Raw genomic sequence first — 54,781 nt, 5'->3', positions numbered from 1 at the left:
CGCTGCCGACCGGACGCGTGCGCTGGACCGGCACTGGCGGAACGCCCGTGTCGTGGCGTCGCACAACCCGGCCGTCTACAAGGAGCGGCTCGTGGGGGAGTACGCGCTGCACGGGCGGGGGCCGGTGGACGCGTGGGAGAGGTACCACGAGGTGGGGCCGACGCGGTTCTGAGGGGGCGCTGCCGGGCGCGGCGCGGGCGCGGCGCGGGCGCGGCGCGACCTCTCGCGGTGAGCGACAGTTCTCGCGCTCGTGCGCCCGAGGAGTGTCGCTGAGCCCGAAACTCGGGCGCCGGGTGCCGGGTGCCGGGCGCCGGGTGCCGGGCGCCGGGTGCCGGGCGCCGGGTGCGCCGGGTGGGCGCCTACGCCCAGCCGAGCTCGTGCAGCCGCTCGTCGTCGATGCCGTAGAAGTGCCCGATCTCGTGCACGAGGGTGGTGTGCACCTCGTCCTTGAGCTCCTCGACGGTGTCGCACTCGGCCAGGTGCTGCTTGCGGAAGACGACGATCCGATCGGGTAGCTCACCGAAGCCGTACTGCCCGCGCTCGGTCGCCGCGATGCCGTCGTACACGCCGAAGAGCTCTTCGCCGTTCTCCGGTTCGTCCTCGACGACGAACACCACGTTGTCGAGCCCGTCGACCATCTCGTCGGGGAGCAGGTCGAGTTCGTCGGTCACGAGCTGCTCGAAGTCGTCGGCGGACATCTCCATCACGCAGGGATCGTCCCACACCGCCCTGACCACTCGCGGCGAAGCCGCACGGCGCCGGAGGCGCCCAGACAAACACAGAGGGAGAGCCCCGGTTGCGTCACATGCAACTGGGGCTCTCCCTCGACTGGGGTGAATAACGGGTCTCGAACCCGCGACCTCCTAGACCACAACCAGGCGCTCTACCAACTGAGCTATATCCACCATGCACACACCGGCGGACCGGCGCGACCACTCAATAGTAGTACATGCTGCGGGCGGTGCCGACCACCCGTGTCGTCACTCGGCTGCGGGCTGGGCCAGGCGCGGTTCCCACTTCTCGACGACCTCGGCCTGGACGGCACGCACCTCGTCGGTGGTGGGCCCCGGCTCGGCGACGAAGCCCGCGCGGCGGTAGTACTCGAGCTCGCGGATCGACTCGAGGATGTCCGCGAGGGCCCGGTGCCCGCCGTGCTTCTCCGGCGAGTTGAAGTACACGCGCGGGAACCAGCGGCGGCAGAGCTCCTTAATGCTCGACACGTCGACGCTGCGGTAGTGCAGGTGGCCGTCGACGCGGGGCATGTACTTGGACAGGAACGCACGGTCGGTGCCGATGGTGTTGCCGGCCAGGGGAGCGGTGCCCTCGGCCGGGACGTGCTCGAGGATGTACTCGAGCACCTGGTACTCGGCGTCCGCCAGGCTGACGCCGTTCGGGATCTCCTCGATGAGCCCCGACGTGACGTGCATGTTCGTCACGAACTCGTTCATGTTGTCGAGCGCGGACTGGTCCGGCTTGATCACGATGTCGAATCCGGGGTGCACGGGCTCGAGGTCGAAGTCGGTGATGACCACGGCCACCTCGACGAGTTCGTCGACCTCGAGGTCGAGGCCGGTCATCTCGCAGTCGATCCAGACGAGGCGGTCATTCGCGGTTGCCATGTGCACGATCCTATTCCCGGCCCGCGGGCGCCCCGTGCGCAGGTGGTGCGCGGCCGGTGCGCGGTCGCGTCCGCGGCTGCGTCCGCGGCTGGTGCGCGCTGGCGTCCCCGAACCCGCGAGCGGGCGAAATGCCCGGGCCGCGTCGAGAGGCACCCTGGTGTTTCGCCCGCTCGCGGGCGCGGCGGTGTCGGAGGTGCGTGGGGCGGTGGTGGTGACGGCCTGGAGGCCCGGCGGCGGTCCGTCGGGCGGGTGTCGGGCCTCCCGGCTGGTCGCGTCTAGTGCGCAGAGCGCGAGCGGGCGAAATGCCGCGGTTGCGCGGCGGGGTGGCGGGGTATTTCGCCCGCTCGGCGAGACGCTCAGCGAGACGCTGGGGAGCGGCTGCGCTCTGGCCGCTCCGCGCCATCGCGAGCGGGCGAAATGCCCGGGCCGCGTCGGGAGGTACCCGGGTGTTTCGCCCGCTCGCGGAGGCGGAGGGGGCCGTGGTGGTGACTGCCTGGAGGCCCGGTGGCGGTCCGTCGGACTGGTGCCGCGCCTCCAAGTTGGTCGCGCCCAGTGCGCAGAGCGCGAGCGGGCGAAATACCCGGGCCACGTTGCAGGGGACCCAGGCATTCCGCCCGCTCGCGGCCAGCTGGGCGGACGACGGAGGGCGGACGTGCGTGCGCCCAGTGCGCAGAGCGCGAGCGGGCGAAATACCCGGGCCGCGTCTGGAGGCACCCGGGTGTTTCGCCCGCTCGCGCAGGAGGGGGGCGGGGCGGGGGAGGTGTGCGGCTAGGACATCTCGCCGGCGCCGATGGCCTCGGCCTCGACTCGCTCCGGCTCGGCGCCGTCGTCCACGCGGCGCAGGACCTTCGTGGTGCAGAGGATCACGACGAACGCGACGGCGACGGACGCTCCGGCGAAGACGTAGGCGGCCGAGGGGGCGTACGCGTCGGCGAGCAGGGTCGCGACGGGCGGGGCGATGGCGCCGCCGATGAAGCGGACGGCCGAGTACGCGCTCGAGGCGACCGAGCGGGGCAGGTCCGTGGCCTCCATGACGCACTCGGTGAGCACCGTGTTGAGCACACCGAGCACGAGTCCACCGATGATGACGCAGATGATGAGGCCGACCTGCGAGTCCACGACGACGGCCGCGGCGAAGAGGTCGAGTGCCAGCAGGGGCAGCGCGATCTTCAGCACCGTCGTCCTGCGGAGACGGGCGGTGAGCATCGGGGCGACCCAGACGGAGGTGATCGCGAGACCGAGCCCCCAGCCGAAGAACGTGAAGCCGATGCCGAGCGCACCGAAGCCGAGCGGGAACGGCGTGTAGGCGAGCAGGACGAAGAAGCCGATGTTGTAGAACAGCGCGGTCGCGGCGAGTGCGGCGAGCGCGGGACGGCCGAGGGCGCGGAACGGCGCCGAGAGCTTCGTGGGCGTGGGCTTCTCGAGGCTGCCGGTCTTGAGGAGCGCCACGATCGCGATGAACGCGACGGCCATCAGCGTGGTGACACCGAAGAACGGGCCGCGCCAGCTCACCGACCCGAGCAGGCCGCCGACGAGCGGGCCGACGGCGATGCCGAGGCCGAGCGCTGCCTCGTACAGGATGATCGCCGAGGCGGTCCCGCCCGACGCTGCACCGACGATGGTCGCCAGGGCGGTGGAGATGAAGAGCGCGTTGCCGAGGCCCCAGCCGGCACGGAAGTCGATGATGCTCCACACGCTGTTCGACGTCGCGGCGAGGACCGAGAACACGACGATGAGCGCCAGACCGATGAGCAGGGTGCGCTTCGCGCCGATGCGGCTCGAGACCCAGCTCGTGAAGAACATCGCGACGCCGGTGACGGCCAGGTAGCTCGTGAAGAGCAGTTCGGTCTGCGCCGGGGTCGCCTTGAGCGATCCAGCGATCGCGGGGAGGATCGGGTCGACGAGGCCGATGCCCATGAAGGCGACGACGCAGGCGAAGGCGATCGCCCAGACCGCTGAGGACTGCTTGAGGATGGAGCCGGACTGGCCGGCCGGTGCGTGGGCGTTCACGCGGTGGTCTCCGTTCTGGTGGTGGTGCGCTGGGCGATCAGGACGGACGCGTGGTGCAGCACGTCCCAGTCGTCGTCGGTGAGGTCGGCGAACAACGGGCCGACCGTGTCGGTGAGCGTGGCGCGCCAGGCGGTGAGCCGGGCGCGGCCCGCGTCGGTGATGTCGATGAGCTGGCCGCGGGAGTCGTCGGGGTCGACGCTCCGCGTGACCAGGCCGTCGGCGAGCATGCCCGTGACGAGCCGGGTCATCGTGGGCTGCGCCACGCGCGAGGCCGCCGCGAGTTCCCCGAGCCGGAGCGGCTCGTCGGACTCGAGGATGCCGAGCGTGCGCCAGACCGCGGCCGACGTGGTGTTGCCCGTCGACTGCGCGGCGCTGCGGATCAGGCGGTTGACGGAGACGAGGAGCGTCTCGATCGTCTGCGCACGCGTTGTTTCCATAGCTGAACTATATAGCGATGCTATGCATTGCGCAACAGGCCGTACCAGGCCGCAACAGGCACCGCCTGGTAGAAGGGACGCATGAGCGACATCACCATCCACGAAGGCGACGAGTACACCGCGATCTTCCACGGCGGACCCTTCGACGGCACGACCGACACCCGCACCGCGACGAGCGACGCGCTGGACGACGAGGTCACGGTGTTCGCCGACGTCGAGGGCCTGCAGACGGCCTTCACCTACCGCGCCACCAAGTCCCGTCAGGTCCTCGACCAGACCTCGGTCGAGTTCACGTACGAGCCGGGGGAGTCCGACCCGGTGGACGACCTCGCCGACCGCGGCGACCGCAGCGGCGAGTTCGACCGGGAGTAGAACCCCGCCCCGCCGCGTTGCATGGTCACATGCAGCTCGACCTCTGGACGTCCGCCTTCTGTGCGCCGTGCGCCGCCGCCCGCCGGGTGTCGGCCGAGGCGTCGGCGCTCGTCCCCGGGCTCGCCGTGACCGAACGCGACGTGGCGTCGTACCCCGATGACGCAGAGGACCTCGGCATCCGTTCCACGCCCACGATCATCGTGCGGCGGGAGGACGGGGCCGAGGTCTTCCGTTCACCCGGGGTCCCCACCCGCGACCAGCTCCTGCTGGCGATCGCCAAGGCCCTCTGACGCGGCGTTCGCCGCGCTGCCGGCGGCCGCCACGCGCTCACCGCCCGCGCCGCCCGCCACGCGCTGCGACGTCGGCGCCGCCACCACGACCGGCTCCGGCGGGTCGACCAGCGCCCTCGCCTTCCGCGCCAGCCGCTTCGTCGTCCGGATCGGCGCCCCGATCACGAGCGCGAGCCAGCCCAGCGCCGAGCGGTCCGCTCCGCCCAGGGCGTTCTTCCGCTCCCAGGCCCGGCGCAGCACCCCGCCTCGGCTGCGGCGTGCGGGTTCCCGGTCGACGAGCGTCCCGGCGTCCCGCCGCGCCATGAGCTCGGTGAGCCGGCGCTGCCAGTCGTCGTCCGAGGCCGGGTGGAAGTAGTTGTCCTGCATCCAGCTCGGTCGGACCGTGCCGAACCGGCCGTCCACCAGGTCGACCGAGTCGCCCTCGAGGCCGCTCGACACGAACACCTCGTTGATGAGGTGGCGGCCGATGCCGAAGTCCGTCAGCGTCAGCGCGGGCACACCACGTGCGGCCGCTTCGAGCACCGCCGTGGAGCTGATCGTCACGAGGGCCACCGCACGGTCGAGGTGTTCGGCCATCGGCCCGCTCTCGACCACCAGGTTCGCCGGTGCGTCGGCCGGCACGAGGTCGGGGTAGGGGTGTTCCTCGCGGTGCGTCTGGTGTTCGCCGGCGGCCGCGCGGGTCTTGATCACGACGCGCCACTCCGGGTGCTGCCGTGCGGTCGCGACGAGCCACTCCACGACGAGGGCCCGGTCGACGCGCTCCAGCGGGACGCTCGGCTGGGCGGCGAAGACGACGGCGTCGCGGACGTGTGCGCCGGGCGCATCGGGCGCGCCCGTGCTGGCGCTGGCAGTCGCGCCCGTGCTGGCGCTGGCGCTCGCGCTCCGGGCGAAGGGCAGCGTGGCGAGCGCGAAGTGCGGCACGACACCGCCCTCGATCGCCATCTCCTCGTACGCCCGCACCTCGCGGTGGCTGTGCAGCACGAACAGGTCGGCCCGCGCACGGAAGAAGATGCCCTTCCACTTCGCCGGGAACGAGATGCCCGGCAGGCCGGACACCAGCACCGGCCGGTCCGGGATCCGGCGGTGCACCTCGTCGATGACGAGTTCGGCGACCGGGCCGATCAGGGACACGAGGACGGCGTCGGGCGGATCGACGCGGAGCTCCTCGACGACGGCATCGACGTTCTTCGGCGTCGGCGGATCCGTCCGCAGGTGCGCGAGTCGTGCGTCGAGCCCGCGGAACGCCGAGCGCAGCTGCTTCGCGCTGGCCGAACGCGGCGTCGCGACGGTCCGCAGGTCGAGGTCCCAGCCGGCCGGCGCCGCCGCGAGCAGGTGGGCGCCCCACTTGGCGAACGAGTCGGTGTCGACCAGGGCGACCACACGTCGGCCGCGGGGTGACGGGCCGGACGGGAGGCGCGCCTCCCGTCCGACTGTCGACGCACCCCCGTCAGCCGGCACGTCCAGGGCGCCGGTCTCGTCGACCGGGCCGCTCACGTGCCCGCTGCTCACGTGGTCTCTGCTCACGTGGTCTCCGCTCACGCGCCGACGCGGCGCAGCTTCGCGAGCGGCGCCCGCTCGCCGGCGGTCGGATGGGGACTGCATCCGCTCACGCGCCGACGCGGCGCAGCTTGGCGAGCGGCGCCCGCTCGCCGGGGAAGATCCGCTTCACCCCGTCACCGAGCGCGGTCTCGATGATCCGGATGTCCCGCGCCAGGGTCTTCAGGCCGTGCGGCTCGAGCGAGGCCGCGTGGTCCGAGCCCCACATCGTGCGGTCGAGCGTGATGTGCCGTTCGACCGCGGTGGCGCCGAGGGCGACGGCGGCGATCGAGATCTGCAGGCCCGGCTCGTGGCCGGAGTACCCGACGGGCACGCCCGAGTAGCGGTGCGCGAGGGTGTCGATCATGCGCAGGTTCGCCTCCTCGGCGGGGAGCGGGTACGTCGACGTGGCGTGCATGAGCACGAGGCGGTCGGTTCCGAGGACGTCGACGGCGGCGTCGATCTGCTCGAGCGTCGACATGCCCGTCGACAGGATGACGGGCTTGCCGGTGGCGGCGACGGCCGCGAGCATCCCGAGGTCGGTCACCGACGCCGAGGCGATCTTGTACGCGACGACGTTGAGGTCCTCGAGGAAGTCCACCGACGGCTCGTCCCAGGGCGAGGCGAACCAGTCCAGGCCGCGCAGCGTCGCGTGGTCGCCGATCTCGATGTACTGGTCGCGGTCGAACTCGACGCGGTAACGGTACTCCAGGTAGGTCATCTCGCCCCACGGGGTGCTGCGGGGCGTGTTCTTCATGTGCTCGGGCGTGGAGATCGCCGGCGTGCGCTTCTGGAACTTGACGGCCTGCAGTCCGGCGTCGGCGGCGACGTCGATGAGCTGCTTGGCGATGTCGACGTCACCGTTGTGGTTGAGGCCGATCTCGCCGATGAGGTACGCGGGGTGGCCCGCGCCGATCGTGGACGTGCCGATGGTGACGGTCATGGTGCTCCGTTCAGTGCGGGGGCTGCCCGCGTCGGGGATGGGTCGTGGTCCGGGGCGTGGATCGGAACGGCGGCTGCGCGGGCGTCGGCCGTGGCGTGCTCTTCGGTTGCGGCCGTGATTTTGGCCGTGGCGTCGGCCGCGATCAGGTCGGTCTCGTCGTCGATGTCGATCGCGCCGGCGGGGTCGACGGCGATGAGCTCGACGCGGCCGTGGAAGCGGTGCCGGTGCTGCCGGAAGCCGTCGGTCCGCATGACGTACGAGGCGCCGGTCTCGCGGTACTCGGCCGCGCGGTCCTGGCGACGCGGACGGGTGGCCGCGTCGTGGTTCACGGCGACGGCGGAACCGTCGTCGGCGACCCGCCACAGGAACGCGTGCGACGGCGCTGCGGCGAACACGACGTCGGCGTGCCCCTCCGCGACGCGCCGGATCGCCGTGTCGAGGTCGTCCGGGTCGATGAACGGCGAGGTCGCCTGCAGGAACACCAGGACCTCGGGCAGCGCATCGCCGGCGGCCTCGAGCTCGTCGAGCACGTGGAGCAGCGCGGACTCCGACGATGCCCGGTCGCCCGCGAGGTCGGCCGGTCGTCGGACCACGTCGGCACCGGCGGCGCGGGCCTCGGCGGCGATGGCGTCACCGTCGGTCGTGACGACCACGGCGTCGATCAGTGCTGCGCTGCGTGCCGACTCCACGGCCCGACGGACGAGCGACCGACCTCCGACCGTCCGGAGGTTCTTGCCCGGGATGCCCTTCGAGCCGGCGCGTGCGGGGACGACGGCGAGGACGGTGGCAGAGGAGTGCATCTCCCGGACGGTACGAAGCGCGGGTGTCCCGGAGGCGAACTGCGGGCAGACGACGGCCGAACCGTTCCGGAACCGCTCGATCGGCGGGTCCCGGTTAGAATCGACGTCGCTCGCCTCCGTAGCTCAGTGGATAGAGCAGGTGGTTTCTACCCACCGTGCCGCGGGTTCGATTCCTGCCGGGGGCACGACGCGAACGGGCCGCCATCCGATCGGATGGCGGCCCGTTGCTCGTTCGTGGGGGTGTCGGACGCGGGGTGCTGCGTGCTGGGTGCGGCGTGCTGCGTGCTGGGTGTCCGTGCCCGTTACTCGTCGTCGTCCGCGGCGCGGCGGCGGAGTTCGGAGGCGCTGATCGGCTGAGTGTGCGTCGCCTCGGACGTCTCGCTCGCGTCGGTGGGCTCCGCCGGCGCCTGGGTGATGCGGGTCGGGATCGACGTCGTGTTCGTCGTGCCCGGCGTCTCGACCTTCGGAGCCGGAGCGGACGCCGGGGTCGTCGGTGCGCCCGGGGTCGTCGGGACGTCGTTGGTGGGCGTCCGGTTGACGTGGGCGTCGGCCGAGGTGGGCGCCGGCGTCGCGACGGTGGACGACGCGGGACGGTCGGTGCCGCGGGCCGGGGTCACCCGGTCGGTGTCACCGAAGGCCTTGGTGACGGCGTCGTGGTCCACCACCTCGGTGTCGTCGGTGCCGCGGCTCGGGGTGGAGCGTGCGGGGGACGTGGGTGTGCCGAGCGCCGGGCGCACGGGCGGTGCGGCGTCGTCACCGTAGACGCGGGTGGTGTTCTCGCCGTAGGAGCGGGTGGCGTTGGCGTCCGACCCACCGCGGTTCACCGAGAACCCGGGTCCTGCAGCGGGAGCGGACGCCGACCCGGCTGCGGCAGCGGGGGCGCCACCGGCGGGGGCCGGCCCGGCGTTGGCCGGGGCCGACGGCGCGGAGGCGGGCGTGCCTCCTGGACGCTGTGCCGGACGCAGGGAAGTCGTCGTCGGCGTCGGGCGCTCGACGGGAGCGGCCTGAGCGGGCGCTGCCGGGGTCTGCGGGCGGGCGGTGCTGTTCTGGTCGGCGTTCCAGTCCTGCTGGCGCTTGATCAGGTCGGCATCCGGGTCGGGGGACTCGAACTTCCAGCGCTCGAGGTCGGCCTTGAAGAGCTTGCGTGCGCGGCCCGGACGGGCCTGCCACTCGAGCAGGCGGTCGCGGAACTCCGCGAGCGACTGGTCGGCCTGGAAGCTGAAGGTCGACGAGTTCTTCTTGATGTCGGCGATCTCGTGCTGTGCCCAGTTGGCGGCGAGGGGTGCACCCTGCACGGGGAGCAGCCGGAGCCGGATGTCGGCATCCTCTGCCAGGTGGTCCGCGTAGCCGCGTTCGTCGTGCCCGAGCGAACCCCAGGCAGCGGCCTTGCGCGCCGCGGAGATGATCGCCGCGACGGCGGCGTTCTTCGACTCGCGCTCCTGCAGGGCCACGACCCGTTTGGTCGCACCCCGTCCGATGAGCGCCGCGATCACGCCGGCGACGACGATGGCGACGAAGGGGATCACGGCACCCGAGATCACCCGCCATCCGTCGTCGGACGAAGTCCAGTCGGTCAGGTCGTTCCACCAGTCCATGCGCGCACCATACTCACGAAACGGTCAGGCCCCGGGGAGGACGAACGGCGTTCCGCGCATCCGACCCGAGATGATTCCAATCTGGAACATCATGACCAGCGGAGGCAGTCCACGGCGTCGTCGGCGGACCACACGTTCGGCAGCTCGACGAACCGACGCTCGGTCGCGACGTAGCGACGGGCGCGGTAGGCGGTGTCACCGGCGACGTCGATGCGGTCGACGTAGCCGACGATCTCGCCGTTGGCGCGGGTCACGCGGCTCAGGTCGTCGCGGACGTCGAGGATGCGGTAGTCGCCGCGCGACCGGGAGAGCGGGACGGTGCGGATCCGCAGTGCGGGTTCGGTCGTGGTCTGCATCGTGGCCTCCTGGTCGGTGTGGTCTCGACGTTACGGGCCACCACCGACACGCCGGGGCCGTGCTGACGCATCGTGGACGGCAGGGTGGGCGGTGCGTGCTGTGAAGGGCATGTCCCCGGTCCGGCCCCGCGCGGATGTCGGGGAGGTAGGTTGTGGCCATGACCACGTTCGTGCTCGCAGGTGGATGTTTCTGGTGTCTCGACGCCGTGTACCGCACGCTCCAGGGCGTGCAGGACGTGGAGTCCGGCTACATCGGCGGTCGGGTGGAGAACCCGTCGTACGAGCTGGTGTGCACGGGCTCGACCGGTCACGCCGAGGCGGTCGCGGTCACCTTCGACGAGACGGTGATCCCGGCCGAGGTCATCCTCGACGTGTTCTTCACGCTGCACGACCCGCGGCAGCTCAACCGGCAGGGTGCCGACGTCGGCACGCAGTACCGCTCGGCGATGTTCCCGGCCGACGACGCGCAGCGCGCACTGTTCGAGCAGGCGATCGAGCGCGCGTCCGACATCTGGGACGGCGGGATCGTCACCACGATCGAGCCGCCCTCGACGTTCTACCCGGCGGAGGAGTACCACCAGGACTTCTTCGCGAAGAACCCCGGTCAGGGCTACTGCCTCGCAGTCGCGCTGCCCAAGGTGAACAAGGTCCGCAGGGCCTACAGTCAGTACATCCTGGCGTCCTGATCCTCGGGCGTCGGGGCCACGAGGAGGTGGTCGAACGATGACGAACAACACCGGGACCTGGGTCGCGATCGGTCCGGCAGGTGCGGTGGGCAGCATCCACCGTGCCGCGGACGGCTTCCAGGTCGAGCTCTACGGACGAGGACGCACCGGCGGGCTCTACCCGTCGCTCGAGTCGGCGAAGGGCGCGGTCCACGCGGCGCTCGGCCCGCTCGCGGCGCGGCCCGAGTTCCGAGCGCACTAGCGGTCCAGGGCCGGACAGGAGGCCCGGGGGACTCGTCCTCCACAGGTCGCCTGGTCGGGTCCACACGCCACAGATCGAGCCCGGGGCTGCTTCCGCAGCCCCGGGCTCGATGACGATCGACGCATGAACGACATCATCACCGTCTGCGGAATCGTCGCCACGGAACCCCGTCACCTCGTCACCGAGACCGGCATCGCCATCACGAGCCTGCGCCTCGCCTCACCGTCACGTCGATGGGACCGGGCCAGCGCGGCCTGGGTCAACGGTGCGACCAACTGGTACACCGTCACCGCGTTCCGCTCCCTCGCGTCGAACGTGTTCAAGTCCCTGAAGAAGGGCGACCGCATCGTCGTGTCCGGCCGCGTCCGGATCCGCACCTGGGAGCGCGACGGCCGGGGCGGCACGTCGGTCGAGATCGATGCCGACGGCATCGGGCACGACCTGGCGTGGGGCATCAGCAACTGGGTCCGGGTGCCGCGGCAGGTGAACGACACCACGTCCGGGCACGGCGGCGTGCGGGGCGTCGATCCCCGAACCGGCGAGGTGCACGGCGGCGGCCTCGTCGCTGCTCCGGCGCTCGACGGTCAACGGCACGAGCACGGGCAGGACGCCGGCCACGAGCTCGGGGCGGACCCTCAGGCGGAGACCGACCACCGGGCCGAGGCCGACCACGGCGACGGGCCCGACCACGAGAACGAGGCCGGGACCGACCACGGGCTGGACGGCGCGGACGCGGTCGGGCCGTCAGAGCGGATGCTCGAGCAGGACGGAGCCGCATTCGACCCCCAGCCGTCGGATGACGACGGGCCGCTCACTCGGGCCGCCGCGTGACCCTGGTCAGACGCGCCGGACGGTCACCACTTCTGCGCGATCATCCCGATGCCGGACACCTGGTCGGTGTCCCAGTTGCCGCCGCGCGGCAGCCCGGAGACCCGACCGTTGATCCGGAACGTCGCTCCCTGGACCGCCGGCTTGTTGATCTGGGTCGCCTTGATGCCGTGGAACGAGAAGTTCGTGTTCCACGTGCCGTTCAGACCGGTCCGGCCCTTGACGTTGCCCACCGTGATGCGGGTGTCCTGGACAGTGGAGTGCACGACGTCGCCGTTGAGGCGGCCGTTCGCCTCGGCGTTGAAGAACAGCCGACCGTCCAGGTTGAGCTTGAGCGTGCCGATCGTCTTGTGGTTGACGATCATCGTCGCGACGTCGTTCTGGTACCAGCGCATCCCGATCGGGGTGTTCTTGTTCGTCGCCGGACCGAGGTACCCGTAGGTGAACTTGCCGTTCTGCACCCGCTCCCAGATGAAGCGCGGCTTGCCCTTGCTCTCGGGCGAGCCCTTGTCCGACTGGATGCCGAACGCGTAGGCGTTGTTGTGGGCGTCGTGCACGTTGATGTACGACGAGTACCCCGTACCGGCCCCGTCGGCGCTGATGGTCGCCGTGTAGAGCAGGTACGGGGAGCCCTTCGGCACTGCGCCGGCGGCCGTCGCCGGAGACGCAGGCGCGACGAGGGCCGCGGTGAGCGCGATCGCTCCGAGGAAGGGGAGCGCGAGTCGGCGCAGTCGTGTGGCGTGCCTGGTCATGGTTGTCATCCCGTCCGTGATCCTGGATCGGTCCGCGTCGTGGTGAGCGACGGTCCCCGAGGTGGTTGGCGAGGACAACCTACGTCGTCGCCAGGGATCCCGACAGACCCCCGTCCCGCCGGGTGCGCGAAGCGGCGATCCCGTTCCGGGCGCGCGACGCACCGACGGGGTCACTACACTTGGGGCCGATATGGCTGAGTACATCTACCAGATGGTCCGCGCCCGCAAGGCGGTCGGCGACAAGCTGATCCTCGACGACGTCACGATGTCGTTCCTCCCCGGCGCCAAGATCGGCGTCGTGGGACCGAACGGTGCGGGCAAGTCGACGATCCTGAAGATCATGGCCGGTCTCGACCAGCCGTCGAACGGTGAGGCGAAGCTCACGCCGGGCTTCACCGTCGGCATCCTCATGCAGGAGCCGGAGCTCGACGAGACGAAGACCGTCCTCGAGAACGTCCAGGAAGGCGTCGGCGAGATCCACGCGAAGCTCGCCCGCTTCAACGAGATCTCCGCGCTGATGGCCGAGCCCGACGCCGACTTCGACGCGCTCCTCGCCGAGATGGGCACGCTGCAGGAAGAGATCGACGCCGCCGACGCGTGGGACCTCGACTCGCAGCTCGAGCAGGCCATGGCCGCGCTCCAGTGCCCCCCGGGGGACGAGCTCGTCACGCACCTGTCCGGCGGTGAGAAGCGTCGCGTCGCGCTCTGCAAGCTCCTGCTCCAGAAGCCCGACCTGCTCCTGCTCGACGAGCCCACCAACCACCTGGACGCCGAGAGCGTGCAGTGGCTTGAGCAGCACCTGCAGCAGTACCACGGTGCCGTCCTCGCCGTGACCCACGACCGTTACTTCCTGGACCACGTCGCCCAGTGGATCGCCGAGGTCGACCGTGGTCGCCTCTACCCGTACGAGGGCAACTACTCGACGTACCTCGAGAAGAAGCGTGCGCGCCTTGAGGTGCAGGGCAAGAAGGACGCGAAGCTCGCGAAGCGCCTGTCCTCCGAGCTCGACTGGGTCCGCAGCAACACCAAGGGTCGTCAGGCGAAGTCGAAGGCCCGTCTCGCCCGGTACGAAGAGATGGTCACCGAGGCCGAGCGCACCCGCAAGCTCGACTTCGAGGAGATCGTGATCCCCGTGGGCCCGCGTCTGGGCTCGCAGGTCATCGATGCCGAGAAGCTGCACAAGCAGTTCGGTGAGCGCGTCATCATCGGTGACCTGTCGTTCACGCTGCCCCGCAACGGCATCGTCGGCGTCATCGGCCCGAACGGTGTCGGCAAGACGACGCTGTTCAAGACGATCGTCGGGCTCGAACCCCTCGACGGCGGCACGCTGAAGATCGGCGACACGGTCGACATCTCGTACGTCGACCAGAGCCGTGGCGGCATCGACCCGAACAAGAACCTGTGGGAGGTCGTGTCCGACGGGCTCGACTACATCCAGGTCGGCAAGACCGAGATCCCGTCCCGCGCGTACGTCTCGCAGTTTGGGTTCAAGGGCCCGGACCAGCAGAAGCGGGCCGGCATCCTGTCCGGTGGCGAGCGCAACCGTCTGAACCTCGCGCTGACGCTCAAGCAGGGCGGCAACCTGCTGCTCCTCGACGAGCCGACGAACGACCTGGACGTCGAGACCCTCGGCAGCCTCGAGAACGCCCTGCTCGAGTACCCCGGTTGCGCCGTGGTCATCACCCACGACCGTTGGTTCCTCGACCGCATCGCGACCCACATCCTGGCGTGGGAAGGCCTCAACGAGGACGGCACGCCGAACTGGTACTGGTTCGAGGGCAACTTCGAGGCGTACGAGGAGAACAAGATCGAGCGTCTCGGTGCCGATGCCGCGAAGCCCGGGCGCGCGACGTACCGCAAGCTCACCCGCGACTGACCCGCGTGGCGAGACTGCACGCTCCCATCCGCATGCGGTGGAGCGACATCGACGCCTACGGCCACGTCAACAACTCCGCTATGCTGCGCCTGCTCGAAGAGGCGCGCATCGTGGGGTTCTGGGGTCCGGACGCGGGTGAGCTGACGGCGGACGGCAGCCTGCCCGAGCCGATCATCGACGGTCGGCCGGGCTCCGGCACGATGACGGTGATCGCCGGACAGCGCCTCGAGTACCTCGCGTCGATCCCGTACCTGCGCCAGCCGCTCGACATCCAGATGTGGATCGGGCGGCTCGGTGGGGCGAGCGTCGACGTGTCGTACGAGGTCTGGTCGCCGGTCGGGCAGCAGCCGGCCGAGCTCTACACCCGGGCGACGACCGCGCTCGTCATGGTGGACGCCGCCACGAACCGTCCTCGGCGGCTGACCGCGGCCGAGCGTGCGGCGTGCGAGCAGTACCTCGAGGCGCCGGTGGAGTTCAGCCGCCCGTAGGGACCCGCATCATGCCCTCCTGCGCCACGGTCGCCAGCAGGCGTCCGTCGCGGGAGAACATCCGACCGAACGCGAGCCCCCGGCCGCCCTGGGCGCTGGGGGACTCCTGCGTGTACAGGATCCACTCGTCGGCCCGACCGTCGCGGTGCCACCACATCGCGTGGTCGAGGCTGGCGCTCTTCACGCCGGGCGTGCCCCAGGCGACGCCGTGCCGCCGCATGATCGGTTCGAGGATCGACAGGTCGCTGGCGTACCCGAGGACCGCACGGTGCAGCGCCGGGTCGTCCGGCAGGTCGCCCTGCACACGGAACCAGACCGCCTGGTGCGGCACGTGCTCGCCCTGCACGTCGACGAACACCGGTCCCTGAACGTGCCGCAGGTCGATCGAGCGCTCGGCCCAGGCCTTGGCGACGGGGTGGTCGATGGTGGACAGGATCGACGCGGCGGACGGCAGCGACTCCGGTGACGGCGTGTCCACCGGGTACGGGTCCTGGTGCTCGACCCCGGTGTCCGGCACCTGGAACGACGCGATCATCGAGAAGATCGGAACTCCGCGCTGGTAGGCCTGCACGCGCCGTGTCGCGAAGGACCGACCGTCGTGGATGCGTTCGACGCCGAAGGTGATCGGCACGTCGATGTCGCCGGGGCGCAGGAAGTACCCGTGCATCGAGTGGATGTCACGCCCCTCGATGGTGGCCTGCGCAGCGACGATGCACTGGGCGAGCACCTGGCCGCCGAACACCCGCCCGCCGGGGGACCAGTGGTTCGCGCCGGTGAGGATCGTCTCACCCGTGCTCGCACCGGTGTCCTCGAGTCGGAGTGTCCGCAGGAAGTCGGGTTCGCCGTTCACGTGGTGCAGTCTACGAACACAGGGTGCGCCGGTAGGATCGGTTCGACATGGGCACCTCGTTCACGCTTCCCGACGCCGCCTCCCTCGGGGACCTCCGCACGTACCTCGGACGTGCCGCTCGGATCGAGGACGGTTCGGTCCGGTTCATCGCCGACTCCGGTGTCCTCGCGGTCTACACGGCGATCCTGTACCCCCTCGGACTCCTCGATGAGCTGCCGACGGTGCTCGGCCTCCGCACGTTCTCGCTCACCGAGCCCGCGACGATCGACGCCGTGGTGCCGCTGCAGTCCCTGCTCGAGCGGCTCCGGCTCCTCGCCGAGGCACAGGACGCCGAGCACGCCGACGGCGCCGACCCGACGCGGGCCACCCCGATCGAGGTCGAGCTCCCGCACGAGGTCCACACCGTGACCTGGGCGGCGATCTCCCCGCCCCGTGGCGGATGGGTGCCGCTGCCCGACGTCTCGCCGGAGCTGCTGCGCCGCGCCACCCGTGACGGCATCGCCGAGGTCGCCGACGCCGTCCCGACCAACGCGGGTGAGGCGATCATCCGCAAGGTGCGATCCGAGGTCTGGGGCCGTCCGGTGCCGGGCATCGAGCACCTGCCCGCTGGTGCAGGCTTCGCGGGGGAGAGCCTCGGCTTCCTCGGGCACGACCCGGTCCGCCTGTTCGAGACGGGTCCGTGGAGCCGTCTGACGACGTCGCGCGGGCACGTGCTCGTCAAACGCCGCGCCTGGACCCTGAACCTGTAGCGAACGTCACGTCCTGGCCAGGTGGTTGGCTGGCCGCATGCACGTCTTGCTCACCGGTGCGTCCGGGTACATCGGTTCCTCTGTCCTCCGCGCCCTCGTCGCCCACGGGCACGAGGTGACCGCCATCGTCCGCTCCGACGAGAAGGCGCAGCACGTGCGTGACGCCGGTGGGCACGCCCTCGTCGGGGACGTCACCGACACCGAGGTCGTCGAACGGCTGCTGCACGAGACCGACGGCGTCGTCCACACGGCGTCCGCGCCTGACGTCGACCCGGACTTCACCGCGACGGTCCTGCGCGCGTCCGCCGGCACACCGAAGCCGTTCGTGCACACCGGCGGCATCTTCACCTTCGGCAACTCGACGGACATCTCCGAGCAGTCGCCGATCGATCCGCCCGAGCTGACGTCGTGGCGCACGGCGAACGAGGCTGCCGTGCGGACGAGCGACGTGCGGACCACGATCGTCGCCCCGGGCATCGTGTACGGGCGAGGTGCCGGCATCCCCGCGATGTTCGTCAGCGACGGCACCCAGCCGGTCACGCTGGTCGGTGACGGCTCGCAGCGCTGGACCACGGTGCACGTCGACGACCTCGGCGAGCTCTACGTCCTCGCGCTGGAGCGTGCCGAGCAGGACGGGTACATCGTCGCCGCGACCGGGGACAACCCGACGGTGCGCGAACTCGCCGAAGCGGGGGCGCACCGCGCACCGGTCGTCGCCGAGAGCGTCGATGCTTCGCGCGAGCGACTCGGTGGGGCCTTCGCCGACGCGCTGCTCCTGCACCAGGAGGCGTCCGGAGCCCACGCCCGCTCCGCCTACGGCTGGAACCCGACGCACCCGTCCTTGGTCCAGGACCTCGCCACCGGCTCGTACGCGCGCTGAGGACGACGAACGGCCCTCGACTACGGTGTCAGCGCCGTCGAGGTTCCACAACACGCCGCGCGTCGTTCGCCGAGGTTCCACGAACGGGACGAGGCGGCGCCGAGATGTGCAGATTTCGGAACCTGAACGGCGGTCGGAACCTGGGCGGCTGAAGGGCAGGCGTCAGTCGAAGGTGTTCGTCATGGCGTGCGCGGCACGGTCGAGGTACGCCCAGAGCTCGGCCTCGTCGAGGGGTGCGAGCTGCAGGGACTCGACGGCCTCACGCATGTGGTGCAGCCAGCGCTCGCGGGCCTCGGACGTGATGCGGAACGGGTTGTGCCGCATCCGGAGCCGGGGGTGTCCGCGTTCCTCGCTGTAGGTGCCCGGCCCGCCCCAGTACTGCTGCAGGAAGGCCGACAGACGCCAGATCGCGCCCTCGAGGTCGTCGGCCGGGTACATCGGCCAGATGACGTCGTCCTGCTGCACGCCCTCGTAGAAGCGGCGCACGAGCCGGTCGAAGGTCGGGGCGCCACCGATGCGGTCGAAGAGCGAGCCGGTGGCCGAGACCCCGTGCTCGCCGACCCGCAGCGTGATCGGCTGTGCCGGAACACCCGGCACGCCGGGCATGCCGAGCCCACCCCCGCCTGGGCCGCTGCTCGGAGGTGTGGGATCGGTCACTGGGGGTCCTTCCCGCCGTCGTGGTGGTCGTCGGTCCGGATGGGTTGCCCGAGCACGTTGCGCTTGGGGCGGCGCGGCTTGGTCGGCGCCGGGGTGGGACGCGTCTGCACCGACCGCAGCCCGTTGATCGAGGTCGCGTTCTCCCAGCCCTCTGGCATGATCATCGCCATCGCCGGCAGGGTGACTCCGATCTCGTCGACGGCGTGCTTCAGGCGGGCGCGGAGTTCGCGGCCGACGACGTCGAGTTCGGAGGCGCGGGTCTTCACGACGAGGCGGAACACCATGCCGTCGGGGGAGACCGACTGCAGCCCCCAGATCTCGGGCTTCTCGACGATGCGCTGGCGCCAGCGGGGCTCCTGCGACATGGTGACGGCGGCCGCGAGCAGGGCGTCCTGCACGGCGTCGATGTCGGTGTCGTAGGGGACGGTGATGTCGACGAGGACGCGCGACCAGCCCTGGGACAGGTTGCCGACGCGCAGGATCTGCCCGTTCGGCACGAACCACAGGATCCCGTTGACGTCGCGCACCTGCATGACTCGGAGTCCGACGTTCTCGACGACGCCCGTGGCCTGCCCGGTGTCGACGACGTCGCCGACGCCGGCCTGGTCCTCGAGGATCATGAAGATGCCGGACAGCAGGTCCTTCACGATCGACTGTGCGCCGACGGCGAGGCCCGCGGCGACGAGCGAAGCGCCACCGACGATGCCGACGGCGGCGTTCGGGATCGCCACGGGGATGATGATCGCAAGGGCCACCACCACGACGATGACCGTTGCGAGGTTCTCGAGCACGCTGCCCAGGGTGCGGGTCCGCTGCACCACGCGCGCGGTCTGGACCGGCGACGCGATGAGCGCCTGCGTGTCTTCGGCACCCTGCCGCTTCTTCACGCCGTTCACGACACGGTCGACGATCTGCTTGATCATCCGGCGGAGGATCACGCGCAAGATGATCGCCGCGATGATCGTGATCACGATCGTGATCGGGATGTGCCAGGCGTCGACGAACTGGGTGAACGCGTTGGATGCCCACTTGGGGACGTCGGAGGTCTCTGCAGCCAAGGTCATATCCGGTCGATGCTAAGGGCGGGGCCTCGGCGTTCCATGAGGAACGCCGAGGCCCCGCCGATCAGTCACTCGAGCTCAGGCGTCGGCAGCCTGCACCCGGAGCGCACGCTCCGTGCCCGCGACGCTCTCGGACACGATGCGCCGCAGCGCCGGGGTCTCCGGGTGCGCCTCGAGCCACGCGTGGGCGGCGTCGCGGAGCTCGGCCGACGCGAGCGGCGCCGGGTAGAGGCCCGAGACGATGGTGTCGGCCATGTGGTAGCTGCGCTCGGCCCAGATGCGGGTGAGCACCTCGAAGTACTTCGGCACGAGGCCTTCGAGCACGACGGGGCTGTTCACGTGCTGGAACCCGACCGTGGTCTGGCGCACGATCGCGTTCGGCAGCTCGGACGAGTCGACGAGCGACGCGAACGCGGCCAGCTTGCCCTCGGCGGTCGGGATCGTCGCACGGGCGCGGGCCGCGGCCTGCTCACCCGACGCGGTCTTGTCGGCCGCGAGTTCGGCGTCGACCTCGGCATCGGAGGCGGCACCGGCGAGCACGAGGCCCTCGAGCAGCTCCCAGCGCAGGTCGGTGTCGATCTCGAGCCCGCTCAGTGTGACCGAACCGTCGCGCAGCCCCTGCAGGGTGGCGACGTGCTCGGGCGTCGACGCGATCTGTGCGAAGAACTTCACGAACTGGAACTGGGCGTCCGACCCGGCCTCGGCCGAGGCCGCGAGCTGCCAGAGCGTCTCGCCCACCGTGCGGACCGTGGCGTCGACCTTCGACGGCGCCACGTAGTTGCGCGTCGTCAGGAGCAGCTGCGACAGGGTCGTGCGGATGGTCGTCGACTCGGACTCGGTCGCGATGTTGCCGAGCGCGAGCCGGACGTAGTCGCTGGCGGGCGACTCGGCGTCGCGCGTGGCGTCCCACATCGCACCCCACACGATGGAGCGGGCGAGCGGGTTCGCGATGGCCGCGAGGTGCTCGATCGCCGTCGTGCGGGACTGCTCGTCGAGACGGATCTTGGCGTAGGCCAGGTCGTCGTCGTTGAGGAGCACGAGGTCGCCGCGCTGCACGCCGACGAGCTCGGGGACCTCGGTGCGTGCGCCGTCGACGTCGATCTCGACGCGGTGCACGCGCTCGAGCTTGCCGCCGGACGACGCGGTGTCGGCACCGAACGGCGCGGAGTCGTCCGTCCCGAAGGAGTAGACGCCGATGGCCAGGCGGTGCGGGCGGAGCGTCGGGTAGTCGGCCGGTGCTTCCTGCAGGACGGCGAACGAGGTGATCGCGCCGGACGCGTCGACCTCGATCTCCGGGCGGAGCGTGTTGACGCCCGCGGTCTCGAGCCAGAGCTTCGACCACTCGGACAGGTCACGGCCGCTGGTCGCCTCGAGCTCGACGAGCAGGTCGCGCAGCTCGGTGTTCGAGTGGTGGTGCTTCTTGAAGTAGGCCGAGACGCCGGCGAAGAACGCGTCGATGCCGACCCACGCCACGAGCTGCTTCAGGACGGAACCGCCCTTGGCGTACGTGATGCCGTCGAAGTTGACCTGGACGTCCTCGAGGTCGTTGATCGTCGCGACGATCGGGTGGGTCGAGGGGAGCTGGTCCTGGCGGTATGCCCAGGACTTCTCCATCGCCTGGAACGTGGTCCAGGCCTCGGTCCACTCGGTGGCCTCGGCGGTGGCGATCGTGGAGGCCCACTCGGCGAACGACTCGTTCAGCCACAGGTCGTTCCACCACTTCATGGTGACGAGGTCGCCGAACCACATGTGCGCGAGCTCGTGCAGGATCGTGACGACCCTGCGCTCCTTGATGGCGTCGGTCACCTTCGAACGGAAGACGTAGGTCTCGGTGAACGTGACCGCGCCCGCGTTCTCCATCGCGCCGGCGTTGAACTCCGGCACGAAGAGCTGGTCGTACTTCTCGAACGGGTACGGGACGTCGAACTTCTCCTCGTAGTAGGCGAAGCCCTTCTTGGTGGTCTCGAACACGTACTCGGGGTCGAGGTACTCGGCCAGCGACTTGCGCGCGAAGACGCCGAGCGGGATGGTCCGGCCGTCGCTGCTCGTGAGTTCGTCGCGGACGACCTCGTACGGGCCGGCGATGAGCGCGGTGATGTAGCTCGAGATGGTCGCGGTGGGTGGGAAGGCCCAGGTCGCGTTCTCACCGTCGACGTGGGGCTCGGGCGTCGGGGAGTTCGACACGACCTGCCACCGTGACGGCGCCGTCACGGTGAAGGAGAACTGGGCCTTGAGGTCGGGCTGCTCGAACACCGCGAACATGCGGCGCGAGTCGGGGACCTCGAACTGGGAGTACAGGTACACCTCGTCGTCCACGGGGTCGACGAAGCGGTGCAGGCCCTCGCCGGTGTTCGTGTACAGCGCGTCGCTGACGACCACGAGCTCGTTCTGCTTCTGCAGGTCGTCGAGCTGGATGCGGACGCCGTCGTTCACCGCGGCGACGTCGAGCGCGGTGCCGTTCAGGGTGACGGAGTGCACGGTCTTCGTGATCGCGTCGATGAACGTGGACGCACCGGCGGTCGCGGTGAAGCGCACGCGGGTGGTGCTGCCGAACGTCTCGGCGCCGCGGGTCAGGTCGAGCTCGACGTCGTACGTCTGCACGCTGACGATGCCGGCACGTTCCTGGGCTTCGGTTCTGGTGAGGTTCTCTCCGGGCACGCAACGCTCCATCTTCGCTGAGGACGCGGACGATCGTGGTCCGCGAGGGGGAGTCCCGGCACGGCGTCGTGCACCGGCGGGACGGTCATCCCCAGCCTAGCGACGCCGCGTACGCTCGGAGCGTGAGCGAGATGACTGTGGACAAGACGACGGAACACACGACGGAACACCCGACCGAACGCACCACCGTGGAGTTCTGGTTCGACCCGAACTGCCCCTGGGCCTGGATGACGAGCCGCTGGGTGGGCGAGGTCGCCGAGCACCGCGACCTCGACGTCACGTGGAAGGTGATGAGCCTGTTCGTCCTGAACGAGGACCAGGACATCCCCGACGAGTACCGCGAGCGCATCCACAAGGGGCAGCTCTACCCGCGCATCGTCACGGCGGCGCGGCTCCGGCTCGGCCAGGACATCGTGAAGCCGCTCTACGACGCCCTCGGTGAGCACATCCACCACCGCCAGGAGCAGGACCCCGACCAGGTGGTCCCCGCCGTGCTCGCGGAGCTCGGCCTCGACGCCGACCTGCTCGAGTACGCCTGGACGGACGAGGTCGACGCCGCCGTGCGCGTCAGCCACCAGGACGGCATCGACCGCGTCGGACAGGACGTCGGCACGCCCGTCATCGCCGTCGCCGGCACCGCGTTCTTCGGCCCGGTCATCTCCCCGGCACCCAAGGGCCAGGAGGCGCTCGACCTGTGGGACGGCGTCGTCGCCGTGGCGAAGTACCCCGGCTTCTTCGAGCTCAAGCGCTCGCGCACCGTCGGCCCGATCTTCGACACCACCGCCTGACGCTCCGGCAAGCGGACGGGAGGCGCGGCTCGCCCCCGCCCCTCGGCTCGCGTCAAGCGAGGGGCAGGCGCATGAGCGTCAGGTCCAGCCACCGGTCGAACTTGCGTCCGACCTCGGGCACGACCGCGACCGTGCTGAACCCGAGCTTCTCGTGCAGCGCGATCGACCCGGTGTTCGTGCTGCAGATCCCGGCCATCATGACGTGCCGGCCCTCGGCGGTCGCGCGCTCGACGAGCGACCGCATCAGGGTCGAGGCGATGCCCCGACCGCGGAACGACTCGACCACGTAGACGCTGTGCTCGACGGTCAGCCGGTACCCGTGGTGCGGCCGCCACTGGGAGTACGTGGCGTACCCGGCCACGGTGCCGTCGACCTCGGCGACGAGCACCGGGTACCCGTCGCCCTGCCGCTCGGCCAGCCAGTCGTCGAAGTACGCGCGGGGGTGCGGGGTCTCCTGCCAGATGGCGGTGGAGTGCAGCACGGCGTCGACGTGCAGGGCGTGCACGACGTCGAGGTCGCGGGGTCCGCAATCGCGCACCACGACCGGATCCGCCCCGTTCGTCGCATATGCTGTCGTCATGTCTCACATCGTAGACGACGAGCCGGGTCTCGCGGAACGGGCCCTCGGCGAGCGCCTCCAGCGCCTGCGCACCGAACGCAAGTGGAGCCTCACCGAGCTCGCCGAGGAGTCCGGTGTCTCCCGCGCGATGATCAACCGCGTCGAGCGCGGGGTGTCGAGCCCCACCGCGACGATCCTCGGCCGGCTCTCCGGCGCCTTCGGCCTGACGATCTCGCAGCTCCTCGACGAAGCCCTCGAGCACGAGGTGCCCAGGGCGACCGACCCCGACGACGCACGTGGCATCCAACGCGGCGCGACCGCGGAGTCCTGGACCGATCCCGACACCGGGTACCGCCGCCGTCCGGTCTCGAGCGCGGCGTTCCCCGCGGACGTCACCGAGGTGCGCCTCCCGGCCGGCCGCGAAGTGGCCTACCCGGCGTCCGCCTACGCGTTCCTGCGGCACTGCATCTGGGTGGTCGACGGCGTGCTCGAGCTCGTCGTCGGCGGCGAGCCGACGCGGCTCGCCGCGGGGGACCGGATCGAGCTCGGTGACCCCGCCGACGTGGTCTACCGGAACCCGGGCGAGGGGCCCACGCGGTACGTCGTCGTGGTGGTCCGGGGGCAGTAGTCGCAGGAATAGGATCGGTTCCATGCGCATCCACCTCGGAACGGACCACGCCGGCCTCGAGTTCAACCAGACCCTCGCAACGCACCTGACCGAAGCCGGTCACGAGGTCGTGGACCACGGACCGACCGAGTACGACGCGCTCGACGACTACCCCTCGTTCTGCATCAACGCCGCGCACGCCGTGGTGCAGGACCAGCGAGCCGGCGTCCAGGCGCTCGGCGTCGTGTTCGGCGGCTCCGGCAACGGTGAGCAGATCGCCGCGAACAAGGTCGAGGGCGTCCGCGCAGCGCTCGTCTGGAACGAGTCGACCGCACTCCTCGCACGCCAGCACAACGACGCCAACGTCATCTCGATCGGTGCGCGCCAGCACACCGAGGACGAAGCGATCCGCTTCGTCGACCTGTTCATCGCCGAGCCGTTCTCGGGCGAGGAGCGTCACGCGCGCCGCATCGCGCAGCTGGCCGAGTACGAGCAGACGGGGCACATCGCCGGCAAGCAGATCGACGGCTCGGCCGAGTAGACAGGTCCCATGCCCGAGGGTCACTCCGTCCACCGAATCGCCAACCAGTTCACCCGGCACTTCGTCGGCAAGCGCTGCGAGGTGTCCAGTCCGCAGGGGCGGTTCGCCGCCGGGGCCGCCCAGATCGACGGCAAGCGCATGATCGCTGCCCGTGCGGTGGCGAAGCAGATGTTCCTCGAGTTCGAGGGTGATCTGTTCCTGCGCGTCCACCTCGGGCTCTACGGCGCGTGGGACTTCGCCGGCGACCTGTCGACCGCCACGGCGCTGTCCGCCGACGACGACGGCGAGGAATCGCTCACCTCCATCGGTGCTCCCCGCCTGGCGCGGTACCGGATGGCCGAGCAGGAGAAGGTCGAGGACCCGATCGAGTCCTTCCCGCCGGACCCCATCGGCCAGGTGCGCGTCCGCATCCTGACCGAGGACACCGTCGCCGACCTGCGCGGCCCGACCGCCTGCGTGGTAGAGACCCCGGCCGAGGTGCAGCGTGCCCTGGACAAGCTCGGCCCCGACCCGATGAACGACGACGGTCCCGAGGCCGAGAAGACGTTCGTGGACAACGTCCGGAAGCGGAACGTCGCCATCGGCCAGCTGCTCATGGACCAGTCCGTGGTGAGCGGCATCGGCAACATCTACCGGGCCGAACTGCTGTTCCGGCAGCGCATCGACCCGTACAAGGTCGGCAAGAAGATCACCGTCAAGCAGGCGAAGGCGCTGTGGGCGGACTGGTCGAAGCTGCTGCACGACGGCGTCCGCGACGGCCTGATGATGACGATGGACGGCCTGTCCGACGCCGAGTACAAGAAGGCGCAGCGGTCGCGCAAGGACCGGCACTGGGTCTACCACCGCCAGGGTGAGCCCTGCCGGGTGTGCGGCACCGAGATCCGGGTGGCCGACATGGCCGGTCGGAAGCTCTACTGGTGCCCGAAGGACCAGAAGTAGCGCGCTTCAGAGCTCGCAGTACGTGAACCGTCCGGCGATCGCGGTCGCGAGCACCCGCATCGACCGCAACGAGGACGACGACGCCGCCAGCGGGTCCGACTCGACGAGCACCAGGTCCGCGACGTCGCCGACCGCGACGCTGACCCGACCGTCCGTGGACCCCTGCCACGCGGCGAGCGCCGAGAGTCGTTCGGCGGGGTGCCACGGGTCGCGGCCGTCCCGGTCGCGTCCCACGGCCGCGGCCATCGAGATCCACGGGTCGAGCGGCGCGACGGGGGCGTCCGAACCGAGCAGCAGGCGCGCTCCGGCTCGGGCGAGCGACGCGAACGCGAAGGCGCGGTCGGTGCGGCCCGCCCAGTGCCGGTCGGCGATGTCGCGGTCGTCCATGGCGTGCTCGGGCTGCACCGAGGCGGCCACCCCGAGCCTGGCGAACCGGTCGACGTCGGTGTCGACGAGCAGTTGCGCGTGCTCGATGCTGCCGCGGGCGCCGACGGCTTCGAAGACGTCGAGCGCGAGGGTGTTCGCCCGGTCGCCGATGGCGTGGATCGCGGGGACGAGTCCGGCGTCGACGGCTCGGCGGGTGATCGCGACGAGGTCGTCGAACTCCCACGCCAGCACGCCGGAGCCGTCGGTCATGGCTGCGGTCCGGGTGCCGAGCGAGCCGTCGGTGACGACCTTGAACGGCCCCATCGTGAGGAGGCCCCGGGTCCGGTCGACGACGTCGCCGGTGCGGAGCCCGCGGTCGATCACGGCGTCGAGTTCCGCCGGGTAGACGCCCGACGACACGCGGAGGGCGTCGGTGCCGGCGTGGATCCGGCGTGCCCAGCGGTCGAGGCCGAAGCGCATCTCGAGGTCGACGATGCCCGTCACACCGCGGGCGGCAGCGGCCTCCGCGGCGTCGGCGACGTACCCGTCGAGCAGGTCGTCCGGCACCTGCGAGAGCGCACCGGTCACGTCGAAGGCGTCCTGCTCGCGCAGGATCCCGTCGTCACCCGCCTCGAGCGGCCGGCCGACGAGTGCGGAGAAGTGCGCGAGCGCGAGAGCGTTGCACCAGACCGCGTGCAGGTCACCGCTGATGACGACGGTCGGGAGGCCCGGTGCGGCCTGGTCGAGCAGCTCGCGTCGTGCGGGGGTCGGCCACAACCCGTCGCGGTAGCCGTGGCCGATCAGCACGCGGTCCGGCACCCCGGTCCGCGCGACCGCGGCGAGGAGGTCGGCGGTCGACTCCGCGGAGTCGCAGCCGGAGACGTCGACGCGGCGGCGCACCAGGGCCCACTGGTCGAAGTGCGTGTGGTGGTCGCGGAGGCCGGGGCCGAGCCAGGCGCCGGCGGCCTCGACGACCTCGGTGTCGGGGCCGGCGGGGTCGAGCGCGCCGGCCGGCGCGATCTCGGTGACCAGGCCGTCGGCGATGCGGACGTCGGCAGGGGCCCCGGAGGTGCCCACCCTGCGGACGGTGCGGAGCAGGATCTCGGTCATCCCCACCGTCACGGCCGGTCCGCCGCTGGCGCGTCGGCCCGGAACCGGCGGCGTGGGCCCAGCGCCTCCCGGATGTCCGTCGTGGGCCCGACGGACCGGACCCGCTCCATCTCGTCGGCGAGCGCCGGCGACGCGTAGGGGCCGTCGCCGCGCAGCCCCGCGATGATGCGGTCCACGACCTCGGGGGCCTTGTTCTGGGAGAGCTTCGCACGGGCGTCGAACCGGGTGACCCGGATGCGGATGCCGACGGTGCCCTTCGCCATCCGGCGTGCGGTCTCCTCGTCGATCTCGAGCGAGACCGGCTCGGGCATGACGCGCTCGAAGTGGTCGACGAGCTCGCCGAGCACCCGGAAGTTCTCGTCGTCGGACAGCAGCTCCGGCGTGCCCCACAGGTGGGCGGTGACGTGGTTCCAGGTCGGCACGAACTGCTCCGGCGGGTACCAGGCGGGGGAGACGTAGCCGTGCGGACCCTGCACCACGACCAGGACCTCGTGGCGTCCGAGTTCGTGCGCGACTTCGTCGGGGCGGCCGACGTGCGAGACGAGGACGACCTGGTCGGGATCGTCGTCCGGCCCGGGGGTCTCGAGCAGGAACGGGTAGTGCGACGCGACGATCCCGGCGTCGGTGTGCGACACGATCGTGGCCCACGGGTTGCCGGCGACGAGGCGCTTGACCTCGTCGACGTCCGTCATCAGGAAGTGGGGTGTGTGCCGCATGGTCCGAGCGTGGCACACGGCCCCGGTCGAGCGCGACACCTGTCGTTTCGCGAGTGTTTCAGAACGGTAAAAGTTTCAGAGTTCATTGAAAGAAGCATTGTGCCGGGGCCTCGAACGGGCCTAGCTTCACTCATCAACGACGACCCGAGGAGACCCCCATGCGACGCAGGACCATCGCCGCCCTGGCCACGGCAGCCACACTGGCGCTCGTGGTGACCGGCTGTTCGGCGAGCGGCACGGCCGACTCCGCCGGCGGATCGAGCCTGGTGTACGCCACCGGCGAGCCCGACCACCTGACGCCCGGACGACAGACCGTCGCGTTCGACCAGGTGCAGAGCCTGTTCGCACCGCTGACGCAGACCGACGCGAAGGGCGAGCTCCACGACGTCGCCGCGAAGAGCGTCGAGAGCGACGACGCCACCACGTGGACCATCACCCTCCGGGACGGCTGGACGTTCCAGAACGGCGAGGCCGTCACCCCGGAGAGCTACGTGAAGGCCTGGAACCACGTCGCCTACGGCCCCAACGCGTGGGAGAACAGCGGGCAGCTCGCCGCGATCGTCGGGTACACGGACCTCAACCCGGCGAAGGGCACCCCGAAGACGAAGGAGATGTCGGGGCTCAAGGTCACCGGCAAGGACACCTTCACGGTCACGCTCACCCACGCCGACAGCCAGTTCCCGCTGCAGCTCAGCCAGGCTCAGACGGCGTTCTACCCGATGCCGTCCGCCGCGTACGACGACCTGAAGGCGTACGACAAGAAGCCGATCGGCAACGGCCCCTACGAGATGCAGTCGGCGTGGAAGGCGGACAAGGAGTTCACCGTCACCGCGTGGAAGGACTACGAGGGCACGAAGCCGGTCACCAAGGACGTCACGTTCCGGAGCTACTCCGACATGAACACCGCGTACACCGACGTCCTCGCGGGCAACGCCGACGTGCTGTTCCTGCCGACCGACAAGATGACGAGCGCGAAGGCCGACTTCGGTGACCGACTGCACTCGTTCGACGCCCCGGGCATCGACTACCTCGGCTTCCCGCTCTGGGACGACCGCTACTCCGACCCCGACGTCCGTCGCGCGATCTCGATGTCGATCGACCGCGACGAGGTGAACACGGCCATCTACGGCGGCCTGTACGAACCCGCCACCGCACTCACGCCCCCGTCGATGTCCGGCACCGAAGAAGGCATCTGCGGCGACGCGTGCGAGTTCGACCCCGCCGCGGCCAAGAAGCTCCTGGCGAAGTCCGGCGGCTTCGACGGCACGATCACGCTCGTCTACCCCGGCGGCAGCGGCCTCGACTCGCTCTACGAGGCGTACGCCAACCAGATCCGGCAGAACCTGGGCGTCGACACCGTCGCGAAGGCCACCACCGACTGGGCCTCGTACTACTCCGAGCTGACGGACAAGAAGGTCGCCGGCCCGCACTTCGGTCACTGGGGTGCGCTGTACATCAGCCAGCAGAACACCCTCCGCGCCCTGTTCACCCTGGCCGGCGGCTGCTCGCCCTGCACCGGGTACTACCAGTCCGACACCGTCGACGCGCTGCTCGCGAAGGCCGACTCGGCCGGCTCGCAGGACGAGGCGAACGAGTACTACACGAAGACGCAGGAGGCCGTCCTCGAGGACTTCCCCGTCGTCCCGACCTTCTTCGACAAGTACTCGTACGTCACGAGTGACAAGGTCACGAAGCTCCCCGCGGTCGCCGGCAGCCCGGTCGTCGCGCAGATCGCCGTGAAGTAGGGCACCACCACATGGACCAGCGCACCATCCTCCGCCTGGCGGCCGAGGTCCCCGACCACGACGGCTTCCCGCTCGTCGACGACCTGCACGCCCGGTTCGACGCGCTCGCAGCGTCCCACCCGGACCAGGTCACGGTCACCCGGATCGGCACCAGCCGGCTCGGCGAACCACTGCACTCCTACCGGATCGGCACCGGGTCGCACGCCGCCGTCGTGGTCGGCGGCGTGCACCCGAACGAACCGATCGGTTCGTGGACGGCCCTGCACCTCGCCGAGACGGTGCTCACCGACGACGACGCCCGTGCGCTCGACGTCACCTGGCACATCGTCCCGACGATCGACCCGGACGGCATGCGGCTCAACGAGGCGTGGTTCCACGATCCGCACGACCGGGTGTTCTACTCGCGGCACTTCTACCGCCCGGCACCGGACAGCCAGGTGGAGTGGACGTTCCCGAACAGCCACAAGTCGGTGTACTTCGACCAGGTGCTGCCGGAGACGCTCGCGTTCATGCGGCTCATCGACGACACCGAGCCGGACCTGCTGGTGTCGCTGCACAACGGCGAGATGGGCGGGGTCTACTACTACCTGTCCGAGGACCTGCCCGACGTCGTCGACACCCTGCACGCGGTCCCCGCCACGCTCGGGCTGCCGCTCGACACCGGGGAGCCCGAGTCGCCGTTCCTGCGCGAGCTCGCCCCCGCGGTGTTCGCGATGGACGGGATCGAGACCGCGTACGACTACCTCGAAGCACTCGGGGTCGACCCGGGCGAGCACATCCACGGTGCGTCGAGCGCGGCGTGGGCGATGCGGCACGGAGCACTGTGCATGGTCGCCGAACTGCCGTACTGGAGCCACCCGGACGCCGACGACCAGACCCCGACCGACGAGTCGTACGCCGACCTGCTGCGGCGCTGCTCCGCCGAACTCGGTGCCTCGGGCGAGGAACTCCAGCAGCTGCTCGACGAGGCGTCGCCGATGCTGTCGATCGAGTCGCCGTTCCTCGAGGCGTCGCGCGCCTTCGTGCCGATGCTCGTCGGCACGGCGGACACCGACCGCCGCCGGGCCGACCGGGAGCCGGCCGACCGGCGGGCCACCGTCGCGGAGCGCTTCGGCTGCGAGGACCTGGTCCGCTGCTTCCGGCTGCGCTACGGCGGCATGCTGCTCCGCGCGTTCGAGGCGGAGACCACCGCCGGTACGGCGTCCGCGCCGCTCCGGCGCCTGCGCGACCGCCTGGCGGAGCGCTACGCGCACTGGCAGGCCGACTCGGCCACCGAGGCGGACCCGATCCCGGTGCGGAAACTGGTGGGGGTGCAGTACGGGGCGATCCTCGCCTGCGCGAGTCACGTGGCGGACCCGACCCGCGCCTCCCGTCCGGTGTCGGCGGCCGTGTCGGGAGGCGCGTGATGCGTCCCACGCTCGCCGTCGGTCGCCGGCTCGGCGGCCTGGCCATCGTGTTCCTCGGGGTGACGTTCCTCATCTACGCGATGACGTTCGCGCTGCCCGGTGACCCGATCCGGGCGCTCGGCGGCGACCGGCCGCTCAGCGACGCGGTCGTCCGCACGCTCCGGGCCGAGTACCACCTGGACCAGCCGCTCTGGCTGCAGTACGTGCAGTACGTCGGCGGGCTGTTCCGCGGCGACTTCGGCACCGACTTCAACGGGCAGTCCGTCGGCGAGCAGATGGCCTCGCGGTGGCCCGTCACGATCACCCTGGCGCTCACCGCGTGGGCCCTCGAGATCGTCCTGGGCATCGGGCTCGGGGTGCTCTCCGCCCTGAAGCGCGGGACCGCCCTCGACAAGACGGTCCTGGTCGGCACCATCGTCGTCGGTGCGATCCCCGTGTTCGTCCTCGGCGTCGCCCTGCAGCTCGTGTTCTCGGTGCGGCTGCACTGGTTCCCGGTCGCCGGCGTCACCGCGGGCTGGCCGACGGCGTACATCCTGCCGGCGTTCGTCATCGCGCTCTTCGGCCTCGCCGCGGTGTCCCGGCTCACCCGCACCTCGATGATCGAGACGCTCGACGCCGACTACGTCCGGACCGCACGGGCCAAGGGGCTCGCGCCCGGTCGGATCGTCGGCGTGCACGTGATGCGGAACTCGCTCATCCCCACCGCCACCTACCTGGCGACCGACCTCGGGTACCTGATGGGCGGCACCGTGATCATCGAGGGCATCTTCAACCTGCCCGGCGTCGGCAACCTGCTGTTCCAGGGCATCCGGTCGCACGAGGGCGCCGTCGTCGTCGGCATCTCGACCGCGCTCATCCTGGTGTTCCTCGTCACGAGCGTGCTCGTCGACCTGCTGCACGCCGCCCTCGACCCCCGCGTCCGGACCGGAGCAGCCGCATGACCACCTCAGCGCTCAGCGCCACCGTCGAACCCGTCGTCGGCGGCCGACGACGACCCCTGCTGGCCGCGGCCCGCACCCCGGGCTTCTGGGTGCCCGCCTCGGTCCTGGTCGTCGTGCTGCTCATCGCGTCGTTCCCGCAGCTGTTCGCCGGACTGTTCGGCCACGGTGACCCCCGGGTGTGCGACCTCGGGCAGAGCGGCGCCTCGCCGACCAGCGGACACCCGTTCGGCTTCGACCTGCAGGGCTGCGACGTGTACGCCAACGTCGTGTACGGCACCCGGTCGTCGATCGCCGTCGCAGTGCTCACCACCGTGCTCGCCGGCATGGTCGCCGTCGTCATCGGGACGATCGCCGGCATGGTCGGCGGCTGGGTCGACGCCGTGCTCGCCCGCCTGACCGACGTGTTCCTCGGCTTCCCGTTCCTGCTCGGCGCCGTCGTGGTGCTCAACAGCGTGGGGGAGCGGTCCGTGCTGACGGTGTCGCTCGTGCTCGCGCTGTTCGGGTGGCCGACGATGGCCCGGCTCGTGCGGTCGAGCGTCCGCAGCGTGCGGAACGCCGAGTTCGTGCTCGCCGCCCGCACGATGGGGCTGTCCACCTGGCGGATCACCACCCGGTACGTGCTGCCGTCGTCGATCTCGCCGCTGCTCGTGCTCGCGACCATCACCGTCGGCGGCGTCATCGTGTCCGAGTCGTCGCTGACCTACCTCGGCATCGGGCTCGAGAGCCCGGCGATCTCGTGGGGGCTGCAGCTCTCCGCCGCGACGTCGCAGTTCCTCCGCGCCCCGCACATGCTCATCGCACCCGCGGCGTTCCTCGCCGTCACGGTGCTCTCCGTCATCGCGCTCGGCGACACGCTGCGCGCCGCGCTCGACCCGCGTCGGCGCTGACCTGCACGGTGCACGCCGCGTCGCGGTGGGCACCGTCGCGACCGACGCGCCAGACTCGAACCACCGCCCTTCGAAAGGACCACCGTGACCGACACCCTCTCCGCGTACCGGAAGACCCTGCCCTACATCCACGAGTGGGTGTCGTACAAGGTCTGGCAGCTGCGGGTGCCGGGCGTGCAGGTCGCCATCGGGTTCGGCGGCGAGGTGCTGTTCGACGAGGCCTGGGGCTACGCCGACGTCGAGGCCGGGCGTCGCCTGACCACCACCGACCTGTTCCGCATCGCCTCGCACTCGAAGACCTTCACCGCGACGGCACTGCTCCAGCTCGCCGAGCGCGGGTCGCTCCGGCTCGACGACACCGTCGGCACGTACGTCCCGGCGCTGGTCGACGGCGGCTCCCCGCTCGCCGACGCCACGATCCGTGAGCTCATGGAGATGGGCGCCGGGGTCATCCGCGACGGCCACGACGGCGACTACTGGTCGCTCCTGCGCCCGTTCCCCGACGAGCAGGAGCTGCTGGCACTCGTGCTCGACCGCGGGCAGAAGGTCCCCACCGGGTCGTCGTTCAACTACTCGAACCTCGGCTACTCGCTGCTCGGGCTCGTCATCGCCGCGGTCTCCGGGCAGTCCTACAACGACTTCGTCCGCGAGTCGATCACCGAACCCCTGGGCCTGCGGAACACCGGCCCGGACTGGGACCCCACGCGCGCCGACGACTTCGTGATCGGCTACACCGGGTTCCACACCGCGCGGCAGCGGCAGCGCATCGACCACGTGGACACCCACGCCATGGCCGCCGCCACCGGGTTCCACGGCACCGCCTCCGACCTGGTCAAGTACTTCTCGCAGCACGTCATCGGGGCCGGCAGCCTGCTCGACGACCACTCGAAGCGACTCGCGCAGCGCAAGGCCTGGAGCGCCACCGACGACCCGGCCGCCCGCGGCTACGGCGCCGGGTTCATCGTCGACCGCATCGGCGGCCGCGACGTCCGCGGCCACTCCGGCGGGTTCCCCGGGCACATCACGCAGTCGCTGTTCGACCCGGCGTCCGGACTCGTCGTGTCCGTCATGACGAGCGCCGCCGCCGGACCCGCCACCCTCATCGCCACCGCCATCGTGCAGATGCTCGACGCCGCGGCGGACACGTCCGCACCGGGTACTCCCGTGCCCGACGACGTCGACACCGCCGCGTACACCGGCCGCTTCGCCAACCCGTGGGGCGTCAGCGACATCGCCCGCATCGGCGACCGGCTCGTCGAGGTCGACCCGTCCGGACCCGAACCGCTCGACACCCCGACCCGGCTCGAGGTCGTCGACGCGGACACGCTCCGGATGACGCACGGCAACCGCTTCGGCTCGGTCGACGAGGACATCACCTTCACGCGCAACGCCGACGGCGCCGTCCGGTCGATCCGCGCCGGCGGTGGCATGACCGAGGAACCGTGGACGATCCCGACCGAGTCGCCCGAGGTCGCGGCAGGGCTGGCACCGTGAGCGACGACGTCGTGCTCGAACCCGAGCGTCAGGCGTTCGTCGAGGAGTTCGCCCTCATGCTCAACGACGGTGCGGGCATGGCGCTCACCGACGCCCGCGTGCTCGGCTACCTCATGATGACCCGCGCGCCGCACTCGTCGTCCGCCGATCTCCAACGCGCCCTCGGCGCCAGCTCGGGTTCGGTCTCGATGGCGACGCGCCGGCTCGTCGACTCCGGGTTCGTGAAGCGGCAGATCGTCGCCGGCGAGCGCAGCCACTACTTCCGCGCCGAGGCCGACGTCTGGGGTTCCTGGCTCGCCGGCGAACGGAAGTACCTCGACCGGCAGCGCGACATCATCGGACACGGCCTGGCCGTCGTCGAGCACGCCGGCCGCACCGGGGCGGGCGACGTCGACGCCGAGGTCCGCGAGCGCCTGCTCAACGGCCGCGACTACATGCAGTGGTTGCAGGGCCACCACCACAAGATGCTCGAGGACTGGGAGGCGTTCAAGGCCGCCCGCGACCGCACCGACCGCTCGGAGACCCCATGACCGACGTCCTGACCGTCGACCACCTGTCCGTGACCTTCGACGTCGACGGCGCCGAGGTCCGCGCGGTCGACGACGCCTCGTTCACCGTCGGCCGCGGCGAGGTCGTCGCCGTCGTCGGGGAGTCCGGATCCGGCAAGAGCATGACCGCTATGACGGCGATGGGGATCGCGCCGGACGGCGCGCGCTCCTCCGGCAGCATCCGGCTCGGCGACCTCGAGGTGCTCGGCACCGACGAACGCACCCTGCGCGGGGTCCGCGGCCGCAGCGTGTCGATGATCTTCCAGGACCCGTCGGCCGCGCTCAACCCGGTGTTCACGGTCGGGTTCCAGCTGGCCGAGGCCGTCCGCCGCGCCGACGCCTCGCACGACCGCGCCGCCGTCCGGCACCGTTCGCTCGAACTCCTGCGTGCCGTCGAGGTGCCGGAACCCGAACGCCGGCTCGGCCAGTACCCGCACGAGCTCTCCGGCGGACAGGCGCAGCGGGTGATGATCGCGATGGCGCTCGCCGCCGACCCCGACCTGCTCATCGCCGACGAGCCGACGACCGCACTCGACGTCACGGTGCAGGCCGAGGTGCTCGACGTCCTGCGTGCGCTGCGCGAACGCACCGGCACCGCGATCCTCCTCATCACCCACGACATGGGCGTCGTCGCCGACATCGCCGACCGCGTGGTCGTCATGCGCCGCGGTCGCGTCGTCGAGACGGGCACCGTCGCCGCGGTCTTCGCCGCACCGTCCGCCGACTACACCCGTGACCTGCTCGCTGCGGTCCCACGCATGGGCACCGAGGTCGGCCGGGAGGCGCGGGTCGACCCCGTCACGGAGGCCCCGTCGGTCGTCCTCGACGTCCGGCACCTCGTGGTCGAGTACGGCGGTGCACTGCGCGGGCGGTTCCGCGCGGTCGACGACGTGTCGTTCACGGTCGGTCGCGGTGAGATCGTCGGACTCGTGGGCGAGTCCGGCAGCGGCAAGACCACCATCGGCCGCGCCGCCGTGGGGCTCGCACCGATCACGTCCGGTTCGGTCGTCGTCGAGGGCACCGACGTGGCGGTCGCCCGGCGAGCAGCGCGCCGGGAGATGCGGCGACACGTCGGCGTGGTCTTCCAGAACCCGCTCCGGTCGCTCAACCCGCGCTACACGGTCGGACAGACCGTCGCCGAGCCGCTCCGGCAGATCCTGCGCCTGCCGTCGGCCCAGATCGACGAACGGGTGGACCGGCTGCTCGCCGACGTCGGTCTGGACGGCGGGTACCGCGAGCGCTTCCCGCACGAGCTCTCCGGCGGACAACGGCAGCGCGTCGCGATCGCCCGCGCCGTCGCGCTCGACCCCGCACTGCTCATCGCCGACGAGCCGACGAGCGCCCTCGACGTCTCGGTGCAGGCCCGGGTGCTCGACGTCTTCCGTGAGCTGCAGGAACGCCTCGGCTTCGCGTGCCTGTTCGTCACCCACGACCTGGCCGTGGTCGACACGCTGTGCGACCGGGTCGTCGTGCTGCACGGCGGGAAGGTCGCCGAGCAGGGGAGTCGCGACGCCATCCTCCGGTCGCCGCAGGACCCCTACACGCGTCGACTCATCCAGGCCGCGCCGGTGCCGGACCCGGACGAACAGGCAGTGCGCCGATCCGAGCGCCTGGCGGCACGGGCCGGCTGAGGGGCGCTCGCCGGCCCTGCGATCTCCGCGTCGTTGCGGAGTCAGCGCACCTCGGCCGAGGCCCAGAGCGCGTTCACGCCCCGACCCACCGGACGCAGGAGCGGGACGGCGACGAGCACCGTCGCCGCCAGGTACGCCACGGTCTGCAGCAGCCCCGGGACGGAGAAGGCGATGCCGAGTGCCTCCTGCGGCAGCGCCGTGAGGAGCACCGCGTTCGACAGCAGCGCGGTGACGAACCACAGCGACGCCGCCACGGCGACGACCCAGCCGAAGGCCCGCTGCACGCCGTCCTCGTTCCGGACGGTCAGCACGCCGAACGCCACGAGTGCACCCTGCGCGACGACGACGAGCACCGCGGTGGCCCAGCCCGGCGCCGGCCACAGGAGCGCGAACGCCAGGACCGACACCGCGAACGCGAGCGCCCGACGGTCCCGAGCGCGCACCGCGGCGACGAGCACGACCGCACCCGCCAGCCCGGCGAGCACCGTGGCGACGAGGAGCAGTCCGTTCGGCAGGTCCCACGGCGCGAGCCAGATCGTCCCGACCAGTCCGCGCGCCCCGAACACGACCGCTGCGACGACCGCCGCGGCCGAGACCACCCGAACCCCCGTGATGTTCTGCATGCCCGCACACTACGCGCAGCCCGCGCGGCGGGGAAAGCATGTTCTGTCCGGGCGGCTGACGGTCCTGGTTCGCGAACCGCGGGATTCGTGAACCAGAACCGTCAGAACCTCCGAGGGAGGTCGGTCTCCGGTGCGCGGACCCGCTGCAGCGCGCGTCGCATGGAGGCGGTGGTGCTGAAGCCGAAGCGTGCAGCGACCTCGGCGGGACGGTCACCCCGGGTGAGTGCACTCCGGACGCCGAGGCTCCGGAACCACCGCCCGAGCTGGGCCGGCGTACAGCCCGTGGTCTCGGTGCACCGACGCTCGAGGGTGCGCGGAGACATGCCGACGCCGTCGAGCAGGTCCGCAGTCGAGTGCCCGCCCGCCGGGTCGAAGAGCCGGTCGAGGACCCTCGCCAGGCTGTTGTCGCGCAGCAAGGGCGGTGGGTTGTCGTGGAGCACGGTCGTGACCACGAGTCGCGCGAGCGCATCCTGCTGCACGCCGTGCCACCGGCCGCCGTCGAGGTGACCGACGTGACGCAGCGCCAGCACGACGTCCACCGACGGGAAGCCCGCGGGCTGGGTGGTGGCGATCGACGGGAGCGCGAGGACCTCGGCAGCGAGTGCCCCCAGCGTCGCCGATCCGACGACGACGCCGGTGTCGGCGAACAGGGCCTCGTGCGGGAAGTCGTACGAAGGAGCAGTTCGAGGCGGACCGTGCCGCTCGGGGTCGGAGCCGATCGACGTCGTCGGGTGCTGCTCGACCAGTGCGGCTCCACCAGCCTCGATGAACACGAGTGTGTCGTCGCGGTGGAGCCAGACCGGCCGGTGCCGGGTCGCGACCCAGGCGTGCGTACCGTCCGGATCGAGATCGAGCGTCCAGCGGTCGTCGTCGGATCGGATCTCCTCGCCGGGGCCGACCTCGAGGCCGACGGCGTCGATCAGTGCTCGGAGTGCGTCGCCCATCACCACGAGCATGTCCTGCGGGCCGTCCCGCGACGATCGGCCTCGGGAGATCTGTGGAGAGGGGGGGGATAACCCCACCCGGGGTGGGGAGGGGGCAGGATGGGGGAACGGCCCCGTGATCGCGAGGCTGGAGTCATGACCGACACCGACCGCCTCGACCAGGCGCGAACCGTCCCGCTGGACGACGTCACGCCCTCGCCCGACCAGGCCCAGACCGTCCCGCTGGGCGACTCCGTCCCACCTGGAGCCACCAAGCCGATGCCGCAGTACCCGCGACAGCACGACCAGCAGACGCCGCCGGCGTCGTGGGGAGCGACCCCGCCGAACGGATCGGCGCCGGGTGGCGGCCGGGGCGGCAGTGCGGGCTCGGGCATGACCGCCGGCGCGTTCTACCGCGAGTCGTGGAAGCGCCTGCCGCGCGACTTCGGCTACATGGCCCTGACCGGGGTGCTGCTCTGCACGCTCTACTTCGCGTTCCCCGCGGCGATCTTCGGCGGCGGCTTCCGCGACCTGTTCAACCCGTTCGTGCTGCTGATGTTCTTCATCGCGCTGTTCGTGGCGCGGTGGCTCGGACAGTTCGAGAAGCTCCGCATCGGATGGGCAGACCGGCGTCCGATCCGCCCGGTGGACTGGACGCCCCGCTGGCAGCAGAACTGGTGGACGCGCACCGGTTCCGCGGTCGCCAACCCGCACTACTGGCTCTACCTGCTGCACGCAGCGGTCGTGTACCCACTCGTCGCGCTCTTCACCGTGGGTGCCGGCGTCCTGCTGCTCGCCGGGTTCCTCTGGCCCGTCGGGCTCGCGGTGGTCGCGTTCGCGAACGGCCTGAGCGCGCAGTACTTCGGGTGGGACATGACCTCCGTCGTCGGGTTCGGGTTCCTCGGGTTGCTGTCGATGGCCGCCTCGGTCGTGCTGTTCCCGCTCTGGGCCCGTGGCTCGGTCATCGCGCACTACTGGGTGGACTTCGGTCTGCTCGGCGGGTTCCGTGCCGAGCAGCTCGAGCAGCGCGTCGCCGGACTCCAAGCCTCCCGTGCCGGTGCCGTGACCGCCGAGGGTCAGGCCCTGCGCCAGATCGAGCGCGACCTGCACGACGGCCCCCAGCAGCGCCTGGTGCGGCTCCGGATGGACCTGTCGGCAGCGGAACGCGCGTTCGAGAAGGACCCGCAGAAGGCGAAGCAGCTGATCGGCGAGGCCTCCGAGCACGCGCAGGACGCCCTCGACGAACTGCGTGCGCTGTCCCGCGGGTTCGCCCCGCCGATCCTGCTCGATCGCGGGCTCGTGGCGGCCCTCGAAGCGCTCGTCGCCCGCACCCCGATCCCGGTCGGCCTCGACGTCCGCCTGCCGGAGGGCCTCGAGCTCGCGACGGAGATCCAGCGCAACGTGTACTTCACGGTGAGTGAGCTCCTGACGAACACCATGAAGCACGCCGGTGCCACGACCGCCGGGGTGTACCTCGGCCTCGTGGTCGACGCCTCCGGGCTCTGGTACCTGACCGTCAGCGTGACCGACGACGGCCGCGGCGGAGCACGACCCCAGCAGGGCCACGGCATCGAGGGCCTGATCGGCCGGATGCGCGCGCTCGACGGCGACCTGGTCGTCGCGAGCCCCGAGGGCGGCCCGACCGAGGCAACAGCGCGGATCCCGCTCGGCGCCCTGAACGGCGTCCCCACGACGGCGAACCCGCGGTCGTGACCCCACGGGAGCGCCCGCGCTCCCACTAGGCTGGTCGGCATGACAGACGGCCCGGATGCAGCACGCATCCGGGCCGTCGTCGTCGACGACGCCGTCCTGCTGCGCGAGGGCCTGGCCCGCGTGCTCGACGAAGCCGGCATCGACGTCATCGGCCAGTACGCCGACGCCCGTGCGTTCCTCGCGACGCTGCCGGACGGCGCTCCCGACGTCGTCGTCATGGACGTCCGGATGCCGCCGACCTTCACCGACGAAGGCGTCCGCGCCGCCGTCGAGACCCGTCGGATCGCCCCGCGCACCGGGGTCCTGCTCCTCTCGCAGTACGTCGAGGCCACCTACGCCGAAGACGTCCTCGCCGCCGGTGCGACGGGCATCGGCTACCTGCTCAAGGACCGCGTCACCCGGCTCGAGGAGATCGACGACGCCGTTCGTCGGATCGCCGCCGGCGGCACGGTGCTCGACCCCGAGGTCGTCACGCAGCTGATGAGCCGGCGGCGCGACCCACTCGCCGCGCTCACCCCGCGCGAACGCGACGTGCTCGGCCTGATGGCCGAGGGGCGCACGAACGCGGCCATCGCCCGCGCCCTCGTCATCGGCACCGGCGCCGTCGAGAAGCACGTGTCGAGCATCTTCGGCAAGCTCGCGCTCGAGGACACCGGCGAGGACCACCGCCGCGTCCTCGCCGTGCTCGCCTACCTCGGATGAGCCGGTCCCGCGGATGAACCAGGCCCGCGGTACCGACCGGATCCCGGCTCCGCTGCTCGCCCTCACCGCGATGGTGTCCGTCCAGCTCGGGGCCGCGATCGCGAAGACCCACTTCGACGACGTCGGCGCGGTCGGGGCCGCGACGCTCCGGCTCGTCATCGGCGCGGTGGTGCTCGCGCTGGTCGTCCGTCCTCGCATCGGGCACTGGACCCGCGCGCAGTGGCTCGGCGCGGTCGGCCTCGGGCTGGCGCTCGGCGGGATGAACGTCTTCATCTACCTGGCCTTCGCGACCATCCCGATCGGGGTCGCGGTGACGATCGAGTTCCTCGGTCCACTCGCCCTGTCCCTCGTGCACACCCGGCGGTGGCGGGACGCGCTCTGGGCCGCCCTGGCGCTCGCCGGCGTCGTGCTGCTCGGGGTCGGCCCGAGCGCCGTGACCGAGGTCGGCGGCGTGGTCTGGGCCGTGCTCGCGGCGGCGTGCTGGGCGGGCTACATCGTGATGAACCGGCACGTCGGCGCCGCGATCCCGGGTGTCGACGGCCTGGTGGTGTCGATGGTGGTCGCGATGCTCGTGTCGCTGCCGTTCGGGCTCCCGTCCGCTGTCGACGGCGTGGTCCGCGAACCGGTGCTGCTGCTCGTCTTCGGCGCGGTTGCCGTGCTGTCGAGCGTGCTGCCCTACGCCCTCGAGATGCTGGCGTTGCGGCGGATGCCGACGCGGGTGTTCGGCGTGCTGCAGAGTCTCGGCCCGGCGATCGCCGCGTTGGCCGGTCTCGTGGTGCTCAGCGAGGGGCTGTCCGTGCTGGAGACGGTGGCGCTGGTGTGCGTCACCGCTGCCAGCGTCGGCGTCACGCTGTCCGCGCGCCGCCGACGCCGCTGAACGACCGTCTACTCGTCGCCGAGGAAGTCGGCGTACGTGGGTTCCGTGTGCTCGCCCGACAGCAGGGCCGGATCGTTGACCCGGGCCTCGACGTAGGCGCTGATGACCTCGGGTGGGGTGAGCACGTGGGCGACCCAGGACGGCACCGCGGTGTTCTTCATGGTGCCTCCTCGTCCCGGAGCGGCACTCGAACGAATGCCTCGATCAGTGAGTTACTTGCCGAACCGGAGTTCGCTAAACCATCCTCGGAGTGCGAGCAGAAGTCAACGCGCTGCGTTCTGCGGACTCCGCATCGCGCGTTCCGCCTGGTCGGCACGCAGGGTGCGGTGCTTCACGGCCGACCGCCACACCCAGGCGTCCGCCTGCTGTCCGAACTGCGCCCACTCGACCATGACGGCATCGCGGGTCCAGCTCTTCGCGAAGGCCTTCACCCGGACGTGGAAGGTCGGGAACTGGATCCACGCCCAGACCGGCGCGGGCGTGACGGCGTGGCAGACGTCGGGCCCGCGGGCGTCCTCGGACAGCGAGTAGGCGCGCGGACGTTCGACCTCCGGGTGTTCCGGGGGCTGCCACCGGTTCTCGCGACGCCGTCCCACGACGGTATTCGAACGTGTGTTCGAACGGGAGTCAAGTCCGCCGCGCGCCGTGGACGGACGCCGACGTGCCGCTCGGCGTGTCGGGGAGCGGTCAGGGCTGCGCGCGCGCCGTCGATTCCCGCACGCTCAAGGTCAGTGGTGGTCCGGGCCGTGACGCCAGCGGTGCAGTGGCGTCGATCTGCGCGCGCAGGAGCGTCGCCGCACGCTGTCCGAGCTCCACGGTGTCGCGGGTCAGCGAGGTGATGGACGGCCGGACGAGCTGGATCATCGCCGAGTCGTCGAAGGACACGATCGAGACGTCGGTCGGCACGGCGACGCCCATCTCGCTCGCGACCCCGAGTCCGGCGACCGCCAGGACGTCGTTGTCGTACACGATCGCCGTCGGTCGGCTGCTGCGGGACAGCAGGGTCCGGGTCGCGCTCGCGCCGGCCTCGGCCGAGTAGTCGGTTGGGATCGACACGGCGTCCGTGAGCCCCTCGGTCGCCGCGAAGGCCCGGACGCGGCCGATCCGCATGGCGGTGTGCTCGAACTCGGGGCGCCCGGCGACGTGCGCGATGCGCCGGTGCCCGAGCGCGTGCAGGTACCGCAGGACCGTGTCGGTCGCGTCGCCGTCGTCGATCCACACGCTCGGTGCGGAGCCCTCGGGTGAGGGGTGGGAGCCGACGACGACCGTGGGCATGCCGAGTTCGGCGAGCAGGGTGAGCCGGTCGTCGTCGCGCCGCGGGTCGATGACGACGACGCCGTCGACCCGGTGCCCGCGCCACCAGGCCCGGTAGGTCTCGAGTTCCTCGGCCGCGTCGCGTGCCACGAGCAGGTTCATCCCGACGTGGGTGCCGGCGAGCCCGAGCTGGATGCCGGAGATCAGGTCGCCGAAGAACGACTCGGTGCCGAGCGTGCGGGCCGGCCGGTTCAGCACGAAGCCGATCGAGCCAGCCTTCGCGCCGCCCAGGGCGCGCGCTGCGGTGTGCGGTTGCCAGTCGAGTTCGCGAGCGATCGCGCGGACGCGTTCGCGGGTCTCGTCGGACACGCCGGGGCGGTCGTTGAGGGCGAACGAGACCGCGCTGACGGACACGCCGGCACGCGCGGCGATGTCGGAGATCGTCGTTCGACGGTTCGTGGCCACGGGCTTGACTATAGCGTTTTAGTCCTCCATAGTCACTGCCACAAGCGGGTTCAGGGACAGGAACTGAACCGGTTCAGCACGATGACCACGCAGGATGACGAGGGAGTCAGACGCCATGAGGACCACCACACGTGCGACGAGGAGCCGCGCCGCAGCGCTGCTCGCAGGAGCTGCCGCCACGGCACTCGTCCTGACCGGCTGCTCGAGCGGCGGCAACGCGGCCGACACCGGCAGCGGGGAGATCAGCGGGTCGATCACGCTGCAGACGTGGGCGCTCACGCCGACGTACACGGGCTACCTGAACGGGGTGATCGCCGACTTCGAGAAGGCCCACCCCGACGCGAAGGTCAAGCTGCAGGACCAGCCAGGCGACGGCTACGCCGACAAGGTGCTCAGCCAGGCGTCGTCGAACTCGCTGCCCGACGTCATCAACCTGCCGCCGGACATCGCCCTGCCGCTCGCGAAGCGCGGGTTCCTGCAGGACGTCGCGAAGGACGACACGAAGCTCGCGAGCACGTACGTCGCCGGCGCGCTCGATTCCTACAAGTACAAGGGCGTCGACGGCACGTTCGGCTACCCCTGGTACCTCAACACCGACGTCGACTACTGGAACGCGACGATGTTCGCGAAGTGCGGCCTCGACGCGAAGAACCCGCCGAAGACCACCGACGAGCTGTTCACGCAGGCGAAGACCATGCACGAGAACTGCCCGACCGACTACCTGATGAGCCGGAAGCCCGGCCTCGGCGACTTCACCCTGGCCGGCGTGAAGGTCCTCAACGCGGACGGCACGAAGTTCACCTTCGCCGACTCGTCGAAGGCCGCCGACCTGATCGAGCGCTACAAGGACGCGTACCAGGACGGCTACATGCCCTCGAACGTGCTGAACAGCGACTACCTCGGCAACTCGACGCTGTTCACGCAGCAGAAGGTCGCCTGGACCACGGGCGGCGCGACCTCGCTCGCCGACTTCGAGAAGAACAACCCGTCACTCAAGGGCAAGGTGACGGTCAGCCCGGCGCTCGACACCCCGCCGCTGTACGTGCAGGGCCTGTCGGTGTCGGCCAAGTCGAAGCACCTCGCCACCGCCGAGGCGTTCGCGAAGTTCATGACGAACGCGGAGAACCAAGAGGCGTTCGCGCACAAGGTCAACATCTTCCCGTCGACCACGTCTTCGCAGTCCGACCCGTACTTCTCGAAGGACGACGGCACCGTCAACGGCGAGGCCCGTGTCCTGGCGAACGAGGCCCTGAAGACCGCGAAGGTCCTCAACCCGGTCGAGGCGAACTCCGCGATGACGGACTTCCTCGACCAGCAGATCGCCCTCGCCATGAAGGGCCAGGTCGCGCCGGAGAAGGCGCTGCAGACGGCTCAGACCAAGATGAACAGCCTGCTGGCCAACGGCTGATGCGCGCCAACCGCTGGTTCACGCCCTGGCTGCTCGTCCTGCCGGCCCTCGTCTGGCTCGTCGCGTTCAGCCTCTGGCCGTCGATCAACACCGTCCGGCTGTCGTTCACGAACGCGAGCCCGCTGGGGGGCGTGAGCCAGTGGGTCGGGCTCAAGAACTTCGAGACCCTGCTCGCCGATCCGCAGGTGTGGGAGGCGCTGCTCAACAGCGTCATCTACATGGCGATCTGCCTGCCCCTGCTGACCGTGCTGCCGCTGCTCATCGCGGTGCTCGTCCAGCAGAAGCTGCCGGGGATCGCGTTCTTCCGCACGGCGTTCTACACGCCGGTCATCGCGTCGGCCGTGGTCGTCGGGCTCATCTGGACCTGGATCCTCGACGACCGCGGCGTCATCAACGAGATGGCGCAGGCGCTCGGCGTCGTGCAGGGCAGCGTCCCGTTCCTGACCGACCGGTGGCTGCTGCTCCTCAGCGCGATCAGCCTGACGGTCTGGAAGGGCCTCGGCTACTACATGATCATCTTCCTCGCGGCTCTCGGGAACGTCGGCAAGGACCTGCACGAAGCGGCCGCCCTCGACGGCGCCGGGTCGGTGCGCCGGTTCTGGTCGGTCACCATGCCGGGGGTCCGGGGCACCATGACGCTCGTCGGGATCCTGGTGTGCGTCTCCGCGCTCCGGGTGTTCAGCGAGCTCTACATCCTCACCAACGGCACCGGTGGACCCGGCGGGCAGGACAACTCGCTCGTCATGCTCATCCAGCAGTACGCCCGCGGCTTCACCGGCAACCTCGGCTACGCGTCCGCCCTGAGCCTCCTGCTCTTCGTCGTGACGCTGATCCCGATGCTCGCCCTCGCGCGGATGAACAGCAAGGCGGACAAGTGACGAACACGACGACCACCGAACCCGCCCTGGGCGGGGCGCGCGGTGCAGCCAGCCCGACGCCGGACGTGACGGGCGCGACGGACGCGGGACGGGCCTCCCGGCCGAACGGACGAGACGGACGCAAGCGCCGTCGCGCGGTCTGGGGTGTCATGTCCACCCGCGAGAAGGTCGTGCGCTACGTCCTGCTCATCGTGGTGCTCTTCATCACGATCGGCCCGTTCCTGTGGCAGCTGTCCACCTCGCTCAAGGGCGCCGGCGAGGACATCTACACCGCGAACCCGTCGTTCATCCCGACCGAGCCGACCATCGAGAACTACCTCAAGGTGGCCGCCGCGATCCCGGTGTGGCGCTACATCGGCAACTCGCTGCTCGTCGCCGCGATCGACGTGTTCGGCAACATCGTCTTCGCGACCCTCGCCGGCTTCGCCCTGGCGCGGCTGCAGTGGCGGCACCGCAAGCTCGTGCTCGGACTGTTCCTCGCCACCCTCGTCCTGCCCGGCGAGGCGACGATCATCTCGCAGTTCGTCACCGTCAAGGACCTCGGCCTCGCCGACAACCTGGTCGGCGTCGCCCTGCCCGGCATGATCGCCGCACTCAACGTGCTGCTCATGTTCAACGCGTTCCGGCAGATCCCCGAGGAGATCGACCAGGCCGCCGTGATGGACGGTGCGAACGCGATGCAGCGGCTGCGGTACATCTCGCTGCCCGCCGTGCAGGGGACCATCGCCGTCATCGCGATCTTCTCGTTCATCGGGGCGTGGGACGACTTCCTGTGGCCGCTCATCGTGCTGCAGTCGCCGGAGAACCTCACCCTGACCGTCGGGTTGCAGTACCTGCAGGGCACGTTCGCGACCGACCAGCGCATGATCGCCGCCGGCACCATGATCGCGTTCATCCCGATCGCCGTGATCTTCGCCGTCCTGCAACGCTTCTTCTTCAAGGGCGTCGAAGAGGGCGGTGTGAAGGGCTGATGCGCTTCGGGGTCAACTACACGCCCTCGGTCGGCTGGTTCCACTCGTGGCTCGACTTCTCACCGTCGGACACCGCCAGGGACCTCGAGGCGATCGCCTCGCTCGGCGCCGACCACGTGCGGATCTTCCCGCTCTGGCCGGTGGTGCAGCCGAACCGCACCCTCATCCGGGCGTCGGCACTGCAGGACGTCGCGACGGTCGTGGACATCGCCGGCTCGTTCGGGCTCGACGTCAACGTCGACGCCCTGCAGGGGCACCTGTCGAGCTTCGACTTCGTGCCCTCGTGGCTGGACAGCTGGCACCGTCGGAACATGTTCACCGACCCGGACGTCGTCGCGTCGACCGCGGCGTACGTCCGGGCCCTCGCCGCAGCGGTCGCGGACAAGCCGAACCTGCTCGGCATCACCATCGGCAACGAGGTGAACCAGTTCGCGCACGCGCCGCACCCCGCCCCGCACGACATCACGGCGGAGCAGGGGCACGCGTGGGCGGCAGCGATGGTCGCGGCGGCACGGTCCGGGCTCGCGTCCGGTCCGTCCGGTCCGTCCGGTTCGGCAGGTTCGTCCGGCCTGGAGGCCCGGGTCGACCCGTCCGCGTCGGCCCCGTCCGGCAGCGGGTCGCGTCCACGGCCGCTGGTCACCGTCGCGCAGTACGACGCGGCCTGGTACGACGACGCGCAGCCGTTCGGACCGGAGCACGCGGCGGACCACGGTGACGCCACCGTCACGCACTCGTGGGTGTTCAACGGCTCGGCGGCCCTGCACGGCGCGCTCGGACCGGGATCAGTGCGGCACGGGGAGTACCTGCTCCAGCTCGCCGCCGCGTGGAACCGCGACCCCGCACGGCCGAACTGGCTGCAGGAAGTCGGGGCGCCCACCAACGTCGTCGCCCCGGAGGACGCCGCCTCGTTCACCGAGCAGACCATCCGGCACGTGCTCGGGGCGCAGGAGGTGCTCGGCGTCACGTGGTGGTGCTCGCACGACGTCGCCAGGTCGCTCGCCGACTTCCCGGAGCTCGAGTACGACCTCGGGCTCTTCACCAACGACGGCCGGATCAAGCCCGCGGGAGAGGCCTTCGCGGCCGTCGCACGGTCCGGCGCCACCGACACCGCTGCTGCGCCGCCGGCCACGGCGCTCGTGCTCGACGACGTGCTGCCCGACGGCTCGGACCGACACGGGATGCGTGCCGACTGCGCCCCCGGCGGGCGGTTCGCCGCCGCCTGGCTCGCGGTCGCGTCGGCCGAACCGGACGGTCGCGGCCCGCAGGTCGTCCTGCGTTCCCGGCTCGGCGACACCGGGATGCTCGCCGCCCGTGGCATCGACCGCTGCGTCGACGTGCCCGCCGAGCTCGACTCCACCTCCATCCGCGTCGCGCACCCCGCGACCACGCGCTGACCCGCGCCCACGCCCCGACCCTGGAAGGCTCCATGCACGACGACATCCCCCTCACCACCGGACGGGCCCGCCGGGTCCTCGACGAGCGCATCACGCCGGCGGTGCACGCCACCGCCGTGCCGTTGGAGACCGCCTGGCACGAGCTGCCGGGGGAGCCGATCCCGCCGGCGCAGGGACTCGCGCTCGAGTTCACGCCGTACGAGGTCGGCATGCCCTGGGGTGCGGCCTGGGGGACGACCTGGTTCCGGCTGACCGGGACCGTGCCGGCCGAGTGGGCCGGTCGCCGGGTCGAGGCCGTGATCGACCTCGGCTTCGACAAGAACATGCCGGGGTTCCAGTGCGAGGGGCTCGTGTACCTGGCCGACGGCACGCCGGTGAAGTCGATCAACCCGCGCAACCAGTGGGTGCTGCTGACGGAACGGGCCGAGGGTGGGGAGACGATCGAGCTCTACGTCGAGGCGGCGTCGAACCCCGTCCTGCTCGACTACCACCCCTTCCTCGTCACGCACGAGGGCGACATCCAGACCTCGTCGTCGAAGCGGCTCTACACCTCGCGCCGGATGGACCTCGCCGTGTTCGAGTCCGAGGTGCACGAACTCGCGCTCGACATCGACGTCCTGCTCGAACTGCAGGCCGAGCTGCCCGAGGGGCCACGACGGATGCGGATCCTGCAGGCCCTCGACGACGCGCTGGACCGACTCGACCTGCAGCACATCGCTGCGACCGCGGGTGACGCGCGTGCGGCGCTCGCCGACGTACTCGCCGCCCCCGCCGAATCTTCCGCGCACACGATCTCGGCGATCGGCCACGCCCACATCGACTCCGCGTGGCTTTGGCCGGTCCGCGAGACGATCCGCAAGGTCGCCCGCACCACCTCGACGATGACCGAGCTCATCGACCAGACCGACGACTTCCTGTACGGCATGTCGAGCGCGCAGCAGTACGCCTGGATCAAGGAGCACCGGCCCGAGGTCTACGCCCGGGTGCAGGCCGCCGTCGAGGCCGGCCGGTTCCTGCCGATCGGCGGCATGTGGGTCGAGTCCGACACCGTGATGCCGACCGGCGAGAGCATCGTCCGCCAGTTCTCGCAGGGGCAGCGGTTCTTCGAGCGCGAGTTCGGCATCCGGCCCAAGGGCGTCTGGCTGCCGGACAGCTTCGGGTACTCGCCGGCGCTGCCGCAGCTCATGCGCCGTGCGGGCTTCGAGTGGTTCTTCACGCAGAAGATCTCGTGGAACCAGGTCAACAAGTTCCCGCACCACACGTTCCTGTGGGAGGGCATCGACGGCTCACGGGTGTTCTCGCACTTCCCGTCGATGGACACCTACAACTCGCGCCTGTCCGGCAGCGAGGTCGCGAAGGCCTCCCGCCAGTTCCGTGAGAACCGGCTCGCCACGGGCTCGATCGCACCGGTCGGCTGGGGCGATGGCGGCGGCGGCACGACCCGCGAGATGACCGGCACGGCTTCACGCCTCGCCGACCTCGAGGGCAGCGCGAAGGTCCGGTGGGAGCACCCGGACACGTTCTTCGACCGCGCGAAGGCCGAACTGCCGGACCCGCCGGTGTGGGTGGGGGAGCTGTACCTCGAGCTGCACCGCGCCACCCTGACCAGCCAGCACGGCACCAAGCAGGGCAACCGCCGGTGCGAACAGCTCCTCATCGAGGCCGAGCTCTGGGCCACGACCGCCGCCGCACGCAGCGACTTCGCCTACCCGTACGACGAGCTCGACGCCCTGTGGCAGCAGGTGCTGCTCCAGCAGTTCCACGACATCCTGCCGGGCACCTCGATCGCCTGGGTGCACCGCGAAGCCGAGGCGAAGTACGCCGAGACGGCCGCGGCGCTGACCGCGATCATCGGCCAGGCGCTCTCGGCGCTCGCCGGTGCCGGAGATGCGGCCGTCGTCGTCAACCCGGCCCCGTTCCTCCAGGCCGGCGCACCCGCGCAGGGCGCCGTCCTGGCGACCGACGTGGCGGAATCGACCGCTGTCACGCTGACGGAGCAGGACGGCGGGTACGTGCTGGCGAACGAGCTGGTGCGTGTCACGGTCACCGACCAGGGACTCGTCACGAGCGCCGTCGACCTGGCCAGCGGGCGCGAGGCGATCGCCGCCGGGCAGACCGCGAACCTGCTGCAGCTGCACCAGGACTTCCCGAACATGTGGGACGCGTGGGACGTCGACCGGTACTACCGGAACCGGGTCGAGGACCTCGTGGCGGTCACCGGGTTGACAGCGTCGGTGGACGACGCCGGGGTCGCACGGGTCGTCGTGTCCCGGGCGTTCGGCGACTCGACCGTGCGGCAGCAGATCGTCCTCGCACCGGACTCCCGCACCCTCGAGTTCGACCAGACGACCGACTGGCACGAGACCGAGAAGTTCCTCAAGGTCGCGTTCCCACTCGACGTCCGCGCCGAGCACACCGTCGCCGAGACGCAGTTCGGGGCTCAGAAGCGGGTGACCCACACGAACACCTCGTGGGAGGCCGCGAAGTTCGAGACGTCGATGCACCGCTACGTGCTGGTGTCCGAGCCGGGCTTCGGCGTCGCGCTCGTGAACGACTCGATCCACGGGTTCGACACCACCCGCGACGCCGTCGACGGGCACGTCACCACCACCGTGCGGCTGTCCCTGCTGCGCGCACCGCGGTTCCCCGACCCTGAGACCGACCAGGGCGTGCAGACACACCGGTACGGGATCGTCATCGGGACCGACCAGCTCGGGGCCACTGCGGCGGGCGTCCGGATGAACGCCGGCGCGCGGACCCTCATCGGGGCGCACGGGTTCGCGCCGCTCGTGCGGGTGTCCGGCGGGGTCGTGCTGTCGAGCGTCAAGCTCGCCGACGACCGCTCCGGCGACCTGGTCGTGCGGGTGTACGAGCCGGTGGGGCGGCGGGGGACCGGCGGGATCGAGGTCGACGGGCCGTTCGGACCGGCTGCCGAGGTCACCCTGCTCGAAGAGCCGTTGACCGACACGGATGCGTCGTCGTTCGCCGTCGACGCGTACGAGGTGCGGACCTTCCGGTTCCCGCGCGTCTGAGACCCCGGTCGGCGACCGCCGGCCGGTTCATCACTCGAAGAGGAGTGTCATGAAGAAGTCCATGAAGTTCGGGATCGTGGCGGCAATCGCCGCGATGGTGGCGGCGCCACTGGTGCCGTCAGCCGCGACCGCAGCACCGACCGCTGCTGCAGCCGCCGCCGGCACTGCCGCCGCGACGAAGTCGGGGCCGACGAGCATCGCCTACGTCGAGGTCAACAACGACCAGCTCGCGAACGTCGGCCGCTACACGCTGTCCGGCGGTGCGAACGCCTTCGACGTCGCGATCATCTTCGCGGCGAACATCAACTGGAACGGCTCCAAGGCGGTTCTGGTCAACAACGACAAGGTGCAGGCGACCCTCGACAACGCCGCCACGCAGATCAAGCCGCTGCAGGCGAAGGGCATCAAGGTGTCGCTGTCGGTCCTCGGCAACCACCAGGGTGCGGGCATCGCCAACTTCCCGACCCAGGCCGCGGCGTCGGACTTCGCGTCCCAGATCGCCGCCACCGTGTCGAAGTACGGACTCGACGGCGTCGACCTCGACGACGAGTACTCCGATTACGGCGCGAACGGCACCCCGCAGCCGAACCAGCAGTCGATCGGCTGGCTCATCACCGCGCTGCGTGCCCAGATGCCCGGCAAGCTCATCTCGTTCTACGACATCGGCCCGGCCTCGTCCTCACTGTCGTCGTCGAGCAGCACCGTCGGCTCGAAGCTCGACTACGCCTGGAACCCCTACTACGGCACGTACTCGGCGCCGTCGATCCCGGGGCTCGGCAAGGACCGGTTGTCCGCTGCGGCGGTGGACATCCAGAACACCTCGCAGTCGACGGCGGTGTCGCTCGCGCAGCGCACGAAGGCGGACGGGTACGGCGTCTTCATGACGTACAACCTGCCGGGAGGTGACAAGTCCGCCTACGTCTCCGCCATGACGCAGCAGCTCTACGGGCAGGCCGCGTCGTACCGCTGACCCTTCCGTCCTGACGGCGGCTCGCGCCCCGTGCTCCCCGGTTCCGGCCTGGAAACACGGGGCGCGTCCGTCGTCCACGTCCCGCTGGCTCCGAGGAGGCACCAGTTCCTCCTCGCGCTTGACGGTTCCGGTTCGCAGATCCCGGTGATCGTGAACCGGAACCGTCACGGACCGAGATCGGAACCCGGTCCGGCGCGCTCGACGACGCGGCCGTACGATCGCGACATGGAGCTCGAGTTCCGCGGTGAGGTGATCGAGTGGCGCGGCCCGTCACCGTTCTTCTTCGCCGTCGTGCCGCCGGACGCCGCCGAGGTCATCGCCGACCTCGCGCCGATGCTCACCTACGGGTGGGGTGTGATCCCCGCCCGGGTGACGATCGGCCCGGTGACCTGGACGACCTCGTTGTTCCCGAAGGACGGCGGGTACCTCGTGCCGCTCCGGGCGGCCGAGCGCAAGCGTGCGCACGTGGACCTCGGGGACGCCCCGCAGATCACGCTCGAGCTCGGCGGCCCCTGACCACGCACGGTGCGCGTGTTCGCTCCGTGCGAGGTTGATCGCTCGGTGCGCCGGAACAACCTCGCACCGAGCGTGTAACCGCGCACCAGCTGAAGCAAGAGAGGGGATGACGGGAATCGAACCCGCGTGGCCAGTTTGGAAGACTGGGGCTCTACCATTGAGCTACATCCCCGCGCTGCGCACGTGTCGCAGCCCGACCATCGTAGCGGACGAACGAGTACTGGACGAACGAGCACGACATGCCAGGGCGCGTCATCCCCAAGCCGGACGCCGGCGCCGAGCGCACGATCCGCTGGTCGCGCGTGGTCTCCTACGCGCTGGTGGTCCTCGCCGCGATCGTGTTCTCGATGCGCCCGGAGCTGTTCGGCGATCCGCAGTCGCAGCCCGCGCACGCCCTGCTGCACGTGTGGCGGATCGTCGTCGGCATCGTGCTCGCTGTCGCGGCGCTCGGGGTCCAGGTGGTGGTCGGCGTGCGGTGGCGCAACGGCCTGCGACGCGCCGCAGCGGACGAGTGACGTCCCTCCCGGGAACCGCGCACCGGGGGACCGCTAGACTCATCGGCGTCGCATGCGCCCTTCGGCGCGCGCGGACACCCTGGCCCAGTCAAACGGGGCGTAGCTCAGCTTGGTAGAGCGCCCGCTTTGGGAGCGGGAGGTCGCAGGTTCAACTCCTGTCGCCCCGACCAGGTCCTCGAGAACCATCGACCACACGAACGTCAACCAACAGGAGAACATCCCGTGGCCACCAGCACCGTCGACAAGGTGAGCGACACCCGCGTCAAGCTCACCGTGAACGTGACGCCGGAAGATCTCAAGCCGAGCATCGACCACGCGTACAAGCACATCGCCGAGCAGATCAACATCCCCGGCTTCCGCAAGGGCAAGGTCCCGCCGGCGATCGTCGACCAGCGCGTCGGCCGTGGCGAGGTCCTGAACCACGCCGTCGGTGACGCCATCGACAACTTCTACCGCCAGGCGGTCGAAGAGCAGGAGCTGCGCATCCTCGGCCGTGCCGAGGCCGACGTCGCCGAGCTGCCGAACCTCGCCGACTTCGCGGGCGACCTCGTCCTCACCTTCGAGGTCGACGTCCGCCCCGAGTTCGACCTGCCGGACTACTCCGCGTACGAGCTCACCGTCGACGCCGTCGAGGTGTCGGACGACGAGATCGAAGAGGAGCTGCAGAACCTGCGCACCCGCTTCGGCACGCTCGTGACCGTCGACCGTCCGGCGAAGACCGGCGACTTCGCGCAGATCGACCTGACCGCCAGCATCGGCGACGACGAGGTCGACTCGGCCACCGGCGTCTCCTACGAGATCGGCTCCGGCGACCTGCTCGAGGGCATCGACGAGGCGCTCGAGTCCCTGACCGCCGGCGAGTCGACGAACTTCGAGTCGAAGCTCGTCGGTGGCGACCGCGAGGGCGAGACCGCCCAGATCGCCGTCACCGTCACCGCCGTCAAGGAGCGCGAGCTCCCCGAGGCCGACGACGAGTTCGCCCAGATCGCCAGCCAGTTCGACACGATCGACGAGCTCAAGGCGGACCTCAAGGAGCAGATCGCGAAGTCCAAGACCTTCGCTCAGGGCGCCGCGGCTCGCGACAAGCTCGTCGAGAAGCTCATCGAGGACGTCAACATCCCGATCTCGGAGCAGCTCATCGAGGACGAGGTGCACCGTCACCTCGAGCAGGAGAACCGCCTCGAGGACGACGAGCACCGCAAGGAGGTCTCCGAGTCCAGCGAGAAGGCCTTCCGCTCGCAGATCCTCCTCGACTCCATCGCCGAGAAGGAGGAGATCCAGGTCTCCCAGGAGGAACTGACCCAGTACCTCATCCAGGCTGCTGCGCAGTACGGCATGGAGCCGGCCGAGTTCATCAAGGTCATCGACCAGAACGGCCAGATCCCGGGCATGGTCGGCGAGGTCGCCCGCTCGAAGGCAGTCGCGACCGTCCTGTCGAAGGTGACCGTCAAGGACACCAACGGCGACGCAGTCGACCTGTCCGCCTTCACGGCGGGCGTCGCGCAGGCCCCTGCTGAGGACGCCGAGTAACGAACTCGACGCCACCAGCGATACAGACGGGAGGCACGGTGCCAGCTGGCACCGTGCCTCCCGTCTCGTGTTTTCCGCACCACCGCATTGCTGTCGGCGAACACACGCGAAGTGGTGCGTTGCAACCGATAAGTTCGACAACAAGCGACAACTGAACGGGAGCTTTTCCATGGCCGAAGCAACACTGAACCCCAGTGTTTTTGACCGCCTTCTGAGAGACCGGATCGTGTGGCTCGGCTCCGAGGTCCGCGACGACAACTCGAACGAGATCGCAGCCAAGCTGCTGCTGCTCGCCGCCGAGGACCCTGAGAAGGACATCTACCTCTACATCAACTCGCCCGGTGGCTCGATCACCGCCGGCATGGCGATCTACGACACGATGCAGTTCGTCCCGAACGACATCGTCACCGTGGGCATCGGCCTGGCCGCGTCGATGGGACAGTTCCTGCTGTCCTCCGGCACGCCGGGCAAGCGCTACATCACGCCGAACGCCCGCGTCCTGCTGCACCAGCCGTCCGGCGGGTTCGGCGGTACCGCTGCCGACATCCAGACGCAGGCCAAGGTCATCCTCGACATGAAGCAGCGCATGGCGGAGCTCACGGCCGAGCAGACCGGCAAGTCGATCGAGCAGGTCCTCAAGGACAACGACCGCGACAACTGGTTCAGCGCGCAGGAAGCCCTCGAGTACGGCTTCGTCGACCACCTGCGTGCCTCGTCGGCCGAGGTCGTCGGCGGTGGTGGCACCGTCGGTGACGGCGCGACGCCGACCGCGGCTGCCGACCCCGACGCCCAGTCCTGACCCCCACCGAAGAAAAGGAAACGAGAATGCATCTCCCAATGCTCGGTGGCGCGCAGAACGTCCCGGCTCCCTCCGATCGGTACATCCTGCCGAGCTTCGAGGAGCGCACGGCCTACGGCTACAAGCGCCAGGACCCGTACGCGAAGCTCTTCGAGGACCGCATCGTGTTCCTCGGTGTCCAGGTCGACGACGCGTCGGCTGACGACGTCATGGCCCAGCTGCTCGTGCTCGAGTCGATGGACCCCGACC

At 70.6% G+C, this 54,781-nt stretch carries 57 protein-coding genes and 4 tRNA genes (2 of these 61 cut by a window edge); 37 read left to right on the top strand and 24 right to left on the bottom strand.

The window, feature by feature from the left end; all coding sequences use genetic code 11:
• Window positions 1–172, top strand: the final stretch of a protein-coding gene (locus ITJ69_RS07110) for an acyl-CoA dehydrogenase family protein (protein WP_194672401.1). 1,094 nt of this gene lie to the left of the window's left edge; the window shows 172 of its 1,266 coding nt (coding positions 1,095–1,266); its start codon lies off the left edge, out of view; the stop codon is at window positions 170–172.
• 187 nt (window positions 173–359) lie between these two features.
• On the opposite strand, the gene ITJ69_RS07105 is transcribed toward ITJ69_RS07110, so the two are convergent.
• The 5 genes from ITJ69_RS07105 to ITJ69_RS07085 form a co-directional block, all read right to left on the bottom strand.
• The gene (locus tag ITJ69_RS07105; protein ID WP_123341128.1) at window positions 360–704 is read right to left on the bottom strand and encodes a metallopeptidase family protein; all 345 of its coding nucleotides are present in this window, start codon (window positions 702–704) and stop codon (window positions 360–362) included.
• A 125-nt stretch (window positions 705–829) separates the two neighbouring features.
• Window positions 830–905: transfer RNA gene (locus ITJ69_RS07100), tRNA-His, on the bottom strand.
• Between the two features lie 75 nt (window positions 906–980).
• Window positions 981–1,619, bottom strand: coding sequence for an oligoribonuclease (gene orn, locus ITJ69_RS07095; RefSeq protein WP_123294017.1), 639 nt, complete (start codon window positions 1,617–1,619; stop codon window positions 981–983).
• A gap of 768 nt (window positions 1,620–2,387) precedes the next feature.
• On the bottom strand, window positions 2,388–3,629 hold the full coding sequence (locus tag ITJ69_RS07090) for an MFS transporter (protein WP_131878453.1): 1,242 nt from the start codon (window positions 3,627–3,629) through the stop codon (window positions 2,388–2,390).
• Window positions 3,626–4,066, bottom strand: a complete 441-nt coding sequence (locus ITJ69_RS07085) for a MarR family winged helix-turn-helix transcriptional regulator (protein ID WP_194672400.1) — start codon at window positions 4,064–4,066, stop codon at window positions 3,626–3,628. The genes ITJ69_RS07090 and ITJ69_RS07085 overlap by 4 nt, the downstream gene beginning before the upstream one ends.
• Before the next feature lie 81 nt (window positions 4,067–4,147).
• Here ITJ69_RS07085 and ITJ69_RS07080 point away from each other — a divergent pair, with 81 nt between their 5' ends.
• Complete coding sequence (locus tag ITJ69_RS07080) at window positions 4,148–4,438, top strand: oligoribonuclease (RefSeq protein WP_111086801.1); 291 nt, start codon at window positions 4,148–4,150, stop codon at window positions 4,436–4,438.
• Window positions 4,439–4,467: 29 nt separating this feature from the next.
• Window positions 4,468–4,728 (top strand): thioredoxin family protein, encoded by a 261-nt coding sequence (locus ITJ69_RS07075; RefSeq protein ID WP_123313641.1) that lies wholly within the window; start codon window positions 4,468–4,470, stop codon window positions 4,726–4,728.
• On the opposite strand, the gene ITJ69_RS07070 is transcribed toward ITJ69_RS07075, so the two are convergent.
• From ITJ69_RS07070 to ITJ69_RS07060, 3 genes are all read right to left on the bottom strand, one after another.
• The gene (locus tag ITJ69_RS07070; RefSeq protein ID WP_228505038.1) at window positions 4,672–6,252 is read right to left on the bottom strand and encodes a DUF6716 putative glycosyltransferase; all 1,581 of its coding nucleotides are present in this window, start codon (window positions 6,250–6,252) and stop codon (window positions 4,672–4,674) included. The genes ITJ69_RS07075 and ITJ69_RS07070 overlap by 57 nt on opposite strands.
• Window positions 6,253–6,334: 82 nt before the next feature.
• The gene (locus tag ITJ69_RS07065; RefSeq protein WP_194672398.1) at window positions 6,335–7,207 is read right to left on the bottom strand and encodes an N-acetylneuraminate synthase family protein; all 873 of its coding nucleotides are present in this window, start codon (window positions 7,205–7,207) and stop codon (window positions 6,335–6,337) included.
• A complete protein-coding gene (locus tag ITJ69_RS07060; protein ID WP_194672397.1) occupies window positions 7,204–8,007 on the bottom strand; it encodes a cytidylyltransferase domain-containing protein in 804 nt (267 codons plus the stop codon). The genes ITJ69_RS07065 and ITJ69_RS07060 overlap by 4 nt, the downstream gene beginning before the upstream one ends.
• A 112-nt stretch (window positions 8,008–8,119) precedes the next feature.
• Here ITJ69_RS07060 and ITJ69_RS07055 point away from each other — a divergent pair.
• Window positions 8,120–8,192 (top strand) — tRNA-Arg (locus ITJ69_RS07055).
• 117 nt (window positions 8,193–8,309) lie between these two features.
• Here ITJ69_RS07055 and ITJ69_RS07050 read toward each other — a convergent pair.
• Window positions 8,310–9,602, bottom strand: coding sequence for a hypothetical protein (locus ITJ69_RS07050; protein WP_194672396.1), 1,293 nt, complete (start codon window positions 9,600–9,602; stop codon window positions 8,310–8,312).
• Between the two features lie 89 nt (window positions 9,603–9,691).
• Window positions 9,692–9,958, bottom strand: a complete 267-nt coding sequence (locus ITJ69_RS07045; protein ID WP_111086795.1) for a hypothetical protein — start codon at window positions 9,956–9,958, stop codon at window positions 9,692–9,694.
• A gap of 158 nt (window positions 9,959–10,116) precedes the next feature.
• Between ITJ69_RS07045 and msrA the strand changes: the two genes are divergently transcribed.
• The 3 genes from msrA (at window position 10,117) to ITJ69_RS07030 (ending at window position 11,716) form a co-directional block, all read left to right on the top strand.
• Complete coding sequence (msrA, locus tag ITJ69_RS07040) at window positions 10,117–10,644, top strand: peptide-methionine (S)-S-oxide reductase MsrA (RefSeq protein ID WP_159573925.1); 528 nt, start codon at window positions 10,117–10,119, stop codon at window positions 10,642–10,644.
• Window positions 10,645–10,681: 37 nt separating this feature from the next.
• Window positions 10,682–10,885 (top strand): methyltransferase, encoded by a 204-nt coding sequence (locus ITJ69_RS07035; protein ID WP_111086793.1) that lies wholly within the window; start codon window positions 10,682–10,684, stop codon window positions 10,883–10,885.
• A gap of 123 nt (window positions 10,886–11,008) precedes the next feature.
• The gene (locus ITJ69_RS07030) at window positions 11,009–11,716 is read left to right on the top strand and encodes a single-stranded DNA-binding protein (protein ID WP_194672395.1); all 708 of its coding nucleotides are present in this window, start codon (window positions 11,009–11,011) and stop codon (window positions 11,714–11,716) included.
• A gap of 23 nt (window positions 11,717–11,739) precedes the next feature.
• Here ITJ69_RS07030 and ITJ69_RS07025 read toward each other — a convergent pair whose 3' ends face one another.
• Complete coding sequence (locus tag ITJ69_RS07025; protein WP_159573927.1) at window positions 11,740–12,465, bottom strand: hypothetical protein; 726 nt, start codon at window positions 12,463–12,465, stop codon at window positions 11,740–11,742.
• Between the two features lie 190 nt (window positions 12,466–12,655).
• Here ITJ69_RS07025 and ettA point away from each other — a divergent pair, with 190 nt between their 5' ends.
• Window positions 12,656–14,341 carry an energy-dependent translational throttle protein EttA gene (ettA, locus tag ITJ69_RS07020; RefSeq protein WP_111086790.1) on the top strand — a complete coding sequence of 562 codons (1,686 nt, stop codon included), beginning with the start codon at window positions 12,656–12,658 and terminating at the stop codon, window positions 14,339–14,341.
• Window positions 14,342–14,373: 32 nt separating this feature from the next.
• Window positions 14,374–14,829, top strand: coding sequence for an acyl-CoA thioesterase (locus ITJ69_RS07015; protein WP_131878467.1), 456 nt, complete (start codon window positions 14,374–14,376; stop codon window positions 14,827–14,829).
• Here the strand turns inward: ITJ69_RS07015 and ITJ69_RS07010 are convergent.
• Window positions 14,816–15,679: an acyl-CoA thioesterase gene (locus ITJ69_RS07010; protein WP_194672394.1), complete on the bottom strand. Its 864-nt coding sequence runs from the start codon at window positions 15,677–15,679 to the stop codon at window positions 14,816–14,818. The genes ITJ69_RS07015 and ITJ69_RS07010 overlap by 14 nt on opposite strands.
• 47 nt (window positions 15,680–15,726) lie before the next feature.
• Here ITJ69_RS07010 and ITJ69_RS07005 point away from each other — a divergent pair, with 47 nt between their 5' ends.
• Complete coding sequence (locus ITJ69_RS07005) at window positions 15,727–16,428, top strand: hypothetical protein (RefSeq protein WP_111086787.1); 702 nt, start codon at window positions 15,727–15,729, stop codon at window positions 16,426–16,428.
• Window positions 16,429–16,465: 37 nt separating this feature from the next.
• Window positions 16,466–17,308 carry an NAD-dependent epimerase/dehydratase family protein gene (locus tag ITJ69_RS07000; protein WP_194672393.1) on the top strand — a complete coding sequence of 281 codons (843 nt, stop codon included), beginning with the start codon at window positions 16,466–16,468 and terminating at the stop codon, window positions 17,306–17,308.
• Between the two features lie 162 nt (window positions 17,309–17,470).
• Here the strand turns inward: ITJ69_RS07000 and ITJ69_RS06995 are convergent, their stop codons facing one another.
• From ITJ69_RS06995 to pepN, 3 genes are all read right to left on the bottom strand, one after another.
• A complete protein-coding gene (locus ITJ69_RS06995) occupies window positions 17,471–17,914 on the bottom strand; it encodes a globin (protein ID WP_228505037.1) in 444 nt (147 codons plus the stop codon).
• A gap of 47 nt (window positions 17,915–17,961) precedes the next feature.
• Window positions 17,962–19,029: a mechanosensitive ion channel family protein gene (locus ITJ69_RS06990; protein ID WP_132099638.1), complete on the bottom strand. Its 1,068-nt coding sequence runs from the start codon at window positions 19,027–19,029 to the stop codon at window positions 17,962–17,964.
• A gap of 75 nt (window positions 19,030–19,104) precedes the next feature.
• Entirely contained in the window at window positions 19,105–21,684 is a 2,580-nt protein-coding gene (gene pepN, locus ITJ69_RS06985) for an aminopeptidase N (RefSeq protein ID WP_194672392.1), read from the bottom strand.
• 131 nt (window positions 21,685–21,815) lie between these two features.
• Here pepN and ITJ69_RS06980 point away from each other — a divergent pair, with 131 nt between their 5' ends.
• Window positions 21,816–22,472 carry a DsbA family protein gene (locus tag ITJ69_RS06980; protein ID WP_194672418.1) on the top strand — a complete coding sequence of 219 codons (657 nt, stop codon included), beginning with the start codon at window positions 21,816–21,818 and terminating at the stop codon, window positions 22,470–22,472.
• A gap of 52 nt (window positions 22,473–22,524) precedes the next feature.
• On the opposite strand, the gene ITJ69_RS06975 is transcribed toward ITJ69_RS06980, so the two are convergent.
• Window positions 22,525–23,052, bottom strand: a complete 528-nt coding sequence (locus ITJ69_RS06975; RefSeq protein WP_131921652.1) for a GNAT family N-acetyltransferase — start codon at window positions 23,050–23,052, stop codon at window positions 22,525–22,527.
• Here ITJ69_RS06975 and ITJ69_RS06970 point away from each other — a divergent pair.
• The 3 genes from ITJ69_RS06970 to ITJ69_RS06960 are packed head-to-tail and all read left to right on the top strand — an operon-like array spanning window position 23,051 to window position 25,118.
• Entirely contained in the window at window positions 23,051–23,659 is a 609-nt protein-coding gene (locus ITJ69_RS06970) for a helix-turn-helix domain-containing protein (protein ID WP_123673322.1), read from the top strand. The genes ITJ69_RS06975 and ITJ69_RS06970 overlap by 2 nt on opposite strands.
• Window positions 23,660–23,681: 22 nt before the next feature.
• Complete coding sequence (locus ITJ69_RS06965) at window positions 23,682–24,179, top strand: ribose-5-phosphate isomerase (RefSeq protein ID WP_123293994.1); 498 nt, start codon at window positions 23,682–23,684, stop codon at window positions 24,177–24,179.
• Window positions 24,180–24,188: 9 nt separating this feature from the next.
• Window positions 24,189–25,118, top strand: coding sequence for an Fpg/Nei family DNA glycosylase (locus ITJ69_RS06960; RefSeq protein WP_194672391.1), 930 nt, complete (start codon window positions 24,189–24,191; stop codon window positions 25,116–25,118).
• A gap of 6 nt (window positions 25,119–25,124) precedes the next feature.
• On the opposite strand, the gene ITJ69_RS06955 is transcribed toward ITJ69_RS06960, so the two are convergent.
• Entirely contained in the window at window positions 25,125–26,594 is a 1,470-nt protein-coding gene (locus ITJ69_RS06955) for an amidohydrolase (RefSeq protein WP_194672390.1), read from the bottom strand.
• An 8-nt stretch (window positions 26,595–26,602) separates the two neighbouring features.
• On the bottom strand, window positions 26,603–27,310 hold the full coding sequence (locus ITJ69_RS06950; protein WP_194672389.1) for an FMN-binding negative transcriptional regulator: 708 nt from the start codon (window positions 27,308–27,310) through the stop codon (window positions 26,603–26,605).
• 158 nt (window positions 27,311–27,468) lie between these two features.
• On the opposite strand from ITJ69_RS06950, the gene ITJ69_RS06945 reads away from it, so the two are divergent.
• The 7 genes from ITJ69_RS06945 to ITJ69_RS06915 all read left to right on the top strand — a co-directional run bounded on the left by ITJ69_RS06945 (window position 27,469) and on the right by ITJ69_RS06915 (window position 35,962).
• Window positions 27,469–29,055: a peptide ABC transporter substrate-binding protein gene (locus tag ITJ69_RS06945; RefSeq protein WP_228505033.1), complete on the top strand. Its 1,587-nt coding sequence runs from the start codon at window positions 27,469–27,471 to the stop codon at window positions 29,053–29,055.
• 11 nt (window positions 29,056–29,066) lie between these two features.
• The gene (locus tag ITJ69_RS06940; RefSeq protein ID WP_194672388.1) at window positions 29,067–30,461 is read left to right on the top strand and encodes a M14 family zinc carboxypeptidase; all 1,395 of its coding nucleotides are present in this window, start codon (window positions 29,067–29,069) and stop codon (window positions 30,459–30,461) included.
• Window positions 30,461–31,402 (top strand): ABC transporter permease, encoded by a 942-nt coding sequence (locus ITJ69_RS06935; protein ID WP_123293990.1) that lies wholly within the window; start codon window positions 30,461–30,463, stop codon window positions 31,400–31,402. The genes ITJ69_RS06940 and ITJ69_RS06935 overlap by 1 nt, the downstream gene beginning before the upstream one ends.
• Entirely contained in the window at window positions 31,399–32,289 is an 891-nt protein-coding gene (locus tag ITJ69_RS06930; protein ID WP_194672387.1) for an ABC transporter permease, read from the top strand. Before ITJ69_RS06935 ends, ITJ69_RS06930 begins: the two co-directional genes overlap by 4 nt.
• Window positions 32,290–32,373: 84 nt before the next feature.
• A complete protein-coding gene (locus ITJ69_RS06925; RefSeq protein WP_323743032.1) occupies window positions 32,374–33,783 on the top strand; it encodes a serine hydrolase in 1,410 nt (469 codons plus the stop codon).
• Window positions 33,780–34,313, top strand: coding sequence for a GbsR/MarR family transcriptional regulator (locus tag ITJ69_RS06920; protein WP_323743031.1), 534 nt, complete (start codon window positions 33,780–33,782; stop codon window positions 34,311–34,313). Before ITJ69_RS06925 ends, ITJ69_RS06920 begins: the two co-directional genes overlap by 4 nt.
• Window positions 34,310–35,962, top strand: a complete 1,653-nt coding sequence (locus ITJ69_RS06915; protein ID WP_132099646.1) for a dipeptide ABC transporter ATP-binding protein — start codon at window positions 34,310–34,312, stop codon at window positions 35,960–35,962. Before ITJ69_RS06920 ends, ITJ69_RS06915 begins: the two co-directional genes overlap by 4 nt.
• A gap of 41 nt (window positions 35,963–36,003) precedes the next feature.
• On the opposite strand, the gene ITJ69_RS06910 is transcribed toward ITJ69_RS06915, so the two are convergent.
• Window positions 36,004–36,585, bottom strand: coding sequence for a hypothetical protein (locus ITJ69_RS06910; RefSeq protein ID WP_194672385.1), 582 nt, complete (start codon window positions 36,583–36,585; stop codon window positions 36,004–36,006).
• A gap of 101 nt (window positions 36,586–36,686) precedes the next feature.
• Window positions 36,687–37,529 carry an AraC family transcriptional regulator gene (locus tag ITJ69_RS06905; protein ID WP_194672384.1) on the bottom strand — a complete coding sequence of 281 codons (843 nt, stop codon included), beginning with the start codon at window positions 37,527–37,529 and terminating at the stop codon, window positions 36,687–36,689.
• A gap of 135 nt (window positions 37,530–37,664) precedes the next feature.
• Between ITJ69_RS06905 and ITJ69_RS06900 the strand changes: the two genes are divergently transcribed.
• The 3 genes from ITJ69_RS06900 to ITJ69_RS06890 are packed head-to-tail and all read left to right on the top strand — an operon-like array spanning window position 37,665 to window position 40,800.
• The gene (locus ITJ69_RS06900) at window positions 37,665–39,221 is read left to right on the top strand and encodes a sensor histidine kinase (protein ID WP_123293985.1); all 1,557 of its coding nucleotides are present in this window, start codon (window positions 37,665–37,667) and stop codon (window positions 39,219–39,221) included.
• A 39-nt stretch (window positions 39,222–39,260) separates the two neighbouring features.
• Window positions 39,261–39,923 carry a response regulator transcription factor gene (locus ITJ69_RS06895; RefSeq protein WP_111084503.1) on the top strand — a complete coding sequence of 221 codons (663 nt, stop codon included), beginning with the start codon at window positions 39,261–39,263 and terminating at the stop codon, window positions 39,921–39,923.
• Window positions 39,924–39,936: 13 nt separating this feature from the next.
• Window positions 39,937–40,800 (top strand): EamA family transporter, encoded by an 864-nt coding sequence (locus tag ITJ69_RS06890; RefSeq protein WP_194672383.1) that lies wholly within the window; start codon window positions 39,937–39,939, stop codon window positions 40,798–40,800.
• A gap of 8 nt (window positions 40,801–40,808) precedes the next feature.
• Here ITJ69_RS06890 and ITJ69_RS06885 read toward each other — a convergent pair whose 3' ends face one another.
• From ITJ69_RS06885 to ITJ69_RS06875, 3 genes are all read right to left on the bottom strand, one after another.
• Window positions 40,809–40,961, bottom strand: coding sequence for a hypothetical protein (locus ITJ69_RS06885; protein ID WP_159572741.1), 153 nt, complete (start codon window positions 40,959–40,961; stop codon window positions 40,809–40,811).
• Between the two features lie 102 nt (window positions 40,962–41,063).
• On the bottom strand, window positions 41,064–41,396 hold the full coding sequence (locus ITJ69_RS06880; RefSeq protein ID WP_194672382.1) for a hypothetical protein: 333 nt from the start codon (window positions 41,394–41,396) through the stop codon (window positions 41,064–41,066).
• Between the two features lie 91 nt (window positions 41,397–41,487).
• A complete protein-coding gene (locus tag ITJ69_RS06875) occupies window positions 41,488–42,519 on the bottom strand; it encodes a LacI family DNA-binding transcriptional regulator (protein ID WP_123938866.1) in 1,032 nt (343 codons plus the stop codon).
• Between the two features lie 115 nt (window positions 42,520–42,634).
• Here ITJ69_RS06875 and ITJ69_RS06870 point away from each other — a divergent pair, with 115 nt between their 5' ends.
• The 7 genes from ITJ69_RS06870 to ITJ69_RS06840 all read left to right on the top strand — a co-directional run bounded on the left by ITJ69_RS06870 (window position 42,635) and on the right by ITJ69_RS06840 (window position 51,688).
• Window positions 42,635–43,927: an ABC transporter substrate-binding protein gene (locus ITJ69_RS06870; protein ID WP_123293981.1), complete on the top strand. Its 1,293-nt coding sequence runs from the start codon at window positions 42,635–42,637 to the stop codon at window positions 43,925–43,927.
• Entirely contained in the window at window positions 43,927–44,805 is an 879-nt protein-coding gene (locus ITJ69_RS06865) for a carbohydrate ABC transporter permease (RefSeq protein WP_111084508.1), read from the top strand. The genes ITJ69_RS06870 and ITJ69_RS06865 overlap by 1 nt, the downstream gene beginning before the upstream one ends.
• Window positions 44,802–45,776, top strand: a complete 975-nt coding sequence (locus ITJ69_RS06860) for a carbohydrate ABC transporter permease (RefSeq protein ID WP_207896044.1) — start codon at window positions 44,802–44,804, stop codon at window positions 45,774–45,776. Before ITJ69_RS06865 ends, ITJ69_RS06860 begins: the two co-directional genes overlap by 4 nt.
• Entirely contained in the window at window positions 45,776–47,170 is a 1,395-nt protein-coding gene (locus ITJ69_RS06855) for a glycoside hydrolase 5 family protein (RefSeq protein WP_194672381.1), read from the top strand. Before ITJ69_RS06860 ends, ITJ69_RS06855 begins: the two co-directional genes overlap by 1 nt.
• A gap of 32 nt (window positions 47,171–47,202) precedes the next feature.
• The gene (locus tag ITJ69_RS06850) at window positions 47,203–50,202 is read left to right on the top strand and encodes an alpha-mannosidase (protein ID WP_194672380.1); all 3,000 of its coding nucleotides are present in this window, start codon (window positions 47,203–47,205) and stop codon (window positions 50,200–50,202) included.
• Window positions 50,203–50,251: 49 nt separating this feature from the next.
• Entirely contained in the window at window positions 50,252–51,172 is a 921-nt protein-coding gene (locus ITJ69_RS06845) for an endo-beta-N-acetylglucosaminidase H (RefSeq protein WP_123673346.1), read from the top strand.
• Window positions 51,173–51,397: 225 nt separating this feature from the next.
• The gene (locus ITJ69_RS06840) at window positions 51,398–51,688 is read left to right on the top strand and encodes a DUF1905 domain-containing protein (protein WP_131921663.1); all 291 of its coding nucleotides are present in this window, start codon (window positions 51,398–51,400) and stop codon (window positions 51,686–51,688) included.
• A gap of 101 nt (window positions 51,689–51,789) precedes the next feature.
• On the opposite strand, the gene ITJ69_RS06835 is transcribed toward ITJ69_RS06840, so the two are convergent.
• Window positions 51,790–51,860, bottom strand: a tRNA-Gly gene (locus ITJ69_RS06835).
• Between the two features lie 67 nt (window positions 51,861–51,927).
• Between ITJ69_RS06835 and ITJ69_RS06830 the strand changes: the two genes are divergently transcribed.
• The 5 genes from ITJ69_RS06830 to ITJ69_RS06810 form a co-directional block, all read left to right on the top strand.
• Window positions 51,928–52,203: a hypothetical protein gene (locus ITJ69_RS06830; protein ID WP_123293976.1), complete on the top strand. Its 276-nt coding sequence runs from the start codon at window positions 51,928–51,930 to the stop codon at window positions 52,201–52,203.
• Window positions 52,204–52,296: 93 nt separating this feature from the next.
• Window positions 52,297–52,373 (top strand) — tRNA-Pro (locus ITJ69_RS06825).
• 52 nt (window positions 52,374–52,425) lie between these two features.
• Entirely contained in the window at window positions 52,426–53,733 is a 1,308-nt protein-coding gene (tig, locus tag ITJ69_RS06820; RefSeq protein ID WP_194672379.1) for a trigger factor, read from the top strand.
• A gap of 169 nt (window positions 53,734–53,902) precedes the next feature.
• Entirely contained in the window at window positions 53,903–54,532 is a 630-nt protein-coding gene (locus ITJ69_RS06815) for an ATP-dependent Clp protease proteolytic subunit (RefSeq protein WP_111084515.1), read from the top strand.
• 26 nt (window positions 54,533–54,558) lie between these two features.
• Window positions 54,559–54,781 carry the start of an ATP-dependent Clp protease proteolytic subunit gene (locus ITJ69_RS06810; RefSeq protein WP_111084516.1) on the top strand. The gene runs 437 nt beyond the window's last position, so only the first 223 of its 660 coding nucleotides appear in the window; it begins with the start codon at window positions 54,559–54,561; the stop codon falls past the right edge of the window.

The sequence above is a fragment of the Curtobacterium sp. VKM Ac-2887 genome (assembly GCF_015350935.1).
In the GTDB taxonomy this organism is placed as follows: Bacteria; Actinomycetota; Actinomycetes; order Actinomycetales; family Microbacteriaceae; genus Curtobacterium.
Note: the sequence above shows the minus strand (reverse complement) of the source record. Positions and strands in the feature narration are given on the sequence as shown.

Excerpts from the sequence above, each read along its gene's own strand:
- ITJ69_RS07105 (WP_123341128.1), bottom strand. The coding sequence starts at position 704 with ATGGAGATGTCCGCCGACGACTTCGAGCAGCTCGTGACCGACGAACTC.
- orn (WP_123294017.1), bottom strand. The coding sequence starts at position 1,619 with ATGGCAACCGCGAATGACCGCCTCGTCTGGATCGACTGCGAGATGACC.
- ITJ69_RS07085 (WP_194672400.1), bottom strand. The coding sequence starts at position 4,066 with ATGGAAACAACGCGTGCGCAGACGATCGAGACGCTCCTCGTCTCCGTC.
- ITJ69_RS07080 (WP_111086801.1), top strand. The coding sequence starts at position 4,148 with ATGAGCGACATCACCATCCACGAAGGCGACGAGTACACCGCGATCTTC.
- ITJ69_RS07075 (WP_123313641.1), top strand. The coding sequence starts at position 4,468 with ATGCAGCTCGACCTCTGGACGTCCGCCTTCTGTGCGCCGTGCGCCGCC.
- ITJ69_RS07065 (WP_194672398.1), bottom strand. The coding sequence starts at position 7,207 with ATGACCGTCACCATCGGCACGTCCACGATCGGCGCGGGCCACCCCGCG.
- ITJ69_RS07060 (WP_194672397.1), bottom strand. The coding sequence starts at position 8,007 with ATGCACTCCTCTGCCACCGTCCTCGCCGTCGTCCCCGCACGCGCCGGC.
- ITJ69_RS07050 (WP_194672396.1), bottom strand. The coding sequence starts at position 9,602 with ATGGACTGGTGGAACGACCTGACCGACTGGACTTCGTCCGACGACGGA.
- ITJ69_RS07045 (WP_111086795.1), bottom strand. The coding sequence starts at position 9,958 with ATGCAGACCACGACCGAACCCGCACTGCGGATCCGCACCGTCCCGCTC.
- msrA (WP_159573925.1), top strand. The coding sequence starts at position 10,117 with ATGACCACGTTCGTGCTCGCAGGTGGATGTTTCTGGTGTCTCGACGCC.
- ITJ69_RS07035 (WP_111086793.1), top strand. The coding sequence starts at position 10,682 with ATGACGAACAACACCGGGACCTGGGTCGCGATCGGTCCGGCAGGTGCG.
- ITJ69_RS07030 (WP_194672395.1), top strand. The coding sequence starts at position 11,009 with ATGAACGACATCATCACCGTCTGCGGAATCGTCGCCACGGAACCCCGT.
- ITJ69_RS07025 (WP_159573927.1), bottom strand. The coding sequence starts at position 12,465 with ATGACCAGGCACGCCACACGACTGCGCCGACTCGCGCTCCCCTTCCTC.
- ettA (WP_111086790.1), top strand. The coding sequence starts at position 12,656 with ATGGCTGAGTACATCTACCAGATGGTCCGCGCCCGCAAGGCGGTCGGC.
- ITJ69_RS07015 (WP_131878467.1), top strand. The coding sequence starts at position 14,374 with ATGCGGTGGAGCGACATCGACGCCTACGGCCACGTCAACAACTCCGCT.
- ITJ69_RS07005 (WP_111086787.1), top strand. The coding sequence starts at position 15,727 with ATGGGCACCTCGTTCACGCTTCCCGACGCCGCCTCCCTCGGGGACCTC.
- ITJ69_RS07000 (WP_194672393.1), top strand. The coding sequence starts at position 16,466 with ATGCACGTCTTGCTCACCGGTGCGTCCGGGTACATCGGTTCCTCTGTC.
- ITJ69_RS06995 (WP_228505037.1), bottom strand. The coding sequence starts at position 17,914 with ATGCCCGGCGTGCCGGGTGTTCCGGCACAGCCGATCACGCTGCGGGTC.
- ITJ69_RS06990 (WP_132099638.1), bottom strand. The coding sequence starts at position 19,029 with ATGACCTTGGCTGCAGAGACCTCCGACGTCCCCAAGTGGGCATCCAAC.
- ITJ69_RS06980 (WP_194672418.1), top strand. The coding sequence starts at position 21,816 with ATGACTGTGGACAAGACGACGGAACACACGACGGAACACCCGACCGAA.
- ITJ69_RS06970 (WP_123673322.1), top strand. The coding sequence starts at position 23,051 with ATGTCTCACATCGTAGACGACGAGCCGGGTCTCGCGGAACGGGCCCTC.
- ITJ69_RS06975 (WP_131921652.1), bottom strand. The coding sequence starts at position 23,052 with ATGACGACAGCATATGCGACGAACGGGGCGGATCCGGTCGTGGTGCGC.
- ITJ69_RS06965 (WP_123293994.1), top strand. The coding sequence starts at position 23,682 with ATGCGCATCCACCTCGGAACGGACCACGCCGGCCTCGAGTTCAACCAG.
- ITJ69_RS06960 (WP_194672391.1), top strand. The coding sequence starts at position 24,189 with ATGCCCGAGGGTCACTCCGTCCACCGAATCGCCAACCAGTTCACCCGG.
- ITJ69_RS06955 (WP_194672390.1), bottom strand. The coding sequence starts at position 26,594 with ATGACCGAGATCCTGCTCCGCACCGTCCGCAGGGTGGGCACCTCCGGG.
- ITJ69_RS06950 (WP_194672389.1), bottom strand. The coding sequence starts at position 27,310 with ATGCGGCACACACCCCACTTCCTGATGACGGACGTCGACGAGGTCAAG.
- ITJ69_RS06945 (WP_228505033.1), top strand. The coding sequence starts at position 27,469 with ATGCGACGCAGGACCATCGCCGCCCTGGCCACGGCAGCCACACTGGCG.
- ITJ69_RS06940 (WP_194672388.1), top strand. The coding sequence starts at position 29,067 with ATGGACCAGCGCACCATCCTCCGCCTGGCGGCCGAGGTCCCCGACCAC.
- ITJ69_RS06935 (WP_123293990.1), top strand. The coding sequence starts at position 30,461 with ATGCGTCCCACGCTCGCCGTCGGTCGCCGGCTCGGCGGCCTGGCCATC.
- ITJ69_RS06930 (WP_194672387.1), top strand. The coding sequence starts at position 31,399 with ATGACCACCTCAGCGCTCAGCGCCACCGTCGAACCCGTCGTCGGCGGC.
- ITJ69_RS06915 (WP_132099646.1), top strand. The coding sequence starts at position 34,310 with ATGACCGACGTCCTGACCGTCGACCACCTGTCCGTGACCTTCGACGTC.
- ITJ69_RS06910 (WP_194672385.1), bottom strand. The coding sequence starts at position 36,585 with ATGCAGAACATCACGGGGGTTCGGGTGGTCTCGGCCGCGGCGGTCGTC.
- ITJ69_RS06905 (WP_194672384.1), bottom strand. The coding sequence starts at position 37,529 with ATGGGCGACGCACTCCGAGCACTGATCGACGCCGTCGGCCTCGAGGTC.
- ITJ69_RS06900 (WP_123293985.1), top strand. The coding sequence starts at position 37,665 with ATGACCGACACCGACCGCCTCGACCAGGCGCGAACCGTCCCGCTGGAC.
- ITJ69_RS06895 (WP_111084503.1), top strand. The coding sequence starts at position 39,261 with ATGACAGACGGCCCGGATGCAGCACGCATCCGGGCCGTCGTCGTCGAC.
- ITJ69_RS06890 (WP_194672383.1), top strand. The coding sequence starts at position 39,937 with ATGAACCAGGCCCGCGGTACCGACCGGATCCCGGCTCCGCTGCTCGCC.
- ITJ69_RS06885 (WP_159572741.1), bottom strand. The coding sequence starts at position 40,961 with ATGAAGAACACCGCGGTGCCGTCCTGGGTCGCCCACGTGCTCACCCCA.
- ITJ69_RS06870 (WP_123293981.1), top strand. The coding sequence starts at position 42,635 with ATGAGGACCACCACACGTGCGACGAGGAGCCGCGCCGCAGCGCTGCTC.
- ITJ69_RS06865 (WP_111084508.1), top strand. The coding sequence starts at position 43,927 with ATGCGCGCCAACCGCTGGTTCACGCCCTGGCTGCTCGTCCTGCCGGCC.
- ITJ69_RS06855 (WP_194672381.1), top strand. The coding sequence starts at position 45,776 with ATGCGCTTCGGGGTCAACTACACGCCCTCGGTCGGCTGGTTCCACTCG.
- ITJ69_RS06850 (WP_194672380.1), top strand. The coding sequence starts at position 47,203 with ATGCACGACGACATCCCCCTCACCACCGGACGGGCCCGCCGGGTCCTC.
- ITJ69_RS06845 (WP_123673346.1), top strand. The coding sequence starts at position 50,252 with ATGAAGAAGTCCATGAAGTTCGGGATCGTGGCGGCAATCGCCGCGATG.
- ITJ69_RS06840 (WP_131921663.1), top strand. The coding sequence starts at position 51,398 with ATGGAGCTCGAGTTCCGCGGTGAGGTGATCGAGTGGCGCGGCCCGTCA.
- ITJ69_RS06830 (WP_123293976.1), top strand. The coding sequence starts at position 51,928 with ATGCCAGGGCGCGTCATCCCCAAGCCGGACGCCGGCGCCGAGCGCACG.
- ITJ69_RS06815 (WP_111084515.1), top strand. The coding sequence starts at position 53,903 with ATGGCCGAAGCAACACTGAACCCCAGTGTTTTTGACCGCCTTCTGAGA.